The sequence below is a fragment of the Marinimicrobium agarilyticum DSM 16975 genome, assembly GCF_000423345.1.
Classification (GTDB): Bacteria; Pseudomonadota; Gammaproteobacteria; order Pseudomonadales; family Cellvibrionaceae; genus Marinimicrobium; species Marinimicrobium agarilyticum.
On sequence record NZ_AUHU01000016.1, the window covers coordinates 7,501 to 65,171 of the forward strand.

At 60.2% G+C, this 57,671-nt stretch carries 48 protein-coding genes and 1 tRNA gene (1 of these 49 running past the window's edge); 29 read left to right on the plus strand and 20 right to left on the minus strand.

What is annotated here, in order from left to right:
* Positions 1 to 280 precede the first annotated feature (280 nt).
* A complete protein-coding gene (locus tag G547_RS0114655; RefSeq protein WP_051235549.1) occupies positions 281 to 1,630 on the plus strand; it encodes a peptidoglycan DD-metalloendopeptidase family protein in 1,350 nt (449 codons plus the stop codon).
* On the plus strand, positions 1,627 to 2,757 hold the full coding sequence (locus G547_RS0114660) for an anhydro-N-acetylmuramic acid kinase (RefSeq protein WP_211224573.1): 1,131 nt from the start codon (positions 1,627 to 1,629) through the stop codon (positions 2,755 to 2,757). Before G547_RS0114655 ends, G547_RS0114660 begins: the two co-directional genes overlap by 4 nt.
* Before the next feature lie 27 nt (positions 2,758 to 2,784).
* Here the strand turns inward: G547_RS0114660 and erpA are convergent, their stop codons facing one another.
* The 4 genes from erpA to argC are packed head-to-tail and all read right to left on the minus strand — an operon-like array spanning position 2,785 to position 5,486.
* The gene (erpA, locus tag G547_RS0114665) at positions 2,785 to 3,141 is read right to left on the minus strand and encodes an iron-sulfur cluster insertion protein ErpA (protein ID WP_027330495.1); all 357 of its coding nucleotides are present in this window, start codon (positions 3,139 to 3,141) and stop codon (positions 2,785 to 2,787) included.
* Positions 3,142 to 3,197: 56 nt separating this feature from the next.
* A complete protein-coding gene (locus tag G547_RS0114670) occupies positions 3,198 to 3,614 on the minus strand; it encodes a bactofilin family protein (protein ID WP_027330496.1) in 417 nt (138 codons plus the stop codon).
* Positions 3,615 to 3,652: 38 nt separating this feature from the next.
* Complete coding sequence (locus tag G547_RS0114675; protein WP_027330497.1) at positions 3,653 to 4,393, minus strand: DUF6776 family protein; 741 nt, start codon at positions 4,391 to 4,393, stop codon at positions 3,653 to 3,655.
* Positions 4,394 to 4,439: 46 nt separating this feature from the next.
* Positions 4,440 to 5,486, minus strand: a complete 1,047-nt coding sequence (gene argC, locus G547_RS0114680) for an N-acetyl-gamma-glutamyl-phosphate reductase (RefSeq protein ID WP_027330498.1) — start codon at positions 5,484 to 5,486, stop codon at positions 4,440 to 4,442.
* A gap of 142 nt (positions 5,487 to 5,628) precedes the next feature.
* Between argC and G547_RS0114685 the strand changes: the two genes are divergently transcribed.
* The 6 genes from G547_RS0114685 to pal all read left to right on the plus strand — a co-directional run bounded on the left by G547_RS0114685 (position 5,629) and on the right by pal (position 11,457).
* Complete coding sequence (locus G547_RS0114685; protein WP_027330499.1) at positions 5,629 to 7,383, plus strand: chloride channel protein; 1,755 nt, start codon at positions 5,629 to 5,631, stop codon at positions 7,381 to 7,383.
* Between the two features lie 30 nt (positions 7,384 to 7,413).
* On the plus strand, positions 7,414 to 7,839 hold the full coding sequence (hemJ, locus tag G547_RS0114690; RefSeq protein ID WP_027330500.1) for a protoporphyrinogen oxidase HemJ: 426 nt from the start codon (positions 7,414 to 7,416) through the stop codon (positions 7,837 to 7,839).
* A gap of 34 nt (positions 7,840 to 7,873) precedes the next feature.
* Complete coding sequence (gene thiD / locus G547_RS21690; RefSeq protein WP_036188941.1) at positions 7,874 to 8,707, plus strand: bifunctional hydroxymethylpyrimidine kinase/phosphomethylpyrimidine kinase; 834 nt, start codon at positions 7,874 to 7,876, stop codon at positions 8,705 to 8,707.
* 62 nt (positions 8,708 to 8,769) lie between these two features.
* Entirely contained in the window at positions 8,770 to 9,387 is a 618-nt protein-coding gene (gene thiE / locus G547_RS0114700) for a thiamine phosphate synthase (protein WP_027330501.1), read from the plus strand.
* Positions 9,388 to 9,443: 56 nt separating this feature from the next.
* Positions 9,444 to 10,724 (plus strand): glutamate-1-semialdehyde 2,1-aminomutase, encoded by a 1,281-nt coding sequence (gene hemL, locus G547_RS0114705; protein WP_027330502.1) that lies wholly within the window; start codon positions 9,444 to 9,446, stop codon positions 10,722 to 10,724.
* Between the two features lie 247 nt (positions 10,725 to 10,971).
* On the plus strand, positions 10,972 to 11,457 hold the full coding sequence (pal, locus tag G547_RS0114710) for a peptidoglycan-associated lipoprotein Pal (RefSeq protein ID WP_027330503.1): 486 nt from the start codon (positions 10,972 to 10,974) through the stop codon (positions 11,455 to 11,457).
* 92 nt (positions 11,458 to 11,549) lie between these two features.
* On the opposite strand, the gene G547_RS0114715 is transcribed toward pal, so the two are convergent.
* The gene (locus tag G547_RS0114715; RefSeq protein WP_027330504.1) at positions 11,550 to 12,563 is read right to left on the minus strand and encodes a LacI family DNA-binding transcriptional regulator; all 1,014 of its coding nucleotides are present in this window, start codon (positions 12,561 to 12,563) and stop codon (positions 11,550 to 11,552) included.
* A gap of 90 nt (positions 12,564 to 12,653) precedes the next feature.
* On the minus strand, positions 12,654 to 13,886 hold the full coding sequence (locus tag G547_RS0114720) for an MFS transporter (protein WP_027330505.1): 1,233 nt from the start codon (positions 13,884 to 13,886) through the stop codon (positions 12,654 to 12,656).
* Positions 13,887 to 14,142: 256 nt separating this feature from the next.
* Between G547_RS0114720 and G547_RS21695 the strand changes: the two genes are divergently transcribed.
* The 3 genes from G547_RS21695 to G547_RS0114735 all read left to right on the plus strand — a co-directional run bounded on the left by G547_RS21695 (position 14,143) and on the right by G547_RS0114735 (position 19,831).
* On the plus strand, positions 14,143 to 16,542 hold the full coding sequence (locus G547_RS21695) for a glycoside hydrolase family 65 protein (protein WP_051235552.1): 2,400 nt from the start codon (positions 14,143 to 14,145) through the stop codon (positions 16,540 to 16,542).
* Entirely contained in the window at positions 16,535 to 17,203 is a 669-nt protein-coding gene (gene pgmB / locus G547_RS21700) for a beta-phosphoglucomutase (RefSeq protein WP_051235554.1), read from the plus strand. The genes G547_RS21695 and pgmB overlap by 8 nt, the downstream gene beginning before the upstream one ends.
* A 288-nt stretch (positions 17,204 to 17,491) precedes the next feature.
* Complete coding sequence (locus tag G547_RS0114735; protein ID WP_245573491.1) at positions 17,492 to 19,831, plus strand: TonB-dependent receptor; 2,340 nt, start codon at positions 17,492 to 17,494, stop codon at positions 19,829 to 19,831.
* Between the two features lie 68 nt (positions 19,832 to 19,899).
* Here G547_RS0114735 and G547_RS21705 read toward each other — a convergent pair whose 3' ends face one another.
* The 3 genes from G547_RS21705 to G547_RS0114750 all read right to left on the minus strand — a co-directional run bounded on the left by G547_RS21705 (position 19,900) and on the right by G547_RS0114750 (position 23,748).
* Positions 19,900 to 21,036, minus strand: coding sequence for a hypothetical protein (locus tag G547_RS21705; RefSeq protein ID WP_051235556.1), 1,137 nt, complete (start codon positions 21,034 to 21,036; stop codon positions 19,900 to 19,902).
* Positions 21,037 to 21,116: 80 nt separating this feature from the next.
* The gene (locus G547_RS0114745; protein WP_027330507.1) at positions 21,117 to 21,566 is read right to left on the minus strand and encodes a DUF6174 domain-containing protein; all 450 of its coding nucleotides are present in this window, start codon (positions 21,564 to 21,566) and stop codon (positions 21,117 to 21,119) included.
* 97 nt (positions 21,567 to 21,663) lie between these two features.
* Positions 21,664 to 23,748, minus strand: coding sequence for a beta-propeller domain-containing protein (locus G547_RS0114750; protein ID WP_027330508.1), 2,085 nt, complete (start codon positions 23,746 to 23,748; stop codon positions 21,664 to 21,666).
* Positions 23,749 to 24,055: 307 nt separating this feature from the next.
* Between G547_RS0114750 and G547_RS0114755 the strand changes: the two genes are divergently transcribed.
* The 7 genes from G547_RS0114755 to nagA all read left to right on the plus strand — a co-directional run bounded on the left by G547_RS0114755 (position 24,056) and on the right by nagA (position 30,970).
* Positions 24,056 to 25,042 (plus strand): MipA/OmpV family protein, encoded by a 987-nt coding sequence (locus tag G547_RS0114755; RefSeq protein WP_027330509.1) that lies wholly within the window; start codon positions 24,056 to 24,058, stop codon positions 25,040 to 25,042.
* A gap of 106 nt (positions 25,043 to 25,148) precedes the next feature.
* Positions 25,149 to 25,463 carry a DUF3019 domain-containing protein gene (locus tag G547_RS0114760; protein WP_169449458.1) on the plus strand — a complete coding sequence of 105 codons (315 nt, stop codon included), beginning with the start codon at positions 25,149 to 25,151 and terminating at the stop codon, positions 25,461 to 25,463.
* A gap of 33 nt (positions 25,464 to 25,496) precedes the next feature.
* Positions 25,497 to 26,195, plus strand: coding sequence for a winged helix-turn-helix domain-containing protein (locus G547_RS0114765; protein ID WP_027330511.1), 699 nt, complete (start codon positions 25,497 to 25,499; stop codon positions 26,193 to 26,195).
* A complete protein-coding gene (locus tag G547_RS0114770; RefSeq protein ID WP_027330512.1) occupies positions 26,192 to 27,481 on the plus strand; it encodes an ATP-binding protein in 1,290 nt (429 codons plus the stop codon). Before G547_RS0114765 ends, G547_RS0114770 begins: the two co-directional genes overlap by 4 nt.
* Before the next feature lie 97 nt (positions 27,482 to 27,578).
* Complete coding sequence (locus G547_RS0114775; RefSeq protein WP_027330513.1) at positions 27,579 to 28,610, plus strand: LacI family DNA-binding transcriptional regulator; 1,032 nt, start codon at positions 27,579 to 27,581, stop codon at positions 28,608 to 28,610.
* Positions 28,611 to 28,777: 167 nt separating this feature from the next.
* Positions 28,778 to 29,809, plus strand: coding sequence for an SIS domain-containing protein (locus G547_RS0114780; protein ID WP_245573492.1), 1,032 nt, complete (start codon positions 28,778 to 28,780; stop codon positions 29,807 to 29,809).
* An 18-nt stretch (positions 29,810 to 29,827) separates the two neighbouring features.
* Complete coding sequence (gene nagA / locus G547_RS0114785; protein WP_027330515.1) at positions 29,828 to 30,970, plus strand: N-acetylglucosamine-6-phosphate deacetylase; 1,143 nt, start codon at positions 29,828 to 29,830, stop codon at positions 30,968 to 30,970.
* On the opposite strand, the gene G547_RS0114790 is transcribed toward nagA, so the two are convergent.
* Complete coding sequence (locus tag G547_RS0114790) at positions 30,967 to 32,457, minus strand: DUF5666 domain-containing protein (RefSeq protein ID WP_027330516.1); 1,491 nt, start codon at positions 32,455 to 32,457, stop codon at positions 30,967 to 30,969. The two genes, nagA and G547_RS0114790, sit on opposite strands and share 4 nt — an antisense overlap.
* Complete coding sequence (locus tag G547_RS0114795; RefSeq protein ID WP_027330517.1) at positions 32,454 to 33,308, minus strand: DUF6502 family protein; 855 nt, start codon at positions 33,306 to 33,308, stop codon at positions 32,454 to 32,456. Before G547_RS0114795 ends, G547_RS0114790 begins: the two co-directional genes overlap by 4 nt.
* 211 nt (positions 33,309 to 33,519) lie before the next feature.
* On the opposite strand from G547_RS0114795, the gene G547_RS21710 reads away from it, so the two are divergent.
* On the plus strand, positions 33,520 to 34,497 hold the full coding sequence (locus G547_RS21710) for a DUF4382 domain-containing protein (RefSeq protein WP_051235560.1): 978 nt from the start codon (positions 33,520 to 33,522) through the stop codon (positions 34,495 to 34,497).
* A gap of 67 nt (positions 34,498 to 34,564) precedes the next feature.
* Here the strand turns inward: G547_RS21710 and G547_RS0114805 are convergent, their stop codons facing one another.
* The 4 genes from G547_RS0114805 to G547_RS0114820 all read right to left on the minus strand — a co-directional run bounded on the left by G547_RS0114805 (position 34,565) and on the right by G547_RS0114820 (position 39,200).
* Entirely contained in the window at positions 34,565 to 35,644 is a 1,080-nt protein-coding gene (locus G547_RS0114805) for an acyltransferase family protein (protein ID WP_027330518.1), read from the minus strand.
* A 72-nt stretch (positions 35,645 to 35,716) separates the two neighbouring features.
* Positions 35,717 to 37,042, minus strand: a complete 1,326-nt coding sequence (locus G547_RS0114810; RefSeq protein ID WP_027330519.1) for a sugar MFS transporter — start codon at positions 37,040 to 37,042, stop codon at positions 35,717 to 35,719.
* Between the two features lie 53 nt (positions 37,043 to 37,095).
* Entirely contained in the window at positions 37,096 to 37,995 is a 900-nt protein-coding gene (nagK, locus tag G547_RS0114815; RefSeq protein ID WP_027330520.1) for an N-acetylglucosamine kinase, read from the minus strand.
* Between the two features lie 329 nt (positions 37,996 to 38,324).
* Positions 38,325 to 39,200, minus strand: coding sequence for a DUF3014 domain-containing protein (locus G547_RS0114820; RefSeq protein WP_027330521.1), 876 nt, complete (start codon positions 39,198 to 39,200; stop codon positions 38,325 to 38,327).
* Positions 39,201 to 39,390: 190 nt separating this feature from the next.
* Between G547_RS0114820 and G547_RS0114825 the strand changes: the two genes are divergently transcribed.
* The 6 genes from G547_RS0114825 (at position 39,391) to G547_RS0114850 (ending at position 48,087) form a co-directional block, all read left to right on the plus strand.
* Positions 39,391 to 39,467 (plus strand) — tRNA-Ile (locus G547_RS0114825).
* Between the two features lie 120 nt (positions 39,468 to 39,587).
* Positions 39,588 to 40,211 (plus strand): TetR/AcrR family transcriptional regulator, encoded by a 624-nt coding sequence (locus G547_RS0114830; protein ID WP_051235563.1) that lies wholly within the window; start codon positions 39,588 to 39,590, stop codon positions 40,209 to 40,211.
* A 63-nt stretch (positions 40,212 to 40,274) separates the two neighbouring features.
* The gene (locus G547_RS0114835; protein ID WP_211224572.1) at positions 40,275 to 41,441 is read left to right on the plus strand and encodes an efflux RND transporter periplasmic adaptor subunit; all 1,167 of its coding nucleotides are present in this window, start codon (positions 40,275 to 40,277) and stop codon (positions 41,439 to 41,441) included.
* A gap of 2 nt (positions 41,442 to 41,443) precedes the next feature.
* On the plus strand, positions 41,444 to 44,581 hold the full coding sequence (locus G547_RS0114840; protein WP_027330524.1) for an efflux RND transporter permease subunit: 3,138 nt from the start codon (positions 41,444 to 41,446) through the stop codon (positions 44,579 to 44,581).
* Positions 44,574 to 45,986, plus strand: a complete 1,413-nt coding sequence (locus G547_RS21715; RefSeq protein ID WP_036188946.1) for an efflux transporter outer membrane subunit — start codon at positions 44,574 to 44,576, stop codon at positions 45,984 to 45,986. Before G547_RS0114840 ends, G547_RS21715 begins: the two co-directional genes overlap by 8 nt.
* Before the next feature lie 238 nt (positions 45,987 to 46,224).
* Positions 46,225 to 48,087 (plus strand): DUF3413 domain-containing protein, encoded by a 1,863-nt coding sequence (locus tag G547_RS0114850; protein WP_036188950.1) that lies wholly within the window; start codon positions 46,225 to 46,227, stop codon positions 48,085 to 48,087.
* 3 nt (positions 48,088 to 48,090) lie between these two features.
* Here G547_RS0114850 and G547_RS0114855 read toward each other — a convergent pair whose 3' ends face one another.
* The 3 genes from G547_RS0114855 to G547_RS0114865 are packed head-to-tail and all read right to left on the minus strand — an operon-like array spanning position 48,091 to position 50,594.
* Positions 48,091 to 48,618 carry a YgjV family protein gene (locus G547_RS0114855; protein ID WP_245573493.1) on the minus strand — a complete coding sequence of 176 codons (528 nt, stop codon included), beginning with the start codon at positions 48,616 to 48,618 and terminating at the stop codon, positions 48,091 to 48,093.
* Positions 48,619 to 48,629: 11 nt separating this feature from the next.
* Entirely contained in the window at positions 48,630 to 49,469 is an 840-nt protein-coding gene (fghA, locus tag G547_RS0114860; RefSeq protein ID WP_027330527.1) for an S-formylglutathione hydrolase, read from the minus strand.
* Between the two features lie 12 nt (positions 49,470 to 49,481).
* Positions 49,482 to 50,594, minus strand: coding sequence for an S-(hydroxymethyl)glutathione dehydrogenase/class III alcohol dehydrogenase (locus tag G547_RS0114865; protein ID WP_027330528.1), 1,113 nt, complete (start codon positions 50,592 to 50,594; stop codon positions 49,482 to 49,484).
* A gap of 186 nt (positions 50,595 to 50,780) precedes the next feature.
* On the opposite strand from G547_RS0114865, the gene G547_RS0114870 reads away from it, so the two are divergent.
* Together G547_RS0114870 and G547_RS0114875 are read left to right on the plus strand one after the other, a co-directional pair.
* Positions 50,781 to 51,560, plus strand: a complete 780-nt coding sequence (locus tag G547_RS0114870; protein WP_027330529.1) for a 4'-phosphopantetheinyl transferase family protein — start codon at positions 50,781 to 50,783, stop codon at positions 51,558 to 51,560.
* Positions 51,561 to 51,752: 192 nt separating this feature from the next.
* Entirely contained in the window at positions 51,753 to 53,285 is a 1,533-nt protein-coding gene (locus G547_RS0114875; RefSeq protein ID WP_245573494.1) for an alpha-N-arabinofuranosidase, read from the plus strand.
* A 47-nt stretch (positions 53,286 to 53,332) separates the two neighbouring features.
* Here the strand turns inward: G547_RS0114875 and G547_RS0114880 are convergent, their stop codons facing one another.
* Positions 53,333 to 54,049, minus strand: a complete 717-nt coding sequence (locus tag G547_RS0114880) for a DUF6445 family protein (RefSeq protein WP_027330531.1) — start codon at positions 54,047 to 54,049, stop codon at positions 53,333 to 53,335.
* A 98-nt stretch (positions 54,050 to 54,147) separates the two neighbouring features.
* On the opposite strand from G547_RS0114880, the gene G547_RS0114885 reads away from it, so the two are divergent.
* Both G547_RS0114885 and G547_RS0114890 read left to right on the plus strand, forming a co-directional pair.
* Complete coding sequence (locus G547_RS0114885; protein WP_027330532.1) at positions 54,148 to 54,867, plus strand: DUF1499 domain-containing protein; 720 nt, start codon at positions 54,148 to 54,150, stop codon at positions 54,865 to 54,867.
* 28 nt (positions 54,868 to 54,895) lie between these two features.
* Positions 54,896 to 55,843 (plus strand): histone deacetylase family protein, encoded by a 948-nt coding sequence (locus G547_RS0114890; RefSeq protein WP_027330533.1) that lies wholly within the window; start codon positions 54,896 to 54,898, stop codon positions 55,841 to 55,843.
* A 22-nt stretch (positions 55,844 to 55,865) separates the two neighbouring features.
* Here the strand turns inward: G547_RS0114890 and G547_RS0114895 are convergent, their stop codons facing one another.
* On the minus strand, positions 55,866 to 57,671 hold the 3' portion of the coding sequence (locus G547_RS0114895; protein ID WP_027330534.1) for a bifunctional acetate--CoA ligase family protein/GNAT family N-acetyltransferase. 657 nt of this gene lie beyond the right edge of the window; the window shows 1,806 of its 2,463 coding nt (coding positions 658–2,463); its start codon lies off the right edge, out of view — the gene reads right to left on this strand; its stop codon occupies positions 55,866 to 55,868.

Here is a 57,671-nt window from a genome sequence, read left to right on the forward strand (position 1 = left end):
GCTGCGCTCTCAAACTGGATTGAATAGGTAGCCCCACGGGGCCAACGAAAAAGGGCTGTCAAGATACCGAATCCGGCCGTAAAAACAAGGGCATGGACGGCATTCGGCGCCAATATGGCTCACTGTTTATTTACGGGGTGCTATTAAGCTGGATTTCTGTTATAACTTAAGGCAACAGCCACACTTAGATAACGGGTTTAAGTTTTCCATGGAACCCTCTGAAAACACGAACAAAAAACGCCTTTCAGCCTTCGTGCGCCAATATCCACGCGGCCACGTAATGGCGGCAAGCTCCCTTTTTGTGGGGCTGGCCCTACTATTGGCGCTGTCCTCAACCGGGGAAGAGGCGAAATCCGAGCGTCAAAGCCAACCGCTGGCGCTCAATCTGACCAAGTCTGAAGCGTCCTTCGACACTGAGACCGCTCCCCTATTGCGGGTCGGGGCCGAACAGCCGGAACCACAGGCCGTTGAGTCTGCCGTTTCAGAGCCGGCTGAACCGCCGCCCGAAATGAATCGCACCACCTATACCGTCAAGTCCGGGGACAGCCTTTCCGTACTGTTCAAACGCGCCGGCCTCACCGACCGCGACCTCTACGAGCTGATTGACCAAGCACCGGAGGCTCGGGCGCTACGTCGTATCATGCCGGGCAACGAAATCACGTTCGCCCTCTCCCAAGACGGCCAGTTGGAAGAGCTGATTTACCAGCGCGACCGACTGCGCAGCCTTCGGTTCACGCGAACAGAGGGCAGCTTCGACGCCGAGGAGCTGGAGCGCACGCCTGACGTGCAGATCGCTTATCGACGCGCCACTATCGACAGCTCCCTGTTTCTAGCCGGCCAAGCGGCCGGCATGACAGACAACCTCACCATGGAGCTTGCCGGCATTTTTGGCTGGGATATCGACTTCATTCTGGATATCCGCCGGGGCGACACCTTCAGTGTCTTGTTTGAAGAGCACTTCCTGGACGGTGAAAAAATCGGCAATGGCCCTATACTCGCCGCTCAGTTCACCAACCGGGGCAAGACCTTTGAAGCCGTGCGCTACGTCGATGCCAGCGGCGACTCCAACTACTACACTCCCGAAGGCCGCAGTATGCGGCGCGCCTTTTTGCGCACTCCAGTGGAGTTCACTCGGATCAGTTCGCCTTTCAACCCCAATCGACGACATCCGGTGCTCAACACCATCCGGGCTCACAAAGGTACGGACTATGCGGCCCCGCGTGGCACGCCGGTCCAGGCTTCTGGAGACGGCCGGGTAAAGTTTGCCGGGCGCAAAGGTGGCTACGGAAACACGATCATTGTTCAGCACGGCCAGACTTACCAGACCCTGTATGCCCACCTCAACGGCTTCCGCCGGGGCGTGCGCTCGGGAACTCGGGTCAAGCAGGGGCAAACCATCGGCTATGTCGGCTCCACGGGTCTCGCTACCGGCCCTCATCTGCACTACGAGTTTTACGTGAACGGCGCGGTTCGCAACCCTGTCACCGTGGAACTGCCGCAAGCGGAATCGGTACCCTCATCAGAAATGGCGCGCTTCGAATCACAGGTTCAACCGATTATCGCCGAGCTTGAGAAATACCAACGCGATACCCAACTGGCAGGCCTGAGCAACGATCTCCAGGTCAACTGATGCCGAAGCGAGAGCTTTATATCGGCCTCATTTCCGGCACCAGCGCCGACGCCATTGATGCGGCCCTGGTGGATTTCGCACCGCCGGTGCCGAATCTTGTCGCCCACCACAGCGAACCACTGGATGTCACTACCAAAGCCAGTATCCACCAGCTGGCCCATTCCGGCGCCGACGAAATTGACCGCGCCGGAGACCTGGACCATAAGCTAGGGCTGTCGTTTGCTCAAGCCGCCAACCGGCTGATTGAAAAGGCCGGTTTGTCAGCGAACGATATCTCAGCCATCGGAAGCCATGGGCAGACGCTTCGCCATCGCCCCCCCGGCAACGGGAAAACGGCGCCGTTCACCTTCCAGGTGGCCGACCCCAACCTGATCGCACACCATACCGGCGTTACCACGGTCGCCGATTTTCGGCGCCGCGATATGGCGGCTGGAGGCCATGGCGCGCCACTGGTCCCCGCTCTGCACCAGGCACTGTTCCAAAGTGATACCATCGACCGGGCCGTAGTCAATATCGGCGGCGTTGCCAACATCACCTGCTTGCCAGCGAGCGGGGATGTCACCGGCTTTGATACCGGACCCGGAAATAACTTGATGGACGCCTGGATTCAGCGAAGCCTGGGTAAAGCCTACGATGAAGACGGTCAGTGGGCCGCCAGCGGAACTCTCAACGCCCCACTGCTTCACGCCCTGCTGAGCCACCCCTTTTTTAAAGTCAGCCCCCCGAAAAGCACCGGCCCGGAAGACTTTCACTTGGCGTGGCTGGATGACTGCTTGTTACAGCTGAGCGAGACCCTAAAGCCGGAGGATGTACAGGCCACGTTGCTTGCCTTGACCGCGCGCACCATCACCGACGGCCTGCTATTGATGCAAAGCCGGAAGAGCGAGGTGTACCTCTGTGGTGGAGGCGCTCACAATGGCCGGCTGAAGAGCGCATTGAGCGCCCTGCTTCCCAATGCCTATGTGGCAAAGACCGACGACCTGGGCCTGGCCGCCGACTGGGTGGAAGCCGTCTCTTTCGCCTGGATGGCAAGACAAACCCTCAAGGGGTTAACCAGCAACCTGCCAGCAGTCACTGGAGCTTCGGCACCACAGGTTTTGGGGGGTATTTACCCGGCCCTGCGATAATGGCCCGGGCTGAGAGAGGCGAAAAGATCAGATAGAAAAGGAAGAACCACAACCACAGGTACTCGCGGCATTTGGGTTTTCAATGACAAACTTGGCCCCGTTAAGGTCCTCACGGTAATCTACCCGAGCCCCCAACAAGTAGGGGTAGCTCATGGCATCGACCAACACTTTAACGCCGTCCTGATCGACCACCGCATCGTCTTCAGCGGCCACTTCGTCGAACGCAAAACCGTACTGAAACCCGGAGCATCCACCGCCGGTGATAAACACCCGCAATTTCAAATCCGGATTGCCTTCCTCGTCGACGAGGCTGCGAACTTTGGCCACAGCACTGGAGGTGACTTCCAGCACCGAGCCGGGTACAAAAATTTCAGGCGCAGACATTGATGACTCCAATGATGACTTCAACAGGCATTATACGTCTTACCCGACCTTTTTAGTCAAGTATTAGCCGCCGCCTTCACATCCGCTCCGGGCTGTTCCGACGTTTCACCTCTGGACGACTTTTTCTGACCCTCTGCGCCACTGTAGACCAGGCTGCCGTTAACCTGCGCCCCCTTGACCATTTCGATCAGCTGGTAGTGAACATTGCCTTCCACCACCGCCTTGGCGGCCAACTCTACATGTTTGGTCGAATGGACGTTGCCGTTAACCTTTCCGTTGATAATCACCATGGGGACGCGAATCTCTCCTTCAACGGAGCCCTTCTCGGCCACGACCAGCTTAGCGTCATTCCCGCTCTCCGCGATAATGTTGCCCACCACTGTCCCTTCAATTTGCAGGTCTCCGGTAAAGTGCAGGTCGCCCACCACTTTGGTGCCACGTGAAATCAGCGTGTGATTGTTTGAAAATGCCATAGCGTTGCCTTTTTATTAACCACGTAATCAGCGTTGGGTTACAGTTCCTGAACCAACCAGCCGAATTTCTTTTCCACCGTCTGAGAATCGCGTCCGGTGGAGCGCGCCACCAACTCGATTCGTTCGGGCTCAAAACCCTCGGGAAGGGTCAAGCGTCCCTCGATATTCTGAAAGTAGCGAAACCTCAGCCGAATCTCTTCGTTCTCGACCTGCTCGGAAATCTGATGCAACGACAGTGTTTCCGTCTGCTGATTCCGGCGTCCGACGATTTTGAACACCAGATAACCACTGAGCACTTGATGATCGGTCGCGAGCTGCTGCACCACCAGTTTGTATTCGAACTGCCGCGGAATGCCGGTTGCCAACACATTCAGGGACCCGATTGTGAGCCCGGTATTGTTGTCCCCGGGCGCCATCAGGCCGCGATAGAAGGTGATATCTTCCTCCAACGCGGCAATTTCTTCCTTCAGGGCGATCACCTGGTTGCGCATTTCCTCGGACGCCTGCTGATCCACCTCGGACCCCAGCCGCAAGTTGGCCACCTGCTGACGCAACTTCTCAGACTCTTCGGTCAGCGCGGCCACCTCCTGTCTCAGTTGGTTGCGCTCAATCACCGCATCCGCCTGCTCAGTGGCCCCCTGTTGGTGCCCCCAGTAGTAACTCGCCACCACGGCCGCGGCCACCAGGATCAATAAAACCAGGGTGATCACCACGCGCCTGACGGGGCGATATGGCACCACGACCATCCGATGCTGCTTACTGCCTTTCACTTCTGCCATAGGAGCGGTGCCCTCTTTGAAATCACCTCGACGGCCCGGCAGAGGATCATGGCAGTAGCGCCACAAGATCCAGCCCGGCGGTCTCTTCAAAACCGAACATGATATTCATGTTCTGCACCGCCTGCCCCGAGGCCCCCTTGGTCAGGTTATCGATCACGGAGAGCACCACGAGCGTATCACGATCTTGTGGGCGAAAAACGGAAATACGGCAAAGATTCGACCCTTTCACCGAGCGGGTTTGCGGGTGCGAGCCCGCCGGTAGCACATCGACAAAGGGCTCGTCGGCAAAACGCTGCTCGTAGAGTGCCTGCAAATCAGGAAGCGCCTCGGGCGCAAGCGCCCGACTGTACAGTGTGGCATGGATGCCGCGAATCATGGGTAGAAGGTGCGGAACGAAGGTCACCCGCGCCGGGTCCGCCGCTTTGGGCTGAACATCACGCAGGCCCTGCTCGATTTCCGGCAGGTGCCGGTGGCCATTCGCGGCGTACGCTTTAAAGCTATCACTCACCTCGGTGAGCAGAGTATCCACCTTGGCCTGACGGCCAGCGCCGGTCGCACCACTCGCGGCACTGACGATCAGATTGTCGGTAGTCACCAGATTCTGCTCGAGTAATGGCAGAAAGCCCAGTTGCGCCGCCGTTGGATAACAGCCGGGGCAGGCCACCAGGCGCGCGGAGCGAATGGCCTCCCGATTCACCTCAGGCAATCCGTACACCGCCTGAGTGACGAGCTCGGGGCAACCGTGGGCCTGGCCGTACCACTGGCCCCACAATTCGGTGTCCCTTAGCCGGAAGTCAGCGGAAAGGTCAATCACTCGCGTGTTGGTCTCCAGAAGCGCCGGCATCAAATTTTGCGCCACGCCGTGCGGGGTGGCAAAAAACACCACATCGCACTCTCCCAGACGCCTGACGTCCGGTTCGGAAAACGCAAGCTCAGTGTGACCGCGCAGGTTGGGGTACAGATCGGCCACGGGGATACCGGCTTCCGCCCGGGAGGTGATCACGGAAACATTCGCCTCCGGATGCTTCACCAACAAACGCAGCAGCTCAACCCCGGTATAGCCGGTGCCGCCCACAATACCCACGTTAATCACAAACAAACCCTCTCTGTCACAAAACCAAGAATCGTCACGGGTGGGAGCCTTGGCCCCCGAACCTTCAAACGGCCTATAATACGGACCTTGCACCGAAACCGAAAGTGCCTGAACCGAAGTCCGTCAACCGCAAAGGAGCCCCATGCCCGCCGAGTCCCCCCTGGAACGATTGCGCCAGCGCCGCCGAGTCGCTGCCGAACGCTGGCGCAACCGGCTCGCCCACGTTGACGCGCTACCTCAACTGACCCTGCTGGGGCTGGCGAGCGGCATTCTGGCCGCCGGGGTCATCATCCTGTTTCGCTGGCTGGTCGAGGGCACCCTCGGGCGCACCCTGCCGGTAAGCGGGGAGCACTTTGAAGGTCTGGCTCCGGAGCTGCGCTTTGCCATGCCGGTAGCCGGTGCGCTGCTGCTGGCGTTCCTGCTGCACTGGTTCTCCCCCCGCCACCGGGAAACGGGCGTAGGCCATGTCCTCGACCGACTGCACAACCACCAGGGCTACCTGCCCCTGCGCAACGCCACGGCGCAATTTTTGGGCGGTGCAATCGCTTTGATGACCGGCCACTCCGCTGGCCGAGAAGGGCCGGCGGTCCATCTGGGGGCGGCCAGCGCCAGTAAGCTGGGCCAATGGCTGGAGTTGCCCAACAACAGCCTGCGGCCCCTGGTGGCCTGCGGTGTGGCCGCCGCGATTGCCGCCTCTTTCAACACCCCCATGGCCGGTGTCATCTTCGCCATGGAGGTGGTACTGATGGAATACACCATCGCTGGCTTTATTCCGGTCATTCTGGCGGCGGTGGCGGGCACCACCCTCACCCAACTGGCATTCGGACCGGATATCGTCTTTCTGGGTGGCCGGCAGCTCACCGGACACTTGGGGGAACTTCCGGTGATGGCTTTGATGGGCCTGCTGATCGCTGCCGCGGCCGCCCTCTACATCCGCATTCACTGCCACTGCGCGAAAGCCACCAAACGTTGGTCGCTCTGGGTACGCCTGCCACTGGCTGGACTGATTGCCGGAGCGGGAGGACTACTGGTTCCCCAAGTCATGGGCATGGGCTATGACACGATTGACAGTGCCCTGGCCGGCCACCTGGAGGGCTCGTTGCTTATCCAGATCCTGGCCGCCAAGCTGCTGGTGACCGCGCTGATTCTGGGGCTCGGGATACCGGGCGGCGTGATCGGCGCCAGCCTGGTGATGGGCGCCTGCCTGGGAGGGGCCGCCGGCGTGCTGGCGGCCCACCTGCCCATGGAAGTCAGCGAGCCCGGGGTCTACGCCATTGTCGGGATGAGCGCCATGATGGCGGCCGTTATCAACGCGCCCCTGGCGGCGATCATCGCTATTCTGGAGCTGACCTATAGCCCCGGCATTCTGTTTCCGGGCATGTTGGTAGTGGTCGTGGCCTGTCTGGCGACCCGGTGGCTGTTTCGTTGTGAAGGCCTGTTCTCAACGCTTCTGGAGCAGGAGGGCAAGAGCAACCGCCCCCGGCTTATGCAGCAGCTACTCAGCCGCACCGGGGTCCGGAGTCTGATGCACCGGCGTTTCTGCCACGCCCAGCGCGAGTTGACTCTCACCCAGGCGAAGGGCGTGCTCAAGCTGCAGCCGGAGTGGATTGTGTTGCAAGAAAAGCAGGTGCTGGTGGAGCCCGCCGCCTTGGTGCGTTATCTTGAACAACAGGCAGAATCCGGTGAAGCCGAGCAGGACGACTCCGCCACGCTGGACTTGCTGGGCATTCCGGCGCGTCGTCTGGAAATGGTCGCCATTGCCCCCAGCGCCAACCTCTATGAAGCCTGGCAGACTCTGAACAAAGCCCAGGTGGATGCCCTGTACGTACCCGCACCGGGCGGGGGCATTGCCGGGCTGGTCACGCGGGACCAGCTCGAAAGCTACTACCGGCTGTAACGCCATTCACTCTTGCCAACAGGAGAGCCCATGCTCTGGGTCAAAGCCTTTCATCTGATCGCCGTGGTCTGCTGGTTCGCAGCCCTGTTTTATCTGCCGAGACTCTTTGTCTATCATGCCATGAGTGAGGACACCACCAGCAGAGAGCGTTTCAAGGTCATGGAGCGCAAGCTGTATCGGGGGATCGCCACCCCGAGCCTGATCGCCACCGTACTGCTTGGCCTGTGGCTCTCCAGCGGTAACTGGGACTACTATCGCGAAAGTGGCTGGTATTGGTTAAAAATGACACTGGTGGCCATACTGGTGGTCTATCATTTTGTATGCGGTCAGTTTCTCGTCCAGTTCCGGGAGGACCGATGCCAGCGCAGTCACGTGTTTTTCCGCTGGTTTAACGAGTTTCCGGTGTTTCTGCTGATCGGCATCATCATACTGGCGGTGGTCAAACCCTGGCACTGACCGATCCGCAAACACCTGTTCCAGGAGGTGCGGCATGACATCCATTGATCAACAGGTACCCGTGGTTCTCGCGCTATCCAGCCACGACCCCTCGGGATGCACGGGCATCCAGGCCGACATTGAGACCTGTGCCAGCCTGGGTTGCCACTGTACCCCGATCGTCACCGCCCTCTGCGCCCGCGATACCCGCAGCATCAAAGACCTGCACTATGTCCCGACATCGTTTCTGATTGAGCAGGTGCGGGCCGTCCTGGAAGATGTCCCCGTAAAAGCGATCAAGCTCGGTTTTCTGGGGCAAATCAACCACATCGAAGCGGTCCACACGATTCTGCGGGACTACCCCAACTTGCCCGTCGTGCTCGAGCCCACCACCCAACTGGCGGATGGCCCCCCCGCCGAAGCGGAAAGCGTCAGAGCCGCCACCAAAAGCCTGCTGCTGCCCCTGAGCACCTTGGCCACCCCGGACCTGGTGGAAGCCCACGAGCTTGCCCAACAAGGCGACACTCTCGATGCGTGCGCCCAGGAAATCCTGGAGGCCGGTGGGGAATACACCCTGATAACCGGCGCGCGACGCACACAGGAACACTACGAGAACCGGCTTTACAACCGCCAAGGGCTCGTAAAACAATACCGCTGGAAACGGCTGAGCGTTTTCAGTCACGGCGGCGGCGCCACGCTATCGGCCAGCATCAGCGCTTACCTCGCCCACGGTCTGCGCCTGATGGATGCCGTGGAGCAGGGTCAGAATTTTACCTGGCATACCCTCGAAGCCAGCCGTCGGTTGGGAATGGGCCACAGCATTCCCAACCGGCTTTTCTGGGCCGACCGCAATCATACCGGCAAGCGCGGCCCCGGCGGCGGTTCCTGAGGCGAGCGTTTTCCCAAGATGGCTTAAACGGTAAACTGCGCCTCCGTAACCCCGGAGGTGCCATGCCCAAACGACCGCTCTACGCCATTGTCACCACCCGTTCTTTGAGAGAAGCGCTCCCGACCGCCGTGGAATCCGCCCTGCGCGGCGGAGCGGGCTGGATACAATACCGGGACAAATCCTCGCAACCCGAGCGCCGACAGCGCGACGCCTCGACCCTGAAAACGCTTTGCCACCAGTATGGTGCCAAGCTCATCATCAATGATGACGTTGACCTGGCCCTTGCCACCGGCGCCGACGGCGTCCATCTCGGGCAGGGAGATGGCAGCCCGCGGGAGGCTCGTCGGCGTCTTGGCCCCGAGGCAATCCTTGGGGTCACCTGCCACGCTTCCATGAGCCTGGCCCGCCAGGCTCTGGAGGACGGCGCCAGCTACCTCGCCTTCGGGCGGTTCTTTCCCTCTCGCACCAAGCCGCAGGCGCCTCCCGCTCCTCTGGAACTGCTCAGCGAAGCCCGATCGGCATTTGGAGACACTCCCCTGGTGGCCATTGGCGGCATCACTCTGGATAATGGTGGCAAAGCGCTGCACGCTGGCGCTGACTGGCTGGCGGTAGGAGAGAACCTGTTTGGTGCCGATGATATCGAAAGCCAGGCCCGTGCGTATCGCCAACTGACGCTGTAATACAAGATGTACACTATTTCGCATTACCGCCCCTGTAACCAGAAGGACAGAATTTTATGAGTCGATCCGAAGAGCTGTTCACCCTCGCACAGAAACACATCCCCGGTGGCGTCAACTCCCCGGTCCGAGCCTTTAAAGCCGTCGGTGGCACCCCCCGGTTCGTCGAGCGCGCCGAGGGCGCCTACGTGTGGGACGCCGACGGGCAGCGCTATATCGATTATGTCCAGTCTTGGGGGCCGATGATTCTGGGCCACAGCTATGCGCCGGTCACCGACGCCGTGATCGCGGCCGCCCGCAATGGCTTGAGCTTCGGCGCCCCCACTGAGCGGGAAACAGAATTGGCCGACACCCTGTGCGAGCGCGTCCCCAACATGGACATGGTACGCCTGGTCAACTCCGGTACCGAAGCCACCATGAGCGCGATCCGGCTCGCGAGAGCCTTTACCGGACGGGACAAGATTGTGAAATTCGAAGGCTGCTACCACGGTCACTCGGACTCACTGTTGATCAAAGCCGGTTCCGGTGCCCTCACCTTCGGTGTCCCCAGCTCCCCCGGTGTACCGGCGGTATTGGCAGAGCACACCATGACCCTGACCTACAACGACGCCGACCAGGTTCGGCAGGTGTTTGAGCAGATGGGAGATGAAATTGCCTGCATCATCGTTGAGCCGGTAGCGGGCAACATGAACTGCATCCCACCGGTTCCGGGCTTTCTTGAAACCCTGCGCGAGGTATGCGATGCCTCCGGCGCGGTACTGATATTCGATGAAGTCATGACCGGCTTTCGCGTCGGTCCCAAGGGCGCCCAAGGGCTGTTCGATGTGAAAGCGGACCTGGTCACACTGGGGAAAGTCATCGGCGGTGGACTGCCGGTCGGTGCGTTCGGCGGACGGCGCGATATCATGGAAATGGTGGCACCCACTGGTCCGGTTTATCAGGCCGGCACCCTGTCGGGCAACCCGCTGGCCACCGCCGCCGGAGTCACGACCCTGCGCGAACTCGCGCGCGAGGGGCTTTACGAGCAAATCACCGAGCGGACCCGGCAACTGACAGAAGGCATGCAGCGCATTGCCGACGAGGCGAATATCCCCTTCACGACCAACTTCCGGGGCAGTATGTTCGGTTTCTTCTTCACTGAAGAAGCAACGGTGACCCGCTACGATCAGGTCATGGCCTGCAACGGCGAACGCTTCAACCGCTTTTTCCACGGCATGCTCGAGCATGGGGTTTACCTTGCCCCGGCCTCCTTCGAAGCGGGGTTCATGTCCGCAGCCCACACCGAAAACGATATTGAGCGAACGCTCTCAGCCGCTCGCGAGGTGTTCAAGACGCTCTGAGGCCCCAGAGTAAAGGTTAACCATGCCACAATTTTTAGCGCGGGGACTTGCCTCTACCGCGCCTAACGCTTAATCTTGACGCAGGTTCCTAAATCCTTGGGCACTGGGCTGGGCAAAACTCTCGCCTTCTAGTTGTTTCGGGAATCGCTATTACGGAACGAACGTGCTGTTACGGACTCCATAGCTTTACCGCACGACCCTGTTTTTTTATGGAATACACTTCTGTTCACCAAATCGGGAGATAAAGATGAACAACTTTTTGAAGAGCTTTTTGATTCTTATCGCAGCAACAGGTGTACTGGTAGGCTGTAGCTCTACTTCCACCCAGGAAGAGCCTACTGAAGAGCCCACCATGACCGAACCGGCACCGGAGCCCGAACCGGCACCGGAACCCGAGCCGATGCCGGAGCTGGATACCACCTTCTACTTCGACTTTGACAAGTCCACCCTTAAGCCCGACGCGCGCGCCACTCTGGTTGCTCACGCCGAGCGCCTGAAGGAAAGCGGTGATGATGTCCGTCTGGAAGGTCATGCTGACGAGCGCGGTACACGCGAGTACAACATGGGCCTGGGCGAGCGTCGTGCGAAGGCCGTGCGTGACTTCCTGGTACTCCAGGGTGTTCCCGCCAGCCGCATCGAAACCGTCAGCTACGGTGAAGAGCGTCCGGCCGTTCAGGGCAGCACCGAACGTGCCTACTCCCAGAACCGTCGCGTGGAGCTGATTGTTCAATAATCGAACCTTCAAGTCCCGCACACAGCAACGGCGCCCTGGAGGCGCCGTTGTTGTGTCAGCCTGCCGAGAACTCAACGACCGGAACCATTACCCTAAGAGGAGGAGCGAACCACCAACTCCGTTTTCAGCACCTCCGAGGTCACCGGCTGGCCTTTTACCAAGGCCATCACTTTTTGCACCAACAGCCGGCCGCCCCGATGAACATCCTGGCGAACCGTGCTCAGCGGCGGATTGAAATAGGGCGCCACGGGAATATCGTCAAAACCGACCACTGACACGTCCTCCGGCACTCTCATGCCCCGCTCCTGCAATGCCTTGATGGCCCCCATGGCGATATTGTCACTGGCCGCAAAGACCCCATCAAAAACCACCTTCTCATCCATAAGCTCAAGCACATGCTGATAACCGGACTCAATGGAAAACGCGGCTTTCACGTGGTGCTCATTCGCCGACAGGCCTGCCTCGGACAAGGCATCGTAGTAACCGCGAAAGCGGCCCTCGATTTCCGAGTGAGCAATATCACCGAGAAATAACATCCTGGAGCGTCCACAGTTGATCAGGTGGCGGGTGGCCAACTGGCCGCCCATGTAGTTATCACTCCCCACGATGCAATAGTTCGCCTGAGGCTCGCGCGCCCCCCAGACCACGACGGCATCCCCCGCCCTCTGCAGTTGTCTCAAAGGCGTGTCGTCTCGACCCTGCCCGATCACAATGACGCCATCGGCGCGCCGGGCGCCCAGCAGGTGGGCATGCCAGTCTTCCGGGCCGACCGCACTGCTTGAGAACAGCAGACTGTAGTGGTGCTCATTCAGCTCATCGGCAATAGCGCCAATCATGTCCATCATGAACGGGTCGGAAAACGTCTGGCCATCAACCGATTCCGCGTTGATCACCAGCGCAATGGTATGGGTTTTCTGCAGACGCAGGTTACGTGCCCCGGTATTAACCTTGTAGTTCATTTCCCGGGCAAGAGCCTGGACGCGCTCACGAGTTTTGATATTAACCGCGGGGTTATTGTTGAGCGCGCGCGAGACCGTGGACTCGGAAACGCCGGCCCGACGAGCGATATCGGCAATAGAGACAGGGTCACTGGGCTTTCGAGACATGGAGTCGGTTCCGGTCATTTTGGGCGGACATGCCCAATCAAAGGTCATTACAGCTATCTTAAGGACCGACCGGAGGTTTGTATACCCGCACTATGAAGCCGTCGCACGCTCACTCTCCCGTTTGAGGCCAAACAAAAGCAGGAGAATCAGCGCCATCGGGACCAACGCCATATAGAAGGCCGCCTGCCCGGTAAACTGACCAAAGACATAACCGGTCAACATAGAGCCTGTGGTGCCCCCCAATGCTGAGAAAATAATAATCAACCCCGCCATGGATGATTGCTGATGAAGCGGGAGCGAACTCAACACCACCGAACTCATTGCCGGGTAGATGGGAGCCATAAACAATCCGATCAGCGGGAAAATATACGCGGCGACTGGGAGGTTAAACCAGTGCACATTCTCGTTCACCTCGACGTTATAGGACAGCGGTAGTGTCAAGAGCACTAATGCCCCCATCGCGATCACACAGCCCGTCAACAACCGGTACCAGTGTATCCCCTTTAACAGAACCCCCGCGCCCAGACGACCGACAGCCAGGCACAGGGCAAAAATGCTCGTCACCTGAACGCTGATAGCGCTGGGCAGGTTCAACACTTCATTGTTGAAGGTCGGCAACCAAGTGCCGATGCCCTGCTCGATCAATACATAGAGAAACACCGATACCACGAAGATGTACACCAACGGTCGGGCCGTCAGCCGGAGCATGGCCAAAAAGTCTTTCCCCATATTACCGGCCGCTGGCCTGACCGCCCCCTCACCGAAGCGGATGAACGCCATCACCACCAGGTTAAACAGGCAGATGCCCGCCAGTAACCAGTAGGTATTCAACCAGTGAAGACTCTTCGGGTCGGACGAGTCGATAAACCAGCTGAACACCCAATAGCCGGAGAGCACACCGAGCATAAACACCCCTTCCACGGCATTCATCAGGCCCGCATGATCCTGCTTGGCCGGTGCCAATATGCCCACGCTGGCATAGACGGACACTTTAATGAGAGCAAAGGAGGAGCCAATGGCCAGGAACAGCATTTTGGTGGCACCGAAAGTGCCGATCAACGGCATAGACAGGCACGCCACCAGCACCACCGCCAAGCCTATCATCATGGCACGGCGATACCCCAGGCGGGGCAGAAACGAGGCAACCAGGAAAGAAACCACCGCGATCGGAATGTCCTTGAAGCCTTCCAGCAGGGCAGCACTCTCCTTGGTGACCCCAAAACTGTTGATCGACTGGAGAATCACCACCCCGACGCTGTTCAGCAACAGGCCGAACAGAAAGTAATTCAACATCAGCACTACAATAATCAGTCGCTTATTCATTGTTATCGACCCTTACCGCGCCGGCGTTGGCGCTCATTGGTTTTCGGGTTGACGCCGGTGGTCGCCGACCCTCCAGGCTGCGTCAGCGCGCCGTCTGGCGAACTGACGCCTTGTCATGCCTTTAATATTAGCAGCAAATTCCGCAATTGCAATCGATTGCAAAAGTGCTACACTCATCGAAAGGCTCGCCCCACACGAGGGTCGTCCCCTTTCAGGAGCCGGTCGGCCCGGACTTTACGACGCAGGTAATAGCAACATGCAGCACGATAAGCACGCCCCCCATCGCCCAAGGGATTCGTCCTGTGGCCACTCTGCTTCCTGGCACATTGTCGAAGAAGGTTTCAGTGCCGACCGCTATGGCCTGAATGCCACCCTGTTCGCCCTGGGGAACGGGTATATCGGACTGCGCGGCACTCTGGATGAAGGGCTGGAGGGGCACGCGGCCGAGACCGGCTGCTATTTGAACGGCGTCTACTACTCTGAACCAATCACTTATGGCGAAAAGGCCTACGGCTACGCCAAAAACAACCAACGGATTGCCGCCGCCGCTCTCCCCCATGAGCTTCGGCTGCAGCTTGACGGCGTGGCCGTGGATCTTCATCACGGAGAGGTCCTTGAGCACCGCCGCACCCTGGCCATGGACGAAGGATTACTCTACCGCCTCTTGCGCTGGCGCTCCCCTGACGGTCACGTGCTGCGCCTGGAGAGTCGCCGCCTGGTCTCTCTGGTGGACCGGCAACTTGTCCTGATGGACTACCGTTTCAGCCTCGAGCAGGGCAGTGGTGTCCTGTCGATCGAATCCGCCCTGGATGCCTCTCCCATAGAAGCAGGCGAAAGTGAGGACCCGAGAGTGGGCGCCGGTATCAATCAGGCCGACTTGGCGCCGTTTGAGCACCAAGCCAACGGAAGCCGTTTAAGCCTCGGCTTCCAATTACGCAGCACCGGCTTTGCCTTGAGCGCCGTTGCCGGCCACTCCCTGAAACTGGGTAAGGACACGGAAAATGCGCTTTCGCCCGTGTCTCCGACCGCCGTCAAAAGCGATGAGGGTTTACGGGTCGCTTGTCGGTACGAGCTTCCGCTCGAGCCCAACCAGCCCGTTACGCTCACCAAATATGTTCTCTACGCGGACAGTCACACACCGACAGCCGTGTCCGCCGCCGACCTCACCCAACACCTCGCCACCTGCATGGAACGTGAGTTCACTCAGTACGCCGAGCAACAACAGGCCGCCATGACCGCGTTCTGGCAAGGTTCGGATATCGAGATCGGCGGCGACCCGAGTCTGCAACAGGGGTTGCGCTTCAACCTTTTCCATCTGTTCCAGTCCGTCGGGCGCACCCCAGGTACCAACATCGCCGCCAAAGGCCTGACCGGCCACGGCTACGAGGGGCATTACTTCTGGGACAGTGAGATTTACATCCTCCCCTTCTTCCTCTACACCCAGCCCGCCCTGGCACGCAACCTGCTGATGTACCGCCACAGCATTCTCGACTCCGCTCGCGCCCGAGCTCGGGAACTCGCCATACCCACAGGCGCACTTTTTGCGTGGCGTACCATCGGCGGAGAGGAATGCTCCGCCTATTATCCCGCGGGCACCGCCCAGTTTCATATCAACGCCGATATTGCTTATGCCATCCGCCACTACCACGACGCCACCGGGGACGACGACTTTTTGCGGGACTACGGCGCAGAGGTGGTATTCGAAAGTGCTCGACTTTGGCCGGCGATCGGTCACTTCAACCCCAACAAGGCCGGGCGCTTCTGCATCAATGAAGTCACCGGGCCAGACGAATACACCGCTCTGGTGAACAACAACTTTTTCACCAACGCCATGGCACAGGCACACCTGCGCTACGCCGTTGAGCTCTACCATTGGCTGCAGGCACAGGCGCCCGACAAGGCGGCCTCACTGTTCCGGCAATTGTCGTTGACCCCGGAGGAAATCAGCCAGTGGCATCGAGCCGCCGATCAAATGTACCTGCCCTACGACGAGCCGCAACGCATCCACCTTCAGGACGACAGCTTTCTGGACAAGCCCCGCTGGGACTTCGCCAACACCCCGGCCGACCATTACCCGTTGCTGCTGCACTACCACCCACTGACGATTTACCGCCACCAGGTCTGCAAGCAAGCCGATACTGTTCTGGCGTTATTTCTACTGGGTGAGCAATTCAGCCTTGAGCAAAAAAAACGAGACTTTGATTTCTACGAGCCGCTCACCACCCACGACTCCACGCTGTCGGCCTGCGTGCACAGCATTCTTGCCAATGAGCTGGGCTATACCAAGAAAGCCCGCCATTACTTCGAGCAGGTGGCCCGAATGGACCTCGACAACCACCACCACAACACCCAGCACGGGGTTCACACCGCCTGCATGGGCGGCACCTGGCTGTGCATGGTGCAGGGCTTTGCAGGCATGCGCCTGCAAAGGGGGCAGCTCCAGTTCAGCCCGACACTGCCCAAAGGGCTGACCCACTATCGGTTCAAGATTCAGGTGCGCGGTCGCCTTGTGGAGTTAGCTGTTGATCAGCAACACGTCCGGTACAAATTGCTCGAAGGAGCCCCCCTTGCATTCAGCCACGGCGGCAGAAATCTCACCCTCGGTGAGCCCGACGCCACTATTTCACTCTCGCTGGCAGGAAACCTCCATGACTGACTATACAGCTGCTATCTTTGATCTGGATGGGGTGATTGCCGATACCGCCCGCCTGCATTTTGCCGCCTGGATACAGCTGGCGAGCGAAGAGGGTTTTCAGCTTCCCCCCAATGCCGATAACCGGCTCAAAGGCGTGGACCGGATGGCGTCGCTCGCGATTGTGCTGGAAGGCGCTGCCCGGCGATACACCACCGACGAACAAGCGCGATTGGCCGACAGGAAGAACCGTCTTTACCAGACGTTGATCCACCAGCTGACGCCCGCGGATCTACTCCCGGGCGCGGAGACACTGTTGAACACGCTCGCGGCCTGGGGCATTCCCCTGGCGCTGGCATCGGCCAGTAAAAACGCCAAGGCAGTCGTGGAAGGGCTGGGTATTGCCGGGCGCTTTCACACCATCGCGGATGCGGCTCTGGTGCGCCACCCTAAGCCCGATCCGGAAATTTTCCTGATGGCTGCACGCGGACTTGGAGTCACACCGGCACGCTGCATCGGTGTGGAAGATGCCGCTGCGGGAGTAACCGCCCTCAAACGGGCAGGAATGTACGCGCTGGGCGTGGGTGATCCAATCGTTCTACGGGAAGCTGACCGGGTGGTTCCCTCCCTGGCCGCACTCGATCCGGCGGACTACTTTACCGCCCCGGCGAACCGCTCGAACTGATACCGGCGCGATTGAACACCAGACGTAACCGACACCATACCAACAGGCTATAAGAGATTTTGCTTTTTATTATGAAATCGTTTGTAAAAACAATTTGCAATCGATTGCAAAAAGGAGTTTGCTCATCTAAGCTGAAATTCAAGCATTGAGGAAAATGCTCGGTGCTGATGGTCACCTCTCCAAGGAGAGACGCCACGCCGAGAGACACCCGAGCAAGCGCCCAAGAAGCGACCAGTGCCTGAACAACGTCTAACAATAATCACCCGCCTTGCGGGGAGGAGAATGACCATGATGACCCAAAAGCCCTTGGCCCGAACGCTCTCTGCTCTCGGACGCAAGCCCCACTGGCTGTGGTATGCCCCGGTTGCCTGTCTCGCCTTTCAGAACATTGCCCAGGCTCAGGAGAACGCTTCACCCGCTCAAAGCCGATCCGCCATTGAAGAGGTGGTCGTGACCGGTACCCCAGGTGGCGCCGCCATGCGTAAGCTGGATGCGAGCTTCGCGATCTCGACGGTGAGCGCGGAAGACATCAAGCGTAAGGCTCCCAGCAGTACCGCCGACCTACTCAAAACCGTGCCGGGGGTCTGGGTGGAAAGCTCCGGTGGTGTGTCGGGCGCCAACATTTTCGTCCGCGGTTTCCCCAGCGGCGGCGATGCCGACTTCGTGACGGTAGCCCTCAATGGCATGCCAGTCTTTCCTCCGCCCACGCTTTCCTTCCTGGAAAACTCGACGCTGTTTCGCATTGATGAAACCATTGAGCGGATGGAAGCCCTGCGCGGCGGCCCGAATCCGGTGTACAGCAACGGCCAAGTCGGTCTGACCACCAACTTCATCCTCAAAGAAGGCGGCCCTGACACCGAAGGCACCCTCAAATACTCCACCTCCGACTTCGGGCTCCAGCGCGTGGACGGCATGGTCAGCGGTGAGCTCGACGACGATCTCTACTACATGATCGGCGGCTACGTCAGCTCCTCCCCCGGGATTCGGGAAGCCGGGTTCGACGCGGAAGAAGGTAACCAATTCACCCTCAATCTCACCAAACTGCTGGACAACGGCAAAATCAATCTCTACCACCGCGCCACCGATGACCATGGCACCTGGTACCTGCCAGTCGCCATTCAGGACGGAGAGGGGAACGCCACGGGGCTGGACGCCGCCTACACCCAAGTCGGGCCAGGCAATCGCAATGTGCTTGTACCCTACTCCGGCAGCGATGGCGCCGGCGGCAGTGAAATCACCATGGAGATGGAAGACATGGGTGAAGGCCGCGGCTGGGACGGCAGCATTACCGGTGGTGCCGTGGAGTTGGATCTGGACAATGGCTGGTCCTTCACCGACCGCTTCAGCCTGACCAAGGGCGACGCTGACACCTTGGGTTTTGTGCCCGATGGCGCGGCCGTCACCCTGGGCAGTCTAAATGGGGGAACGGATGGCGAAACCATCACGGGCGAGGCCGTTTCGTCGAACACGCTGGTCCAACGCTTTGGCGCTTGGGTAGTGCGCAAAGACATCCAAGCCTTCAGTAATGATGTGAGCCTGGCCAAACAGTGGGACAGCGCGAAAGTCACCCTCGGCTATTACACCTCCACCTGGGAAGTCTCGGAAACCTGGTCCATCGGAAACTCCAAGTACTATGAATTGGAACAGGACGGTTTGATGATCAGCCCGGACAGTGTCGACGACACCTGCCAGGATTTTAGTCAGAGCACCTGCGGCTTCAAGTACGATGTCGATGCGATCGGGGAAGCGCAAGAGGACGCCTTCTACCTGGCGGGTGAAACCTACGTCGGCGACCTCACCCTCGATGCCGGCGTCCGTGTGGTCACTCGAGAAACCCAATACTCTGTCGATGACGGTGCCCGCGATGGCATTCCCGACCTTATCGTGGACACCGAGGAAGACGCCGTCTCCTACACCGCCGCGGCCAACTGGTCACTCAATAGCAACTCCGGGGTTTTCTTTCGCATCAACGACGGGGTGAAGTTTCCGGACTTCGATGCCTATCGGGATTTTCGGGCCGATTTCAACAACGGCTCCGACCTGATCATCGATGTTGAACAATATGAGCTCGGCTACAAACTCTCCCAAGATAACTATTCGCTGTACGCCACCGGCTTTTTCAACGACACCAAAGGCCAACCATTCGGGAACGTCGCGCTGAACGATTTCTCTCGACTCAGGACCGAAGCCATGGGGGTCGAGCTTGACGGCAGTCTCTACTTTGGGGATTTTGAACTCTCCCTCAACGCCACTATTCAGGACACGGAAATCAAAAGCGGAGACGATGCCGGCAACGCCGTGCAGCGCCAGCCCGATCAGCAGTTCCGGCTGTCACCGAGCTACAATCTGCAGTTTGCCAACAACGTGGAAGCGGTGGTTTACGGTACTGTCAGTCTGATCGGCGACCGCTACAGCGACAACGGCAACATTAACAAGCTCCAGAGCTATGAGAAGTTTGATCTCGGCGTCATCGTCAATGTCGATGAACTGGAATTCCAGGTGGCAATCGACAACCTCACCGATGAGCTGGCGCTCACCGAAGGGGATCCGCGGGCGGCGGGCGTATCGGCCAATGGTCGTTACATACTGCCGCGCAATATCAAATTTTCCATCGGTTACGACTTTTAACACGCCAGTGTCCACGCCTTGGGGGGTGGGCGGTTCGCCGCCTCCCCTCTTTTTTGCCCTCTTTCCCGCTACAGATAAACCTCCTCCTTCCAACGCTGCGCCTTCTCGCGCATCGCGTCCGCCTTTTCCGGCAACTCTCGGCGATCGTAAATCTCTGCGGCCAGGGCGTAGAAGCGTGGCTCATGACTTTCCTGGTTCATTGCCGCTTTCAGGTAACGTTCGGCTTCCACCAGGTTGCCTCCCGCCAACTGTTCCTGCGCCAGCGAATACAGGTAGTAGGGGTTACTGTTGCGGTGCTCGCGGGCGCGCTGGTAAAAGTAAGCCGCTCTGTGTTCCTGTCCGGTCGCCTGGTACAGGCTGTTGAGGTTACTCATCAGCGTCAGGTCGGAGGGCGTCAGTGCGAGCCCCTGCAGGTAGGCAATCTCCGCCTGACGTTCATGCCCTTCACGTTTGTAGAGGGTGCCCAGGTTATTCCAGACAAAACTCTGTTGGGGGTCCAGGGACAATGCTTCGCGCAAATGCAGGAAACCCTCGCGACGCTGCCCTTTGGCGATCAGCTCCATTCCGCGGTTATTGTAAAACTGCGCAGCCACGCGCTGGTCGTCAATGACGGTTTGGTCATACATCGGGCTGTAACGTTCCATTTCCAGATCGATCACCAGTTGGTCACCAAAGGGAAGCATCACCTTGGCGTTGACGTGGCGGAACAGGAGAAACGTCTCGTCGTCGCGCAAATCCCAACTCGGCGGAATCTGAACATCATTGACCTCAGCCTTGAGACCCATATGACGCGCCATGGCGACGTATATCAGGGTAAAGCTCAAGCAGTTGATCCGGCGGTCCTCAAACGCTTCCCCGGCGGTGGCGGTCTCCAGGGCGCTATAACGCAAACCAAGTCCACCGGTCATGGGCGAGGAGAGCAGTAACTGATGCAAGGCCTCGGCTCGAGCAGAGGCGCCGCGGTGCTGCAGTGCCACCTCCTCGGCCAGCATGCGCATTTGAGGGGTCAGCTCGAAGAGCGGATAGTCCGGAAGGGTGAAGTCGGAAATTGGAGCGTCAAATAACACCGCGCCGGACAGGACTTCGTCCAGCTCTTGGGGCGTGGGTGTCTGAACCCACTCTGGAAGCGGTTCCAGGCGAGTGCAGGCATTCAGGTTGAGAATTGCGCCAGCCACGATGGCCAGCGACATACAGCGAAGGCTCATGGGAACACCTCCTGCGCAGCGCAGTGCCGGCACCATTAATGCCAGCTCGTATCCCCATTATAGCATTTTACACACAGGCATCAGGCGAGCTGACGGTGCTCCGACTGCCCGAGCAGGGACTCGCTCACGCAAAAGCTCAGGGGGTAGCCGTACAGAGAGTGATATTCAACTCGAACCTGCCCCCCCTCCTGCCGGAGAGCCTGCTCCAGCTCCCAGAAATAGTCCTCGACGGTGCCGATGGCATCACCGGTGATGACCGGCGCACCGGTTTCCAGGTGGTGGGCGCTGACCACTTGCCCTTCACTCACCCGGACGCGGATGTCCGCCGCCGGGAGACCGCCCCCGCGTCGGCTCAGCGTAAACTGGTAACTGTCAAACCCGCTGAGCTGCCATAACTGGCGGTGGTAGACCAGTTCCGATTCAGCACTGTAGGACCAGTCTCGCACCTTGCGACGAAGTTCCAGCAGCGTCTGAGGCTCAGGGGCATCGCCGTTGGAGGCGATATTCATCGAAATCATGAAGGTTTGCATTAAATGCGACTCCTTTGCATTAAATCTTCAGTGAGCAGAGAAGCGTTGCGGGTCGCCAACGCTTCATGAACTCGAATAGGCACAAGCGCGTGAAACATCAGAACGTGAAGGGTCCGTTGGCGGACTGGGCATCGCCCCAGAACCGCGCCCAAACCTGGTCGCCGTGCAGGTAATACACCGCTTCGCCATGAATACGGCTACGATCACTGCCACTGAGTCGTGGGTACTCATAGCCATCCCGGTCGGCGCTTTCGGCAACCAACGCGCCAGCCGCTTCCAGTTGCGCCTGTGCTGTGCTGATCCCATTCACAGAGAACAAATGTAAACCGGAGTCCTGCCATTCCCATTCATCGTAGCGGGAGGCCGGAATCGTAAAGCGTAACTCGTCGTCACTGGTGCGAATAAAATTGAACGCCCGTAAATCGTGCAACGCCTCGCTCCAGGAGTGCCGGCCACCGATCTCGATCGCCGCAACACTCAAGGGGTTCTGATCGTCCCGGACATCAAAAAGTTCCACTTTCAGGCCGGTCATCCAGCCGTCCTCCGTGGCTGAGCGGCCCACGGAGACCAGGTAATCACCGTCAATCGGGTGGAGATAATCCGAAACGCCGGGAATTTCCAACTCTCCCAGGACTTTGGGCGCCAGAGGGTCACCCACATCAATCACGTACAACGGATCCACCTGCTCAAAGGTGACGACATAGGCCCGCTCTCCAAGAAAGCGTACCGCGTAGATATTCTCGCCGGGCTTACCAATCGGCGCGGGGCGGCTCTCATTGGGCAAACGCGCCACGACCGCAAGCTCTCCCGCGGCCTCCTCGTTCTCGTGAAGAACATGCAGAGAGTGGACCAAGTCGCCGGTTTGCTCCCAGGCCGTGGTGACCACGCGCAAAAAGCCATCTTTTTCATCCATACGGAAGGCCGGGTCCGTATTGCCCAAACCGCCCGGCACCAAACCGGTGCCGCGGTATTCAATCGCGCCATCGTTTGCTGCAAATTTGTGCAGAGCGGTTTTACGCTCGTTCCAACTACCGCCTTCCGCCGCCAGATACACGTTTTCAAGCGACATATACACACCGGTAAGCCGCGCATTCACACACACCGCTCCCAGGCGTTCACGGGTATTGGCGTCAAACGCGCTGACGGTGACGATATCGGAATAACCTTCATCCGGTTCGAGCGCTTGCGGCAGGTAACACTCGCCTTCGGTCACCAGAGGCCGGCGTTCGCCGCCATCTACTCGATATCCCGGAAGCAGACTCTCAAGCGGCGCGCTCTGAATCAGGCGCTCGTTGCGCGCTTGAGTGTCGCCGTCACTGGCGGAATACTCCAACTCAGCCACCGCTGGGCTCGTCCGGGAAACCAGATAGAGAACACTGCCCACCTTGCGGCTGTTGAGAAGAGTGCCTTCAATGTCCAACGACCCCGATAGCACAGGATTGGCAGGCGAGGTGACATCAACCCACTCCACCCGGGCCCGGCCCTGGTACAACGCGAGCTCGGGCATGGTACCCCACCCCCAGCCGCCGTAGGCCATTCGGCTGTCACTCAATGCGAGGACCGACTCGGCCACGCCATTTTCATCTTTTTCCAGATACAACTGTGAAAGAACCAGAGGACTGTCCTGGTCGCGCATAAAGTCATATTGAGCCAACGGCTGGGCATTCGCCTGCTGGGGTTGAGTGCGGTAAATACTGAGCGTCTGCTGAGGCTCCGGCGGGGCCACCGAATCAGCTACCCCCAAGTTCACATCTGACTGATCGAGAAAGTGGTCGAGAGAGTACTGCGGCGACTCGGCCACAAACAGGTGGCGGCCATCGTATTTGAGCCGGTCCGCCTCATCCACACCTTTGACGTGAACATTGGTCTGGGAGTAGCCATCATCATCGGCGCCGCCGGGCATCGGTGAACCGCTGTTATCCGCCGTATTTTCCCCCTCCGGCTCAAAGCCGTACCCGGCGCCCACACGCAGCCGCACCCCGTTACGCAAATACTCGGCCACCATCGCGGCCTCGTGCTCGTTCGTCAGAGGTTCCAGAGCCGGGTCATCCCAGCGCAGGTTGCTGTAGTCGATATCTTCACGGCCACGAGGTTCGGAGCCGCCACTGGAGCCACCACAAGCCGACAGTAACAGTATGGAAAGGCAGGTTAACGAAAGCGCCAAGGGAAACCGGCTGAGCATCACGAGTCCATCCTCCGGAGAGTGGGCGTCCAGACACCGGGGTTTGGTGTCCAGACACGCGGGTTTATGTCATCATTCCTCCACTCTAACGCGCCGGTGCCGTCACTTCTGTTGCGCATCTGCGAAAGAGTGTAAGTTTCTGTAACCTGCGGCGAGCGGCTCACCGTGGCGCGGTTTACAGGTTTTTACAGACTCTCACAAAGCCGTGACGGCTTTGTGGCTCGATAGGCGGCACAATACCAACAACGACCGGTGACAATGGACGCGCCCTCTTGATTGACGCCCAATTGAAAATGACCCTTTGATCATGCCCTATACGCTGTTGACTCGATTACGACACCCGACCCGCGGAGCACTGGCGGCATGCCTGGCGTTCGCGCTGTGGCATCAGCCGCTGGGCGCCACCGCTTCGAGTGGCTGTACCGAGGCCAACGAACGGTGTGTGGCAACCGGCACCTGGGAGTTTCAGATCGCCGTCGGTGCCGGTGTACGCACCAACCCGATTGCCGCCGCGGATGACATCCCGCTGGTATTGATCCCCCAGATCACCTACTACGGCAAACGGTTCTTTCTCGACAATCTGGACCTGGGCTACACCCTGGTCGATCGCCCGGACTGGATGCTGAATGCCCTGGTCACCGTCGGGGGCGATGGCCTCTACTTTTTCGAAGACAGCTGGGGCCGCTTTGTTCTGGACGGAGGCCTGGGAACGCTGGAAAGTGGTTTCAACAAGGCCCCCGCCGCTCCCGGCGAGGGCGACGCCGCCAATGATGGTGACGCTGGCTTCGGCCCCGTGGAGGACAGCAGTGACGAGGGCCCTACCGAAGCGCCCAGGCAAAGCCATTTGCCGAAACTGCGGGAGCGCAATATCGCCGCCCTGGCCGGCGTGGAAACCTCGGGTCAAATGGGACGGTTCGAGTGGCAGCTACAAGCCTTGTCCGATGCCAGCAACGTCCATGACGGTCAGGAGCTGCGCTTCGCCGTCAGCACCGCCACCCAGGCACGAGAGCACCATTTGGGGATGAGCGTCGGGTTTAACTGGAAAAGCGCCGAAGTGATGGAATACTATTACGGCGTCACCCAGGGGGAATCCGGCACTGGCCGGCCCGCTTATCGGCCCGACAGCGGCACTTCACCGTTTGTGCGCCTGAGCTGGACACGACCGGCCGGAGAACACTGGCGCTGGCTAGGCAGCGTTCAGTACGAACACTTGAGCGAGGCCATCCGCCACAGCCCCCTGATCGACCGTAAGCAGGTGATACAGATATTTTTCGGGGGCGTGTACCATTTTTAAACTCGGGCAACTGAGGTATCGAACAACAAGACGCGTCGCCGGCCAGCCCTTTCTGATGCTGGCCGGCGTCCTTGCGGCCGCCGGTTGTGCAGCCGCCGAGGCGGAGATGGATCTGACACCCAGCGTCTGCGCCCTGGCCGCCGACCAATCCCGCTGTGAAGAGCGGGTGACCATTGAGTGGCAGGCTGCCGGCCAGACTCAGGCCCTGTGTCTGTTCGTCGACCGGGAGAACGAGCCACTCGCCTGCTGGGAAAAAGACCGCCAGGGCCAGTATCGCTACCGGGCCGAAACCGATGAAAGCCTGACCTTTCAGTTGCGCCGGACCCTCGATGGTGAACTCCTGGCCAGCGAGCTGTTTGAGGTCATCCGCGAGTACACCGAGTTCCGCTCGCGCCGCCGCAAGCCTTGGAATTTTTTCTGACCCGGAAACCACAACCCCGAGCCCGGACGCCCTATGCAACAGATACTGCTCGCCGAAGATGATCGTCGCCTGGCCCACCTGGTGCGCGATTACCTGGTCGACAACGGCTTCCAGGTTGCCATTGAAGACCGGGGCGACCGCGTTCCCGAGCGGGTCCGTCAGTTAAGGCCGGATCTGCTGATTCTGGATATCATGCTGCCGGGCAAAGACGGGCTGACCCTTTGCCGCGAACTGCGCCCGGCCTTCAATGGCCCCATTATGATGCTCACTGCCCGCAACGAAGATGCGGACCAGATTCTCGGGCTAGAGTTCGGCGCCGACGATTATGTGATCAAACCCGCCGAACCCAGAATCCTGTTGGCCCGCATCCGCGCTCTGCTGCGGCGGGTCGAACCCAATGCCCCCAACGCGCCACAGACGCTGAGCTTCGGCTCACTCGACATTCACAGTGGCTCTCGCAGCGTTCAACTGGAAGGCGAGCCGGTCAAACTCTCCAGCCATGAGTTCGACCTGCTCTGGTTATTGGCCCAGCGCGCTGGCGATGTGGTCGGCCGAGACTTCCTGTTTCGCGAACTCTACGGCCGCCCGTACGATGGTATGGACCGGACCATCGATGTACGGGTCTCCCAGTTACGTAAAAAACTGGGCGACAACCCGGACAACCCCACCCGGATAAAAACCATTTGGGGCCGGGGCTACCTGTTCATTGCCGACGCCTGGGGCGACGCTTGAAACGGGCCTTCCTGTCGCTCTATTTACTGATTGTCCTGGCCCTCGTGGGGTTCGGCTGGGCGCTGGATCAGCTTTGGAATACCTATCAGTCCGACCAGGAGTCACACCCTCCTGGCGCGACGCTCACCGAAGTCCTCCACCTGGCCAGCGCCGACCGCCCTTTGTCCGACACCCAGGCACTGGTGCATCAAATCGCCCGGCAGGGCCTGGCTGACGTGCGGCTGGTGCCTTTGGAGGACATCTCCGGCGACCCCATCAAAGAGCGCCTGCGCGCCGACGAAGCACTGTCGTTCGAAGACGCGGACGGCAACCTCTACCACTACCGCAAACTCGAGCGGGCGCCCTACGTCATCGTGCTCGGAGAAGTCACTCCGGAGGCGACCCGTCGCTTCGAATCGTTCCTCTCGGTCGTTTTTTACGGTGCATTGGCGGCGGTGGTGTTCTTCTGGCTCTGGCCCCTGACCCGAGACTTGGGTCGTTTGGAGGAACACGCCCAGGCCCTGGGACGCAATCCCGAGGCGCCGTTGGTGACGCTGAGCGGCCACTCCGCGGCCAACCGTCTCGGGCAGGCGTTTAACCAGATGGCACTGCGTATTCGGGAGCTGTTACGTTCGCAAAAAGAAATGACGCATGCCGTCTCCCACGAGCTGCGCACCCCGCTGGCCCGCATGAAGTTTGCGCTGGAAATAGCGGAGGCCAGTGGTGACCCGGACAACCTGCAACGCAAACTCCAGAGCGTGCGAGCCGACGTGGCGGAGATGGATCAACTCGTTAACCAGTTGCTGCACTACGCACGCTTCGAGCAGCAGCCCGACCTGTTTCTCACCCCCGGCGACATGCCGGCGCTGGTCCACGACCTCTGGCAACGCCTGAGTGGTCACCTGACCCAACCGCCCCAGCTCTATCTCCACCCGGAAGGACTGACTCAACCGGTGGTGTGTGACTGGTCCCTGATGGAACGCGCGCTGCAGAACCTGATCCAGAACGCCTTGCGCTACGCCCACCGCCGAATCGATATCACTCTGGAAGCCCACGACGGTGATTTCCGGGTGACCGTGGACGATGACGGGCCCGGCATTCCCGCTGAGGAGCGGCAGCGCATTTTTGAATCCTTCGTTCGCCTGCGCGAGGCGCCGGAACACCACACGGCGGGTTTCGGTCTGGGGCTGGCTATCGTTCAGCGGGTGATGAACTGGCACCAGGGGGAAGTGCTGGTGGATGCCGCTCAAAGCGGCGGAGCCCGCTTTGTTTTACACTGGTCCGCTCAGCCCGCCGACGTCGACTGAGCCACGGGCGCCCAACCGCTCGGCCCCTAGATTCACTATGGTATAGTGCCGGCTTTAGTCACCCCCATTGACACCCCAACGAGTGGGCCGAGCGGCGATGAACCCAACAATCAAAGACGTGGCCAAACGGGCCGGCGTGTCCTTCAAGACCGTCTCCCGAGTGATCAATCGCGAAAGTACAGTAGGCCAGGAGTTGCAGGACAAGGTCTGGAAGGCCATCAAGGAGCTGAACTACCAGCCCAACCTTTCCGCGCGGGTACTGCGCGGCGCGGCGTCTTCGATCGGTTTTATCTACGACAACCCCAACAGCAACTACGTCATCGAGATGCAGCGGGGGATTCTGAACGAGTGCCGCCGGCAGGACTACGAGCTGGTGATCCACCCCTGCGATGCCAAGTCCCCCGAGCTGCTGGATGAAATTTTCGGCATGGTGGACCGCAGCCGGGTGGGCGGTCTGGTAATCACTCCCCCCATGTCGGAAATGCCCGAGGTGCTCGACGCCCTTACCGCCCGCAAGATCCGCTTTGTGCGCATTCTTTCCGGCACCCAGCCGCCGGACGAGTTGTCCGCCTGCGTCTTCGTGGACGACCGGACCGCCGCCTACCGGATTACCCAATACCTGATCGACCTGGGGCATCGGGATATCGCCTTTCTTGGCGGTGAAGAGGAACACAAATCCAGCGTCGAACGTCTGGCGGGCTATAAACAAGCGCTGAAAGACAACCAGATCAAAAGCAACAGCCGGCTGATTCTCAAAGGCGAGTACGCTTTTGAGTCCGGGGTCAAACGCACCCGCCAACTGCTCGCCCGGGATGAACACCCCACGGCGGTTTTCGCCTGTAACGACGAAATCGCCGCCGGCGTGCTCTTCGCGGCGCGGCTTGAGGGCGTGGATGTCCCGCGGGACCTGTCCATCGTCGGTTTCGAGGACAGTCCCTTCTCCCGTCAGGCCTGGCCCAACCTCACCACGGCCCAGCAACCCAACGCGGCGATCGCCAGCACCGCCACCGAGCTGCTGATTCGGCAGATTCGCCACCGCAAAGGTGACAAGGGACCGGAAAGCGAAGGCTTCTACCCGCAATTGATAGTGCGCGACTCCACCTGCCCACCAGGGCGGCGCGGCGCCTGACCGAGCGCCGTGCGCCTCTCTTCCCGAGTGGCCGCTATCACCGCCCCTTTACATCCACACCAAAGCAGAGCAAAATACCATCCACAAGACAACGTTGTCAGGCGGTAATCTGACACCCCCATCCTTTTGAGAACGCCACCACAGTGAGTCGAATGACAGGAGTAACCATGCCCCAGCCGGAACAGACCCGAATGTTTGCCGAGGCCGCCGAGGCCGCTCAGGTCGTAAGCCGCCAGCTGACCGCCAACGCCGCCCGGGTACAGGAAGCCGCCGAACGCTTGCGCGCCTTTTCGCCCCGCGCCGTGGTCACCTGCGCCCGGGGTAGCTCGGACCACGCCGCCACCTACGCCAAGTACCTGATCGAAACCCAGCTCGGTGTACTCACGGCTTCCGCCGCGCCATCGGTGGGCTCGGTTTACCGTCGCCCCCAACAGCTCAGCGACGTGCTCTATATCGCCATTTCCCAGTCGGGCAAAAGCCCCGACCTGTTGGCCAACGTGGAGCACGCCAAAGCCGCCGGGGCACTGACGCTCGCCTTCGTCAATGTGGAGGACTCCCCCCTGGCCGAGATGGCCGATCTGGTCATTCCCCTACAGGCCGGGCAGGAACTGAGCGTCGCGGCGACCAAGTCCTACATCGGCAGCCTGACCGCCATTCTCCACTTGGTCGCCCAATGGGCCGACAACAGTCGGCTCAAGGCGGTGTTGAACACCCTGCCCGACGCCCTCGCCCAAGCCTGGACCTTTGACTGGTCAGCAGCGGTGGAAGCCTTCAAGCCGGTCAATAATCTGTTTGTGATCGGCCGGGGGCTCGGCTTCGGCATCGCTCAGGAGGCGGCCCTGAAATTGAAGGAGACCTGTGGCCTGCACGCGGAAGCGTTCAGCGCGGCGGAAGTCAAACACGGCCCTATGGCCATCGTTGGGCGCGACTTTCCGGTGCTGGTCATTTCCCAGCAGGATGAAACCCAGGCCGGCACCGACGAGCTGGTCAGCGAGTTCCGCCAGCGCGGCGCCCGCGTGCTGGTAGCGGACGAGTCGGAACAGACCGACAGCCTGCCAGTGGTTCGGGGGGCGCACCCGGTGGTGGCGCCCATTCTCGCCATCCAGAGTTTCTATCGAATGGCCAATGCACTGTCCATCGCCCGCGGGTATCATCCCGATGAACCGCCTCACCTGAACAAGGTGACCGAAACCGTCTAACACGCAAGAGGCACCGCAATGACACAGGCTTTGATCAATGCCGAACTGTTCACCGGCGACCAGTGGCTGGAAGGGCAGGCGCTGCTGATGGAGGGAGACCGTATCCGGGCACTGGTGGGCCACAATGAAATTCCGGCCGAAGCGGAACGCATCGACCTCACCGGAACCCGGCTGGTGCCCGGACTGATCGACACTCAGGTCAATGGCGGAGGCGGCGTTCTGTTCAACGATGCCCCCACCGTGGAGGCGCTTGAACAGATCGGCCGGGCCCACGCCCACTATGGCACCACCGGCTTTCTGCCGACCCTGATCAGTGACGATCTGGACGTGGTGGAGCGTGCCATCGGGGCGGTGCGCCAGGCGATGGCCCGAAAGGTACCCGGCGTGCTGGGTATCCACCTGGAAGGGCCGTTTCTCAACCCCGAGCGCAAGGGCGTGCACGATGACAAGAAATTCCGGCGCCTGACGCCTGAAGCGGTGGAGCTGCTGAGCTCACTGGAAACCGGCTTTACCCTGGTTACGCTGGCCCCCGAGCGGACCACGCCGGAAATGATTCGCCAGTTGACCGAGCGCGGCGTGATGGTATCCGCCGGGCACACCGCCGCCGACTACGAGCAGACCCGGAGGGCGCTGGCCGCAGGCGTGCGCAGCTTTACCCATCTGTTCAACGCCATGACGCCCATGACCAGTCGGGAGCCCGGCGTGGTGGGAGCGGCTCTGGAAGATGAAAACAGCTGGTGCGGCTTGATAGTCGACGGTTATCACGTCCACGCCACCACATTGAAGGTCGCCATTGCCGCCAAGGCCCGAGGCAAAATGGTCCTGGTGACCGATGCCATGCCCACCGTGGGCGCCGAGGACAAACAGTTCACTCTCAAGGGTGAAGTGATCCGGGCGGAAAACGGCCGCTGTGCCACCGCCGATGGCACCCTGGCCGGCTCTGACCTGGATATGCTGGCGGCGGTGCGCAACAGCGTCAGCCAACTGGGTTTACCCTTGGCCGAGGCGCTGCGGATGGCCAGCCTCTACCCGGCCCAGATGCTCGGATTGGAGCAGGAGCTGGGCCGGCTGGCGCCGGGGTTTCGGGCCAGCCTGCTCGCCGTGGATGAGAACCTAAATTTACGCGCCAGCTGGATCGATGGTGCGCGCCAGCCGCTTTAGAATCGAAGGGTCGGGCCCCGCGCCTCGGGGCCGCCACTACCGACGCCAATGTCCGGCTTGCCGCCACACTGCGGGACAAAGTCCGGGCAACCACCTTTGACATCACCCGGCAGTTCCGACAACCGCAACGAACTGGCCTCCAGCTGCTGCTGACCAGTCAGCTCACCTTCTACCTGAACCTGGTCACCGCGACTGAGGTCGGCGAGAAGCTCTGCCCCCTGCGCCCCTTCCAGCCAGACCGTCACGCCGGTCACCCGAATGCTTTGAGTCTCCGGGTGGATGGCCGTCACCGGCCCTCGGATCTCGACCGTTTGTTCGCTCGGGTCCAAACGCTTGACGCGGGTCACCACCAACTTATCGCCACGGTAGAACGCGAACACTTCCACCGCATCCCCCGCCCGCAATTGCGAGAGGTTGAGCCCGTTGCGGTTCCCCAGCCCGTCTGCCACATCTTCAAAGGCCGTGAGCTCGCTCACGTGGTAAGACGTACCCATCAGGGTCAACACCCCCGCCTGCTCATCGACGGCCCCCACTTCGGTGCGAATGCGGTTAACCCCGTGGCGCAACACCCGAAGCTGTTCGGCCATCAGTACGCCCTCTACGAGGCGTCCCTCCACGGCAACCCGGACACCGCTGGCCAGGGCCTCAGTGCCGCCTTTCCGATCCGCCTCGGACGCATTCACGCGAACGCCGGCGACCTCAAAGTCGCTCAAGGACGCAAAACGGCCGATCACGCCTTCCTGAAAGAGCGTGGAACCGTCTTCAGGCGCCGACCGAGGGAGGATCGCGACCGTTTCGGCGGCGAGTTCACCTTGCGCGAGCGCGCCACCGGTTACCCGTACCCTGAGACCCTCGGCCAAATCACCGCCGATGACCTCCGAACCCGCAAAGCTCACCCAGAGGTCATTGATCCGAAAGCGTTGCGCCTGGGCATCCAGTGACTTTACGGTTCCCACAACGTCGGGCGTCACGGTTTCCACGGCACTGACGCGGGAGGCGATCAAGTGTCCGCTGTCGCCAAGATGGCCGCTGACATCAATGCCGACCCCGTCGGACAAAGCCTCAAACGCAACGCCATCAAACTGAATATCGTCGTAGACAACCACCGTCTGGCCCAACACCGTCAACACCTTACGCACGTCGCTGGCTTCGGAAACGGTATTGATCGATCCTTGCAGCAGGCGAGTGTACCGGACTTCGTCGGCCAGCGCCTGATCACCGTCCAGTTCAGCCAACTCGACCTCAACCACCATGCCCAGTTGGATATCCTCCACGGCACCCGGCTCGCCATTCACTGAAACCTCCGCCGTGTCGATCTCAACATGGAGGCCATTGACGTAAATGCTGCCGTAGGCCGTGACGCTTCCGCTAACGACGGTGGCCGGGCTGCCCGTGCCCTCGATGCCGGCCGTCGAATCGCTGTCGCTCAGACACCCCCCCAGAAGGATTGCCAGCAGCGGTGTCGCAATATATTTGACTGTTTTCATGAATCTTCCCCGCGCGTTGCTTCGCCGCGTTCTTCAAAGTAGTAGAGCCCGATCCCCGCTCTGACCGTGGCGGAGTTCTCCGTTTCGGAGGGGTTCAGCTCCGGCCGCTCCTCCCGGTCACAATCGGCCAGCCAGTCATTCACCTTTAGCAGAAATTCCTGCCCTTCCCGGGCGCTGCGCTGGCGTATCTGTGCCAACAGCGCCTCGGGGATATGAGTATAGGAGACCGTGCGCTGGATAAAGGGGCCCGGGTCTTCTTTGGCAATATTGTGGTCCATGGTGCGCATCAGGTCCGCCGCAGCGGTGCCGAATATTCGGATGTTCTCCTGCATATCTTCCACGGGAATGTAACCCCGGGCAAGCAACGCCACCGTTTCCCCGTCTCGGGTCACGGCGTTGATCCGTTCCAGCTCATCGAGCAGGGCCCGCACCGGTACATCGTGACTGTACTGGTGCACCAGGCCCGCAAAGGACGGTTCACTCCCCTGGGTCTCAATCGGAAGCGCGGCCGGCTCCCCATTCGCCGAGTGGAAACGCACGTCATTCAACCAGGCCGTTATGACCCGCGCGGTGGGCGTCGGTTGCTCATTGGGGGCGTCGGAGAGCGGATGGGGCCGTTCCTGCAGCTTGGCGATGTCTTTGCGGTTGATACCGGTCAGTACCGCCATCCGCGACAGACTCTGCTTTCGGCCGGGGATGGCAAAGTCCTCGCGGGCGGTGTCGACATAGACATGGCGGGCAATGTCGGCAAACGAGCGATAGGAGACGCCATGGCGCAGCAGTAACCGCACCATGGGACGCAACATCTTGTACAGGGCTCTGGCGAGCGCCGTCTGGGTTCTATCGCTCATGTTGGGATTGTAGCGTCAAAATTTTCCGGAAAATACCGGTTTCGGTGTTTACAAAACTATTTTTGGGACTATAGTGTCAAATATAGCGACATGGGAACCAACCTCCCTCCAGCAATGCCTCGGAGCGTTGCGGACCAAACCGCCTAACCGAACTCGTCCGAGCTCATCGCTCTTTCTTGCTTGGTTCGGCAACAACGGAGAGATAGAAGTTATGCGTCCTTTCAAAAAGCACTATTTGCAAGCACTCATTGGCGCTTCCGCCATGACCCTGGCCGCCTGCGGTGGCAGTTCAAGCGACAACGCCTCCGGCCCCGACAGCGACACGGGGCGCCTCAGCGTCGCTGTCACCGACGCGCCCATCGATGCGGCCAACCACGTCATCGTGGAATTTTCAGCGGTTTCCATCAAACCGGCCGACGGCGAAGCCATCGAGTTCACCCTTGAGGAAAACGCCTCCATCGACCTGCTGAGCCTGCAGGGCAGCTTGTCCGAAGCGCTCGTAACGGATGAAGAAGTACCTGCCGGTGAATACGAGTGGGTCCGGCTTCACGTCAATGCGGAGCACGATGGCGTGCTGGATTCCTACATTGAGCTCGATACCGGTAATCAACTGGAACTGCGCGTTCCCAGCGGTAGCCAGACCGGCCTGAAGCTGGTTAGTGGCTTCACGGTAGCGGCCGGCGGAAATACCAATATCACCATCGACTTCGACCTGCGCAAATCCGTTGTGCTGCCAGGCGGGCAAGCCGGCGCAATGCTCAAGCCGGCCCTGCGTCTGATCGACAACACCGTGGTAGGCACCCTGGCGGGTAGCGTCGACGCCGAAGTGCTGACCGACCAGTGCGCCGACCCCGCCAACGAATACGGCGCGGTGTATATCTACTCCGGGGCAGACGCCACTGTGGCCGACGTATCCGGCGCAGACACCGACCCCCTCACGACCGCTCTGGTCGCGCAGGTTGACGGCGGCTACGAATACGAGGCGGGCTTCCTGGAAGCGGGGGACTATACCCTGGCCTACACCTGTGGTGCCGACAGCGACGATCCCGAGGTGGTAGACGAATTGACCTTTATCGGAACCAGCAACACCGAGATCGAAGCCGATATGACCACCGAAGTGAACTTCACGGTCGATCAGCTACCGACCGACGAGGAGACGGCCTCCCAGGAGGAGACCACCGGGCAATAAGTTTTTTTGGCCTGACGCGCCGCTTGTGCCGCGAGCCCCTTGTGGACTCGCGGCTTTTTTATGTCCGTCAGATTGAGATGACAATCCGCTTTCGATCCAGCCACCAGGCGACCAGCCACATCAGCGCAACCGTTATCAACGCAAACAGCAGCGAGGCATTCTTGGCACTGAGAAAATCCGCCAGGAACGCGTAACTCCACTGGTAAGCCGAGGTATCTCCCAGCGGAACCAGGGACAGGGTTTTCGCCCAGAGAATCGACAGCACGTAGATAAACAATGGATTTTTCCCAAGCATGGCGCAGGCGCGATACAGCGGTTGAACCCCGGCCACGGACTCCAACAACACCAGAGCAACCAGGCACAGAATGGCGGCGCCGCCTGTCAGCAACACAAACGAACTGGTCCAAAGATATTTATTGACCGGAAACCAGGGGTGCCACAGAAGCGCCACCCCCACCAGAACCGCACCCGCCACGGACAGTTGCACCAACGCCCGTCGCCTGGGGGCAACGGTGCACAGCACTCGCGTGGTTTCAAAGCCCAGCAGCGCCGTCACTACCGACGGCAATGTCGACAACAACCCTTCTGGATCAAACGCCAGACCCTTGCCCTGCCAAATATGTTCCGGGCCGAATACCCACAGGTCCAGTTGCCGCACGACATTGCCTGCCACACCGTAGGGCTCCTGCCCCAGCTGCAACAGCGCCCAATACCCCAACAACAAGCCCGCCATAATGACGGCACGCCATAGCCCCGGTATAAACAGGGCGATGGGGGCGGCCAACAGATACGCCAGCGCAATGCGTTGGAGTACTCCGGGGATGCGTAACTCGGCGAAGCTGCCCGTGAACGGAAAGGCATTCAACAACACACCAATCAAAAAAATGAGTGCACTTCGCCTTACTATATTGAGTAGTCGGGCCGCTACCGACGCGTCCGTGCGGGAGCGGCTGGAGAAAAACAGCGCGGAGCCGACGATAAACAGAAAAAACGGAAAAATGTAATCCGTCGGCGTGGCACCGTGCCATTGGGCATGCAACAAAGGCGCGTAGACCGCGCTCCAGGAACCGGGGGTGTTGACCAGAATCATCAGCGCCAGCGTCAGCCCGCGCATCACATCCAGAGAGAGGAAACGTTGTTTCGGCATAGACCAGGCCTCATAAAAAATGACCGGGCGCCAGGGGCGCGCCGGCCAAGCAGAGGAAGCGGAAAGCGGGGCTCAGGACTTCCAGCGCCGCATCTTGTGCCCTTTGAGGGCGTAGAAAAGAATAAAGGCATAGCAGGGCAACAATACCCAGTAGGCCGACTGGTTATCGGTGGTTTCGGCGAAATGGCCGTAAATCAGCGGGATCACTGCGCCGCCGGCAATCCCCATGATCAACAGGGCGGAACCCACGCTGGTGTACTTGCCCAGATCCTGAAGAGAGAGGGGCCAGATGGCCGGCCAGCACAAGGCGTTGGCGAGGCCCAACAGGGCGAGGAAGGCAACGGTGTCGGGCACCGTCGGTATGCCCATCCAACCGAACAGGACTTCAGAGATCAAGTGGCTCTCAGCGGAGCCGGTCAAGACCCCAATGGTAAACAGGACGCCGAAGACCGCCGAGAAGGCAAGCGCTTTGGCCTGGCTCAAAAAGCGCGGAATACAGACCACCCCGACAATGTAGCCAATGACCATAAACGTCATGGTATAGGCAGTAAGCGAGCCAAAATGGTCGACATCCATGCGCCGACCGTACAGGCCGATGGTATCGCCCGCGATCACTTCAACCCCGACATAGGTGAACAGGGCAATGGCCCCAAGAATCGCTTGCGGATAATTGAGAATACCAAGCTTGTCCCCGGCTTCGTCCTCGTGCTCGGCATCCACGTTCAGCTCGGGCAAGGTGGAGAAATGAACAAACAGTGCCAACACCAATAGCGCCGCCGCCATATAAAGATAGGGAACGACCAGACGGTTGGATAACTCGGCCAGACGGGTGGCTCGTTCTTCGCCGCTGAGTACCATCAGCACGTCTTCATCGAACTGATCCATGCCAGTCAGCACCCACAAGGTAAACACCACCGGCGCGACCACGCCGGCCCCCTTGTTCAACAGCCCCATCACACTCATGCGCATGGCAGCACTTTCACGCGGGCCGATGCAGACAATGTACGGATTCGCGGCGGTTTGCAGCAGCGTCAGGCCCGTGCCCAAGACAAACAAAGCCACGAGGAAAATTGCAAACTGGCTGGACTGGGCGGCGGGAATGAAAATGAGCGAGCCCAGCATCATGACCACCAGGCCAATGACCATGCCGGTTTTGTAGCCGGTCCGGCGCAACACCAACGCGGCGGGCAGTGCCATCACGGTGTAGGCGATATAAAACGCAAAAGTCACGAACAGCGCCTGAAACTCGTTCAGCTCGCAGACAATTTTCAAAAAGGGAATCAGTGCACCGTTCAGCCAGGTGACGAAGCCGAACACGAAAAACAGCACCCCGATGATGACCATGGGAATCAGTGTACTGGGTGTTCGCGCTTCTAAAGAGGTGGTTTCAGTCGTCATAAAGAGCCTCGCGATTCAGCATTAGTTGTTATGGCATGGCGTGGATCAAAGTCTCAGGCGGTCTGCGCCAGCTCGTGTTGCTTGCGGGCAAACAAGAGCGCACCGTCTTCCGGCGGTCCCATAGGTACGGACAGTGCCTTGGCTACCTCCGGCTCCAACCAGGGGATCAACCGCTCCGCCATGCCACCGATCAGTGCCAGGCGCGCCGGTTGGTACGCGAGCAATTTTCTGGCCATGGCGCTGATGTAGGCGGCACCGTCAGTCAGAATTCGCAGGGCCACCGGGTCACCCGATTCGGCCGCGGAGAAAACCAACGGCGCCAACTTGGCATACTCGCTGGAAGCGCGGCCGGACATACGTTCGACGATCCCCAGACCCCGCGCTTGAAGCAGATCGGCAATACTCTCGGTCAGTACCGTATCCGGCCCGAGGTCATCGGAGGCCAGCAGCACCGCTTTTATCGCTTCCAGTCCCATCCACGCACCGCTTCCCTGGTCTCCATAGGGAAAGCCGTGGCCACCGATCAGGTGGTCCTTACCGTCCGTGCGCACATAGCCACAGGACCCGGTGCCGGTCACGATCACCGCACCGTCGTCCCGGTGGTGCGCACCGAGGCAGGCAATGCGAAGATCCGTGGTCAAATGCAGAGAGGCAAACGGATGAGGCCAATCGCTGATGACCTTGTACAGGCTGGGAAGATTGACGCCAGCCAGCCCTGCCCCCACCACGAGCCGATTCAAAACGGTCTCCGGCAGGCCGGCGTCCTTCAGGGCTCGACGAGCGGCGCTTTCAATCGAGTGCAGCGTCTGCTCCACCCCATGCAGGGGGTTCGCCGGACCGGCCAGCGCCGAGCCCAGTACGCGACCCTCGACGTCCGCCACGGAGGCCTTGCACTTGCTACCACCGCCGTCTATTCCCAGATAGTAGTGCTCATTGGCCGGGGCACTCACCATAAACAACCTCATTATTCTGTGAACGCGAGCGCGTACCTTACCCATTTTCGCTCGCCCTGTGCGCTCGCCGCGGCTTTCACCGCCTCACAACGCATTTATTCGGTAGCGCGCCTCCCACCCTGTTACTCAGCGCCCTTCATTGTTGAAAAAGGCGGGGCTGCGCCAAGGCGGCAACCCCAAGAGATGAGAGAGAGCTCCAGCGAAATCCGCTGGTAGAGTTACTGTAATTGGACAAGACAACGTTGTCAAACAAATTTTGCACCCACCCTGACACAAAAAAACCGGCCAGGGATTGCCTGGCCGGTTTCCACCGAAAAGCAACGATTGTGCTATTCCGGATCAGGCAGCGCTTCCAGCTCAGACTTGAGCGAGCGAAGCGCCTGCTTGACCGCACGATGGTGCTCGGGCCCAATCCGGATCATCAGCTTCTGAAGGTCAGAGAGCTTCTCAAGTTCCGGGTTGCGATACTCGTAGAACACCTTGGGACGGTGCAGCCGGACATCTTCCGGAGGTTCAGGCGCCGCCAGCAGTTGGTCAATGGTTGCCATCACCAGATCGTGGAACTTCCCGCTATTGGCTCCATGCTCATCGTAGGCCTCTTCCAGAAGAGGCCGGTAACGCTCGTACCAGGAGGCCAACTGCTCCGGCCGACTGCGGGTCAGCAAAGCCACATAGGGGTCATAACGATCATAGTTTTCTTCAAGCAGCCGATACTCCTGTTCGGCCTCGGTGCGGGCATCGCCCACTTTTTCCACTTCGAGCGGGGGAGGCGGCGATACCACCGGGCGGTATTCGTGCACCACCTTGCCTTCCTGCGCTGCCGCGACGGCCCTTACTGCCTTGCGCACGAGCTCCTCGTTCACCAGCAATTGATCCACCCGATCGCTGGTGGTGGCCTCTTCCAGCGACTCCAGCACCGGCTCATCGCTCTGATCCAGGGGCGGCAACGGCTCCGGTTCGGGCTCGGGTTCAGGCTCGGGGGCCGGTTCGGGCTCGGGTTCAGGCTCCGGCTCGGGTTCCGGGGCGGGCACCGGTGCCTGAATCGGGGCGGGCTCCGGATCAGGCTCTGGCGTGTCGTCGCGGCCGAAGAGATACACACTGAGGGCGACAATCACAATGACAACAACCACTACCAGCCCAATGGTGGCCGCAGGGCCCCGCTGGTTCGATTGCGTTTCCGGTTTTTGCTGCTCGTCGTTCGCCATGTTCCACCCTTATCGTCAATGCTCACGGTTCCATACTACCAGTCTTATGGACTGGCGGTGTCCGCAACCAGTTCATTCTACGTTTATTTGTAGCACAGTATCGGCCCCGCCTCTACAGACAAATCATCCGAATGCCCGCCGGGCTGGTCACGCCTGCCCCTTATCTTTATAATGCCGCCCTCCCCTCTGCGGGCCCTTAGCTCAGTTGGTCAGAGCAGTCGACTCATAATCGATTGGTCGCTGGTTCAAGTCCAGCAGGGCCCACCACTCCCCCCTTAACGATTATTGACACTTCCGCCATTGCTCGGTGGGGCGCCGCTTGCTTATTATAAACGGACTGACCAGTCCGTCCCTTTAAGTTTTCAGGCAACAGTCCGGGTGAGAACCATGACCGATCTCAAAGATTCCGCCAGCAAACCCAAGCGCGTGCACAAGTCGGCCGACGAACGCCGCTCCGAGATTCTCACGGTCGCGACCGAAATCTTTGCCGAGCGAGGCTACCAGGTGGCCGACATGCAGGCGGTAGCCGACGCCGCGGGCGTGGGCAAAGGCACGGTTTACCGCTACTTCCCCACCAAGGAAGAACTCTTCACCGAGACCCTGCGCTTCAACCTGGAGCAGCTCAAAACCGAAATCGATACGGCCCGCCACGGCCCTTCGGAACCCATTGAGCAGCTGAAGGAGGGGATGCGGGCTTATATCCTCTATTTCGAAAAAAACCCGAACCTCACCGAATTGTTTGTTCAGGAGCGGGCCGAGTTCCGCGATAAAGCCGCGTCTCTGTACTTCGCCTACGCCTCTGAAGGTCGGGAGTCCTGGCGGGGGCTGTTTGAAGAAATCGCCGCAACTTACCCTCTCAGGCCCATTGACCTGGAGGAGCTGATGAATATCTGCGGCGATCTGATGCACGGCGCCGTGGTGAAAAGCCAGTGTCCGCTGGACCGCAAACCTTTGAGCGAACGGTTCGAGACCTTGTTTGACGTTTACCTCCACGGAATTATGGAGCGCTAGCGCCTCCGTTTCGTCTTCCTGTTCCATTTTTTATCCATTGCTGTTTCACACGGAGTAACCCCCATGATGTACCCCTCTTCCCGCCTTACCCCAGGCCTTGTTGGTCGGGGCCTGGCGCTGTCTTTTGTGGCCTTGCTTGTGAGCGCCTGCGGCACTGAGCAGGGAGGCGAGGCCCAGCGGCCCCCGTCTCCGGTAACCGTCGCTCCGGTTGAAAGCGAGCCCGCCGTTCACCGGGCGGAGTATGCCGGCCGCATTTATGGCGCGACCGAAGTGGCCGTGCGCGCCCGCGTGTCCGGAATCCTTGAGCGGCGCAACTATGAGGAAGGCATGGCCGTCGAGGCGGGCCAGACATTATTCCAGATTGAGCCCGAGCCTTATGAAGATGCGCTGGCCTCCGCGAAGGCAGACCTGGCCGAAGCTCAGGCCCAGCAGCTGCGGGCCGAACGCGAATGGCAGCGGGTTGCCGGACTGTTCGAGCGCAAAGCGGTGAGTGAGCGTGAACGGGACCAGGCCCGAGCGGAAGCGAAAGCGGCCCAGGCACGACTGGAGGCGGCCCGCTCCGCTCTGAGCAACGCTGAACGGCAGTTGCGCTACACCCGGGTGGAAGCACCGGTCTCCGGCCTGACCAGTATCGAAGCGCTCACCGAAGGCAACCTGGTGGAAGCCGGTACGGTTTTGACGCACATCATTCAACACGACCCGGTGCATGTTTACTTCTCCCTACCCGAAGACGACGCCAGTGCTCAGCGTCTGGCTCGCACGGCAGCCCGAAAAGCCGGGGATGAGAGCGTGCGCTCCGCACAACTGTTGTTGCGCGAGGGCAACGCCTACGCTCGCGAGGGGGTGGTGGACTTCGCCGACCGACGGGTGGACCCGATGACCGGCACTGTTCAGATGCGGGCGGTCTTTCCCAACCCGGACGGCGAGTTGCTACCCGGCCAGTTCGTGCGGATTCGTCTGGCACTGGAGTCCTACGACCACGCGGTATTGATCGACCCCACAGCGGTGGGAGAAGGACCCCAGGGGCCTCAGGTGTTTACGGTCAACGGCGAGAACAAGGCCCAGTCACAAACGGTGGAGCTCGGCCCGATGGTGGATGGCAAGCAGCTGATTCTCAGCGGCCTGGAGGCGGGCGCCAAGCTGGTGGTCAACGGCCAGGTCGCGCTGCGTGACGGCGCTCCGGTGCGGATCACCAACGCCGAGCAGACCAACGCCGAGCAGGAGGGTTAAGCATGTTGCGCTTTTTTATTGACCGACCGATCTTCGCATCGGTGATCTCGGTCATCATCATGCTGGCCGGTATCGCCTCACTGCGCGTGCTGCCGGTAGAGCAGTACCCCAACGTGGTACCGCCGGAAGTCGTGGTCAGCGCCACCTACCCCGGCGCCAGCGCGGAAGTGCTGGCGGAATCCGTGGCGGCGCCGCTCGAGCAGGAAATCAACGGCGTGGACGACATGATCTACATGGAATCCACCAGTACCGACGCAGGCTCCCTGCAGATATCCATCTCCTTTGAAATGGGCACCGACCCGGATCAGGCCGCCATCAACGTCAACAACCGTGTTCAGGCCGCCACCCCGCGCCTGCCACAGGTGGTTCGCGATCTGGGCCTACGGGTGGAGTCGCGTTCCACGAATATTCTGATGGTGCCGGTACTCTCGTCACCCGACGGCAGTCTGGATACTTTGGATATCAGCAACTATGCCTTGCTGAACGTGCTTGATCAGTTGGTGCGTCTGGAAGGCGTGGGGGATGCCTCCCTGTTCGGCGCGCAGGATTACTCCATGCGCATCTGGTTGGACCCGGCGAAGCTCGCGGAGTACGAACTGACCACCACGGACGTCGCGACTGCCATCCGGGAGCAGAATGCTCAATACGCGGCCGGGCGTATCGGCTCGGAACCGGCGCCCGAGGATCAACCCTTTACGTTGAGTGTGACCACCCGAGGCCAGCTGGCGGACCCCGAAGCCTTCGAGCAGATCATTATCCGTACCGATGAGCAGGGCAGCAGTTTGCGTCTGGGGGATGTCGCCCGGGTGGAGCTCGGATCCGAGCGCTATGATTTCACCGCAACCTATAACGGCGAACCCGCCGTGCCTATGGGCATTTATCTGCAACCGGGAGCCAACGCACTGGAAACCGCGGAGCGGATTTATGACGCTCTGAATGACATGGCTGAAAATTTCCCGGCCGGCCTGGAATACGAAATTGCCTACAACACCACGGAGTTCGTGGAAGTCTCCATCAATGAAGTGATCATCACTCTGTTGATCGCCGTTGCGTTGGTGGTCCTCGTGACGTTCCTGTTCCTGCAACACATCCGAGCGACACTGATCCCCGTGGCTGCCATTCCCGTCTCCCTGATCGGTACCTTTGCCGGCATGCAGGCGCTGGGGTTCTCGGTGAATATGCTGACCCTGTTCGGTTTGGTACTGGCCATCGGGATCGTGGTGGACAACGCGATCATCGTGATGGAAAACGTGGAGCGGCTGATCACCGAAGAAGGAATGAAAGCCCGCGAAGCCTCCATTGAAACCATGAAACAGGTCTCCGGCGCAGTGATCTCCTCCACGCTGGTACTGGTGGCCGTATTTGCACCGGTGGCGTTCCTCGGTGGCCTCAGTGGCGAGCTGTACCGACAGTTTGCGGTGACTATCGCGGTCTCGGTGGTCGTCTCCGGTGTGGTGGCCCTGACGCTCACCCCCGCCATGTGTGCCCTGCTGCTCGACAAAGAGCCACACACGGTCAGCAAGCCGTTTCAGTTGTTCAATAGCGGCTTTGAGAAAATCACCAACGGTTTCGTCAATCTGGTGGGCAAACTGGTCAAGCATTGGGTTATTGGCCTGGGGCTGCTCGCGTTTTTCATCGTGGCCACGGTCTTTTCTCTGAGCCGCCTGCCCTCGGGGCTGGTGCCACAGGAAGACCAGGGCACGGCACTGGCCGTTGCCTACCTGCCACCGACCTCGGCACTCGGTCGCACCGAAGCGGTGCGGGACAAACTGTCGGAACAACTGGTGGCAATGGACGAAGTGGACCAATTCACCTCCTTTGCCGGTTTCGACATTGTGGCGGGCTCGCTGCGCAGCAATGCCATGGCAGGCTTCATCAGCCTCGCAGACTGGGACCAACGAACCGGCGAAGGGCAAAGCGCATCCGAGATGACCGGGCGCATCATGGCCATGGGCGCGGGCATTCAAGAGGCCAACGTCATGGCGTTCACACCGCCACCCATTCAGGGGCTGTCTCTGACCGGTGGGGTGGAAGGCTACCTGCAGGTACGGGAAGACGCGGATTCGGAGCGCGTCGGGGAGTTGGCCCAGCAAGTGGTAGCCGCCGCCAACCAACGACCAGAGCTGACCAATGTTCGCAGTACGCTGAACACCGCCATCCCCCGATACCACGCGGATGTGGACCGGGAAAAAGCCAAGGCGATGAATGTCCCGATCAACGACATATTCAACACATTGCAAAGCACCTTTGGCTCCACCTACGTCAATGACTTTTCCTATCAGGGGCGGTTATGGCGAGTGAATATGCAGGCTGAAGGCGAGTACCGGGACCAGCCGGACGACCTGCGCCATGTATTCGTTCGCTCGAACAACGGTGAAATGGTGCCATTGAGTTCTCTGGTGACGCTGGAGCGCACCGCCGGTGCCGACATCATCAACCGATTCAATATCTACCCGGCTGCCAACCTCATGGCCGACCCGGCCCCGGGCTTTACCACCGGCCAGGCCAAAGTGGCGCTGGAAGACGTGGTGGCAGAGCTACAGAAAACCGCCGATGTGCAAATCGGGTGGGTCGGTGAAGCCTATCAACTCGATGCCGCCGCCGGTGCCGGCACCGCCGCGTTCGGCCTCGGTCTGTTGATGGTCTTCCTGATTCTGGCCGCGCAATACGAACGGCTGACATTGCCCATTGCCGTAGCGACCGCCATTCCCTTCGGCGTATTGGGTGCCGCGCTGTCGTCATTGCTGCGGGGCTACCCGAACGATATTTACTTCCAGGTCGGGTTGCTGGTACTGATCGGGCTGGCCGCCAAGAACGCCATTCTGATTGTGGAGTTTGCGGCGCAAAACCGCCGCCAAGGCATGAGCTCCACCGAGGCCGCGATGGCGGCGGCTCGACAGCGCTTCCGGGCCATTATCATGACCGCCGCGACTTTCATCATCGGCTCGCTGCCGTTGGTATTCGCCACCGGCGCTGGTGCAGCCAGCCGCCAGGAAATCGGTACCGTGGTCGTGGGCGGCATGGTACTGGCCAGTACCCTGGCACTGCTGTTTGTGCCACTGACTTACAAAGTGTTGGAAGACCTGGTGAGCTGGAACCAGAACCGCAAGCGCAACAAGGGGAGTGAAAGCCATGCGTAAACTGACGGTATTGGCGGCAGCAATCGCCTTGGCCAGCGGCTGCGCCATGGGCCCGGATTACCGGGCTCAAGCACCCGAACTACCCGAGCAGTGGCCCGGGGAATCTCCCCAGACGCAAACCACGCAAGATTGGCAACAGTGGTGGACCCGTTTCGAGGACCCGACGCTCAACCAACTGGTGAGCCGGTCGCTGGACGACAACTTGAGCCTTCGGGTTCAGATCGAACGGATCGAACAGGCCCGGGCCGAACTCGGCCTGAGCAAGGCCAACCGCTGGCCCTCTCTCAGTGCCCAGGCGGACGCCACCCGCGCGCTTACCTCCGCCGAGGTGGCGCCAGCGGTTCAAGGCGGAGGCCAGATCGGAAACCAGTTCTCCGTGGCCGGCGTGCTGAGTTACGAGCTGGACCTCTGGGGACGCCTGGCGCGAGAAAAAGAAGCGGCGGCTGCCCGACTGGCGCAAACGATTTATGGCACCGAAGCGGTTCGGCTGAACCTGATCACCGAGGTGGTCACGACCTACTTCAACCTTCGAGCCGCCGAGCAACAATTGCAGATCACCCGAGACACCATCGCTTCGAGAGAACAGACGCTCGAACTTGAGCAACTGCGTTATGACAGTGGCGCCAGTGATCCCCTGAACATCCGACAGGCGCGCGCGGAGCTGGAAACCACACGGGCTCAACTGCCGCTGCAAGTGCAGCAGGTTCATGAACTACGCAGTGCTCTGGCGGTGTTGGCCGGATACGAACCGCGAGCGTTAATCGGGGCCCTGAATTTCGGTGACGGTAAACTCTCGGACATTGCCTTGCCGGACTCCCTCCCCACCGTTTTACCCTCGGAGTTACTGCAACGCCGGCCCGACATCCGCGCCAGCGAGGCCAACCTCAAGGCGGCCACCGCACAAGTGGGCGTGGCGCAAGCCCAGCGCTTCCCGAGTCTGAACCTGACGGCACTGGGCGGCAGCGCCGCGCTCGATGCCAGCGACCTGTTTACCGCCCCGGCGGAAATGTGGAGCGTCGGCGCAAACCTGGCCGGCCCGCTGTTTGACTTCGGCCGCACCGGTGCGCGCGTGGACAGTGCCGAGTCGCAATTGGCTCAAGCCCAGAGCAACTACCAGCTGTCGGTGATCAGCGCGTTCAAAGAAACACGGGACGCACTGACGCTGTACCGCACCGCCGACCAACGTGTGGCCGCCGTGCGCCGACAAACTCAGGCCATTCAGGAAACCCTTGAACTGGCGCAACTGCAATACGACGCCGGGCGCATCGGCTTCTACGAGCTGCTGGACGCTCAACGAGGCTTGCTGAATGCCCAGCTTGCCTTAAGCCAGGCGCTCAGCAACCGTTTGACGGCCAGCGCCACTTTGTTCAAAACCATGGGCGGTGGCTGGAACCACAGCCTTTAAACGTCTTCCTCAGCGATGGGGCTGCCCCATCGCTGAGTGGTCCCATGTTGTCAATACACACTTGGCGAAGTGCCGTTGAATGCAGCCGGTCTCGCCAACACTTTTTTACGCATTATTTTTCTCCGTTCTGTTAGCTTATTAGCGTCGAGTTTTCATATTCAAGCGATATCGAGAACAGGTCCCTTAGAGCGTCGCTCTTAACCTGTGACCTCAGACGAGAGTCGCAAGGAGCCACTGAATGTCTTTCCTGTCAAAGAGCCAGCACTCCTCCAAGGAACGTCTTCGTTGGAGCGGTTGGTTTATTGTAGTGAACAGTTTTATCGCCGCCTTGATGGGTGTGCGCTATCTGCCCTGGATTCATATTCCCGATGTGGGCACGGGCGTCTATGTCACGCTGGCCTTTATTGCGCAGTTTTCGTTGCTGGCCTGGCTGTTTGGGTTGCCATTGCTACTGATCAGCTGGCTTCTTCCGGCACGTTTTCTGCGACCGGTTGCCGTGATGCTCGGAACCCTGGGCCTGTCGCTGCTATTGCTCGACACCGTCGTCTATCACCAGTTTCGCTTTCATGTGTCGAGCTTCGTGATCGAGTTGGTTATGGGCGGTGGCACCGAGATATTTTCGTTTTCCTGGCTGACCTGGGTGGTCGGTATCACCGCCATTGTCGCTATTGCCCTTCTACAGTGGCAAGTTGCCCGTCAGCTTTGGCGCCACAGCCGATTCCGCACAGGCTTATGGGTTCCGCTCCTGCTTCTGGGCACCAGCCAATTGGCCGCCCACGGCTGGAATGCTTGGGCCGACGCCCACTACAACAGCCGCATTACCGGCGTTGCCCGTCACCTTCCGCTATACCATGCGGCAACCGCGAAACGCTTTTTCAACGAGTACGGTCTGGTGGACCCGCAGCAGGTGCGAGACAGCCGCATGGCCGAGTCCCTGAACCAGTCGGCTGCCACGTCGGACCTCGACTATCCCAAGGCCGCTCTGCATTGCGAGCCACCAAAGGCCACGCCAAACCTTCTGGTGGTTGTGGTGGACTCCCTGCGCTGGGACATGCTGGACCCGCGCTGGATGCCAAGCACTTACCAGTTCTCTCGCCAGGCCATGACCTTTGACAGGCACTACAGTAACGGCAATGCCACCAAGCCCGGCCTGTTTACTCTGTTCTACGGCTTGCCCGCCAACTATTGGGATGCCTTCAGTGCCCACCAGCAACCGCCGGTACTGATCCAGCGGCTGCAAGCTCTTCAATACCAAACCAAAGTGCTCGCCTCAGCCACGCTGGTCAGCCCCGCATTTGATCGCAATGTGTTTGCTTCCATCAGCGACTTGCGCCTCAAAACGCCCGGCGACACCTCCTGGCAGAGAGACATCCAGATTACCGACGATTGGCTGGCGTTCACGCAGGCACGCAGCGACCAGCACGCAAAGGCTCCTTTCTTTGGTTTTCTGTTTTACGACGCCCCCCACAACTACGAGGTGCCGCCCGATTACCCTCGTATCCAACCCTACTGGGACCCGGTCAACCAACTGGCGCTGGACAATGAGTTCGACCCGGAGCCGTTCAAGAACGTGTACAAAACCACAGTGCGGTTTGTTGACGAACAGATCCAACGGGTGCTGAGCGATCTGGAAAAACGGCAGTTGCTGGAAAACACCGTGGTCGTCATCACCTCGGACCATGGTCAGGAGTTCAACGACAACGGCAAGAACTACTGGGGCCACGGCAGCAACTTCACTCGCTACCAGCTACAGGTTCCCCTGGTGGTCCACTGGCCCGGGAAGGCGCCCCGTCAAATATCAGAGCCGACCGAGCACTTTGACGTCGCGCCGACATTGATGTCAGGTCTGCTTGGTTGCGGTGATACCCCTACAGAGCAATATGCGACCGGTGAGGGGTTATTCGCCTCACCGGAGCGCGACTGGACCATCGCCCACAGCTACATGAACTCCGCGCTGCTGACCGAAACATTGCAGCTGGTCACCTACCCCACCGGTGGGATCGATCTGCTCAGCCAGGAACTGGCACCGCTGGAAAACACGCCACTTCCGACCAAGATCATCCGGCAAGCGCTAGAGGAGCAGTCCCGCTTCTACCCTTAAGGTCTATCCTCGCGGTTGATTGCCGGCGTCACGCCGCTGGGCGAGCCACAAACGGACAATCGTGCTGGAGTTGACACTGATCAGGGTCACCTCCAGCAGGGTTCCACCGATCGAGCCCACCGCCACGTTGTTGGCCAACCAGAAGCTCGCCCCCACTAAAAAGGCGAGCCGCATACGGATACCGGTCAGGCAAAACAGGGCATAGGTGCCAATGCAGGCACCGATCACGGGCAGCCAGTCGTACCACCGTTCCGCCAACCAACCGCCGAGCAGAAGACTGACCCCGATGAACAGCCAGGCCACCAGGCGCGAGCTGGTTTTCAATGAAAGCGCAGTACGGATCACCGCCAGGAATGAGCTCAACACGGCCGTGGGAGCGCCGAGCAGGGCGAAGTGCAAGCAGTTGTTGAACTGCAGGATGAACATGAAGATTTTCAGCTTGCGGTCGTCTCGCTGGAAAAAGCAATACACCCCCAAGCCGTAGCTGACCAGACCGAGCGCCTGGCCAGCAACGAGCATGATATCGGACAAGGCAGGCGACCTTACTTCAGATGCTGCGCGTGAAAGCGCAAGTGATCTTCAATAAATGTGGCGATAAAGTAGTAGCTGTGGTCGTATCCTGGCTGCATCCGCAACGTCAGAGGCGCGCCCGAGGCTTGCGCGGCCGCTTTCAGGGTGTCGGGTTTGAGTTGCTCCTGAAGGAAGTTGTCCGCCTCCCCCTGGTCCACCAGAATCGGCAGCTTGCTGCCCTCCTCCTTGAGCCACTCGCTGGCGTCGTACTCGCGCCACAAGCCTTCATCGTCTCCCAGGTATTCGGTAAACGCCTTACGACCCCACGGGCAATCCATGGGGTGGCAGATGGGGCTGAAGGCGGAGATGGAGCGGTAAACATCCTGGTGGCGCAAGCCCATCACCAAGGCGCCATGCCCGCCCATCGAGTGACCCGCAATCGAGCGCTGGCTGTTGATGGGCAGTTCACTCTCGACCAGTTGGGGCAGCTCCCGGAAAACGTAGTCATACATGTGATAGTGCGTTTCCCAGGGGGCCTTGAGGGCATTGACGTAAAAGCCCGCCCCATGGCCCAGGTCGTAAGCGCCATCTGGCGCATCCGGTACCTGTTCACCACGGGGGCTGGTGTCCGGCGCGACAATCGCCAGGCCCAACTCATTGGCCACACGCTGTGCACCCGCCTTCTGCATGAAATTTTCATCGGTACAGGTCAGCCCCGACAACCAGTAGACCGCGGGCACTTTGCTCACCTCAGCGGCCTGCGGCAAAAACACCGCGAAGCGCATGGTGCAGTTGAGCACCTCGGACTCGTGTGTGTACTGGCGGTGCCATCCGCCGAACGACTTGTTGCTGCTCTGCAGTTCCAGCGTCATAGCGCCTCCTCTTTAAAAGTGGATCACACTGCGAATACTTTCGCCCTTGTGCATCAGATCAAAGGCGTCGTTGATCTTCTCAAGCGGCATGGTATGGGTAATGAAGTCGTCCAGCTTGAAATCGCCGCGCATGTATTGCTCCACCATTCCGGGCAGTTCTGTGCGGCCCTTGACGCCGCCAAACGCGCTCCCGCGCCACACCCGGCCGGTCACCAGTTGGAACGGACGGGTACTGATTTCCTGGCCCGCACCGGCGACACCGATGATGACCGACTCGCCCCACCCCTTGTGGCAACACTCCAAGGCCGAGCGCATGACATTGACGTTACCAATGCACTCAAAGGAATAGTCCACGCCACCATCAGTGAGGTCGACAATCACTTCCTGAATCGGCTTGTCGTAATTCTTGGGGTTAATACAGTCAGTCGCCCCCAGCTTCTTGGCCAGATCGAATTTCCGCTCGTTGAGGTCAATCGCAATTATGCGTCCCGCCTTGGCCATGGTGGCACCGATAATCGCCGAAAGGCCAATGCCGCCCAAGCCAAAAATGGCGACGGTTGCTCCTGGCTCCACCTTGGCGGTATTGAGAACCGCGCCGATGCCGGTGGTAACACCACAACCGAGCAGGCACACCTCCTCAAGCGGGGCTTCCTTACTCACCTTGGCCAGCGAGATTTCCGGCAGGACAGTGTATTCCGAGAACGTCGAGCACCCCATGTAATGATGAATGGGCTCGCCATCTTTGTAGAAACGCGAAGTGCCATCAGGCATTACGCCTTTACCCTGAGTCGCGCGGATTTTGCCGCAGAGGTTGGTCTTGCCGGAACGGCAGAACTTGCACTCGCCACACTCGGGCGTATAAAGCGGGATGACGTGATCGCCCACTTTGAGGCCGGTCACGCCCTCGCCCACCTGCTCCACGATGCCGCCCCCTTCGTGGCCCAGAATAGCCGGCCAGTTGCCTTCCGGATCGTCCCCGGAGAGGGTGAACGCATCGGTGTGGCACACACCGGAGGCCACAACCCGGACCAGCACCTCCCCCGCTTTGGGAGGCATAACCTCCACGGTTTCAATAGACAAGGGTTTGCCCGGGCCCCAGGCCACGGCCGCACGTGATTTGATCATGAACATCTCCTTCTTAAACAGTAAGCCAATTGTAACGGGTTAGACGACCGAACACCGGTTCGTCAAAGTCACTTTTTGAGACCTTTACGTCTCGAGGGGTGCCGGGTTTCACGGCCGACGGTTGATATTGCCGCATGGGGGACCTATAACCCTAGGGTAGCCATTCACGACAACTAGAGCGACACCATGATTCTGATGCCAAACAACATCGTCCATTTCTGGTTGGTGGACCGGCGGTCGATCGACCTCGAACCTCAGCGCTCCATCTACATGAAATGGCTGAGCGAGGAGGAGCGGAAGCGCGTGCACGACTTCTCCCGGGACGAACTGCGGGACAGCCAGCTCATTACCCGCGCGGGCCTGCGCGCCAGCCTGTCGCAGTACTCCGACAGCATGCCGCCCAAAGCGTGGGAGTTCGAGCGAAGCGCCCGAGGCAAACCTCGCCTGGCAGACCAGTCCCCCATGAACGAGCTGAGCTTCAATCTCAGTCATAGCGGCGACTGGCTGGCCGTCGGTGTCACGGTGGACAACCAGATTGGCGTCGACCTTCAACGCCGACACCATCAACAGTCACTACTGGACCTGGCCCAACGCTTTTTCAGCGCTGAGGAGGCCGAAACACTGGCCGCCCAGCCCGAAACACGGCAATCCGAGTACTTTTTCCGCCTCTGGACGCTGAAGGAGGCCTACCTGAAGGCCCGGGGCCTGGGAATCGCCAACGGCCTGGACAAGGTCCGCTTTGACATCGACAACAATGGGCTGATTACCGCTGAATTCGACCCCGAACTTGAGGATGAACCCAGGGAGTGGCAGTTTCACCACTACGAGCTGGAGGACGACTACTGTCTCTCGCTGGCGCTTCGCCAGCCGCGCGCTCAGGACGCCTCCCCCCACTTTTACAAACTGATTCCCGGTGAGACCTTCGAGCCGCTAGAGCGCATCGGACACGCGATCCGGCTTCAATAGGCCAGCAGTAAAGCACAGCCGGGGGCCGCGCCGCCACCGGCCCACGGGCCCTCTGTAAAGCTCTGTAAAGAGCTTCATCCTGGCAAAAAGCCTCGTGTAGGCTCGCGCCCAGTATTTATCGTATGATATTTTATTGCTCCGACCGACACTACGACCGCCTTTCAAAAAAGACGTTAATAAAAAGGATCGCTTATGAAACTGCTGAGTTCCATCATCCTCTCTGCCAGCCTGGCCATGCCGGCCATGGCGGCTTCCACCCATAAAATGACCGTTGAGACCGAAGAGAGCGCTGGCACTATCAGTCGGCACATCTACGGCCACTTCGCTGAGCACCTGGGCCGCGGCATCTATGACGGCCTGTGGAAAAAAGACGACAACGGTGACTACATCATCCGTGATGATGTGGTCGACGCCCTGAAAGAGCTGGGCGTTCCGAACTTGCGCTGGCCCGGCGGCTGCTTCGCCGACTACTACTTTTGGGAAGACGGTATCGGTCCGAAGGACGAGCGCCCCTCCGTGGTCAACAACCTCTGGGGCGGCGTAACCGAAGACAACTCTGTGGGCACCCACGAGTTCATGGACCTGGTGGCCGAGCTGGAAACCGACCCCATCGTGGTGGGCAACGTCGGAAGCGGCACCGTCGAGGAGATGGCGAACTGGTGGCAATACATCAACCACCCCGGCAACAGCCCCATGTCCAAGCTGCGGGCGGAAAACGGTCGGGAGAAGCCCTGGAACGTCAAATACTGGGGCGTGGGCAATGAGAGCTGGGGCTGTGGCGGCAATATGCGCCCGGAATACTACGCGGACCTGTACCGCCGCTTTGCCACCTTCCTCCACCCCTATGAAAACGTCAAACCCTTCCGCATCGCCGCCGGCGCCGCCGGGGCGGACTACAACTGGACCGACGTTGTCATGGAGCGGGCCGGCGACATGATCGACGGGCTGGATCTGCACCACTACACCATCCAGGGTTCCTGGGAGACCCACAAGGGCCAGGCCGTGGACTTCGATGAAAGCGACTGGTTCGAGCTGATGGACCGGGCCATCGAAATGGACGAGATCATCACTGGCCATAAAAAGATGATGGACAAGCACGACCCCGAAAAGCGGGTTTGGCTGATTGTGGGTGAGTGGGGTACCTGGCACGAACAACAGGAAGGGAGTATTCCCGGTTTCCTGTACCAGCAGAACACCCTGCGCGACGCGTTGACCGCCTCGGTAACCCTGGACATTTTCCACCAGCACCTGGACCGGGTAAAAATGGCCAACATCGCTCAGACCGTGAACGTTCTGCAGGCCATGATTCTGACCGATGGCGAGCAGATGCTGCTGACCCCGACCTATCACGTATTTGATATGTACAAGGTCCACCGCGATGCCACGGCGCTCAAGTTCAAGCTGAACGAGGGCAAATACCGCTATGACGGCAAGTCACTACCCGCGCTCAGTGCCACCGCGTCCATGGACAAAGAAGGCCGCACCCACATCAGCCTGACCAATATCGATCCGAATCAGGCACGAACCGTGGAGATTGAGCTGGAAGACATGGACAACGTGAACGTCAGCGCCGGGCGCATCCTGACCGCCGAGGCCATGAACGCCCACAACACCTTCGACCAGCCGAACAACCTGGTGCCTGTCGAGTTTGACGGCGCCCGCGTTGAAGACGGCAAGTTGATCGTGGATATGCCCGCGAAATCGCTGGTGACATTGACCCTGTAAGCGTTTCTGAACATTGGAAGGCCGGTGGCGCGGTCCCGGCTTTCCGATCATGTATTCAGTAAAAACGTGTTGATCGACAACCGACCCTTCTCGGGGTCGGTCTCAAACGAAAACCCCTCCGCAATATTCCCCGAATGCAGACTGGTGCAGCGGTACAACAGCAGCCGGTTGAAGACCGCCTCGTAGGAGGCTATTCGTTCGAACTGTTCCGTATCGCCGTTGATATAAGCCGGGGAGGGCACTCGCCCCGCCTTGGCATCCGCCTCCAGCGCCGCCAGAAAGCGATCCCGACGCGATACATCGACTGACTCAAAGCCTGTGTCCCGATGACGATAAAAACCGGTACCGCCCTGCCCTGGCTCACACAGGAAGTGAATCATCGCCAGCTCCGTGGGGCTATTGGAATCAAAGTGGGGGATTCTCTGCACCGGGTGGAGTGCTTCGGGGGGCGTGGTCACCAAGGAGTAGGAGGATTCCACACTGGCCAGCTCATCGCGCCCGAGGCCGAACACCTCCTGGATCAGCCCCGGCAGGTTCTCGTAAAGCACCTGATAGTACGCCCGAGGCGCGGGGGTTCGCAGGCCCGGATAAAAACCCGTGTTATCGTGGAAGCCACCTTGGGCGATGGCGTGGGCCCGCAGGGCACCGGCGCCGTCGAGGAACTGATCAATACAGACCACGGGCTGGCGCTCCCGACCGATGGTATCCACCTGTACGCGACACTTCGGGTGCCGGCGTAGTACCGGCTCTTGAACAACGGCCATTGGACGCCAACCTGTTTGTGATCGAAAATGGGAAACCACGCGAATTTTAGAGGTAAAGTGTACTCAGGTATTCAACCCGACCACAACAAGGTTTCATTATGAAAAAAGTCCTCGGCATCATCGCTGTGCTCAGCGGGTTTATCGCCCTGTTTCTGGTCTTTGCCGCCGGCCCCAGCTATCGCAACGGCTGGCTGGAACTGGGGCAGGCGTTTACGCTGCTGCGCTGGGGCGCCATTATCGGCATTGCCAGCGTGCCACTGATCATCGGCTACGCTCTGTGGCGCAAGCCTCACGGCCGCTTGACCTCCGCTCTGGCCATCTCTGCCGTGGTGGGCCTGTTCAGTTTTTACCTGCCCTTCAGTCAGTGGCAGACGGCAAAGTCGGTCCCTCCGATTCACGACATCAGTACCGACCTGGACAACCCACCCGAATTCGTTGCTGTGCTGCCCCTGCGCAAAGACGCCCCCAACCCGCCCGGGTACGCGGGTGAGGAAACCGCCAAACAGCAGCGGGAGGCCTACCCGAACATTCAGCCGTTGATCGTGGATAAGCCCCCCGAAGCGGTATTCGACGCGGCCCTGTCCGCTGTCAGTAACCAGGGGTGGGCGCTCGCCGGGGCCGAGGTGCCCAGCCGCATCGAGGCCACCGACACCACCCTCTGGTTCGGCTTCAAGGATGACATTGTCATTCGCATTCAACCCCACGAAGACGGCAGCCGGGTGGATGTGCGCAGCAAATCCCGCCTGGGGAAAAGCGATGTGGGGGCCAACGCCCAGCGCATCAAAGTGTTTATGGAAGCGCTTCAGGAAAACCTGTAGCCAACCGGCTTTCAACGGAGGGACGCCCATGCTAGCCACTATTATCAGCCACCCCAGCTGCCACCAGCATCGGATGCCGGAGGGCCACCCCGAGTGCCCGGAGCGCCTGGATGCCATCAACAACCGCCTACTCACCAGCGGCGTGGACGGACTGGTGATGCACCGACAGGCACCGGCGGTTACCCGCGAGCAACTGTTACGTGTGCACGAGGCGGACTACCTGGACAGTCTGGAGCAAGCGTCGCCGAGCGAGGGCATTGTCGCTTTTGATACCGATGTGTACCTCTCACCGGGTACCTTGGAGGCCGCCCGTCATGCCGCTGGCGCCGCCGCGCACGGGGTGGATCTGGTCATGGCGGGCGAGACCGATGCGGTCTTCTGCAACGTTCGCCCACCCGGCCATCACGCCGAGCCGGACCGGGCCATGGGGTTTTGCCTGTACAACAACGTCGCCATCGCCGCCACCCATGCCCTGGAGCACCATGGCCTGGAGCGGGTCGCCATCGTGGACTTTGATGTCCACCACGGCAACGGCACCCAGACGATGTTTTATGACGAGCCTCGGGTGCTGTTTTGCTCCAGCTTTCAACACCCCTTCTACCCCGGCACGCCGGTGGATGTGAATGTCGAGCACATCGTCAATGTGCCTCTGCCGGCCACTTGCACCAGCGATGAATTTCGCGCGGCCATTTCCGAGCGATGGCTGCCGGCGCTGGCCGAGTTCAAGCCGCAGTTGTTATTGATCTCCGCCGGGTTCGACGCTCACGAAGAAGACGACATGTCATCCATCGGGCTGACCGACCGGGATTATCAATGGGTGAGTGAGCAGTTACGAACCCTCGTGGACGACAGCCGCGAGGGGGCCGATGCTTCACAGCATTGCCGAGGTATCGTCTCCACTCTGGAGGGGGGCTACAACCTGTCGGCCTTGGGACGAAGCGCCGTGGCACACATCAAGGCATTAGCGAAGCTGTAAATTGTGAGCACCGAGACGGCGCTCACAGCTCCAGCCGCATATCGATGACTTCCGCTTCGGGGTCATAACGCACCTGAAACCCGAGACTTCGGGCCAGGTTGGCCATGCCCCGGTTCTGGGGCATGGTGCAGCCAGCGAGATAACGGGTGCCGCTCTGGCGACAGTAATCGATCATCTTGCTCATCAGGATCCAGCCCAGGCCCTGCCCTTTCAGATCGCTGCGAATGGCAATGCCGAACTCGGCCTCCTGGTTGTCCGGGTCCATCTGGGCCTGCACCACGCCGAGGGTCACCTCCTCGCCCCGCTCGTCCCTTTCGGTCGCGATAAAGGCCATTTCCCGGTCGTAATCAATCTGGGTGACCCGCGCCATCTGCTCGTGGGAAAACTCAGAGACTTCCCCAAAATAGCGGTTGTAGCGATCTTCCTTACTGAGCGCGCGATCAAACGCCTGCTGCCGCGCTTCGTCTTCCGGACGGATCGGGCGCAAAAGCACCGACCGGCCGCCTTTAAGCTCCACTCGTTGTTCCAGTTCTTTGGGGTAGGGCCTAATCGCCAGCGGCAAGGCCTGCTCGGCGGGGGCCAGGCGAATGGATACATCCAGGGCGGTGTAAACGCCGCTGCGCATCACCACCGGGTTCAAGTCAAGCTCCGCCAGCTCGGGGTTGTCCACCACCAACTGGCTCACCTGACTCAACAACAGACACAGCGAATGTCGCTCCACGGGCTGGTGGCGCTCGCGGATCTTGCCCTCTGCCAGAGCCTGAATCACCAGGTAACGTGCCAGGGCCATATTCAACGGTGGCAAGGCGACGACCGCATTGCGCTGCCAATCCCAGACCGAACCGGCTTCCCCTAAAGCGATCACCGGACCGAACACCGGGTCCGGTCGGACCTGAATGCGCAGGGACAGCGCATCGCCCTGGTAATCCGACGTGCCGGCCTCGTCGGCGGGTGCGGCGTGAAGGCCATAAGGTTGCACCAGAGCCATCGCCGACGCACCGCCGAAGGTATCGTTTCCCGTCTCCAGTGCTTGCCGGATGATGTCCCTCGCCGTTTCCGGATGGTGCGGAATCAGTTCGCTGACCGAGTCAGGCGTTTCGGACAGTAGCTTCTGGTTTCGACGGTATTGTACCCGGTGCATAAACGCGGCTACCGCCCCTTCGGGCGTCCGGAAGGATGCAATCCCCCCCTCGGCAAAACGCTGACGCGCCGGGTAGGCCGACTCTTCCCCCATCCAGTTCACCAGCAGGTTGGGCTTGCGTCCGCGCTTGCTCTGCCAGACATCGATCACCGCCTCGGCATAGACCTCTCCCGGGTGCAGTGCTGAAGGCGCGTGCATCACCAGAATATTGTCCGACTCGCCACTGTCGAGCAGCACTTGCAGCGCCGCCCGGTACAACTCCGGCGAGGCATCGCCCAACAGATTGACCGGGTTAGCGGCCCGCCCGCCGCTCGGAATCAAGGGCCGCAATCGTGCCCGTGTCTCCTCGCTGAGCGGCGCCAGGTGGCCGCCTCGCTGTACCAGGGCATCCGCTGCCATGGCGGCCGGCCCGTTGCCGTTGCCCAGAATCAATAGCTGCTCTCCGCGAAGCTCGCGGCCATAGGCCAGCGTCTCCACCGCCGCGAACAGATCGCGCAGGTCCTGTACGCGCAACATACCGGCACGACGAAATGCAGCGTCATACACCAGATCCGCACCCCGCTGGTCGGCGGGCTGACGGCTGATGGCGGCGCTCACTTCCGCGGAGTTGCCCGCCTTGATCACCAGAATGGGCTTGCCGGAGGAGGCGGCCCGGGCGGCCGACATGAACGCTCGACCGTCCCGGAT

Coding starts and splice junctions, on each gene's coding strand:
- G547_RS0114655 (WP_051235549.1), top strand. CDS start 281: ATGGCGGCAAGCTCCCTTTTTGTGGGGCTGGCCCTACTATTGGCGCTG.
- erpA (WP_027330495.1), bottom strand. CDS start 3,141: ATGTCTGCGCCTGAAATTTTTGTACCCGGCTCGGTGCTGGAAGTCACC.
- G547_RS0114670 (WP_027330496.1), bottom strand. CDS start 3,614: ATGGCATTTTCAAACAATCACACGCTGATTTCACGTGGCACCAAAGTG.
- G547_RS0114675 (WP_027330497.1), bottom strand. CDS start 4,393: ATGGCAGAAGTGAAAGGCAGTAAGCAGCATCGGATGGTCGTGGTGCCA.
- G547_RS0114685 (WP_027330499.1), top strand. CDS start 5,629: ATGCCCGCCGAGTCCCCCCTGGAACGATTGCGCCAGCGCCGCCGAGTC.
- hemJ (WP_027330500.1), top strand. CDS start 7,414: ATGCTCTGGGTCAAAGCCTTTCATCTGATCGCCGTGGTCTGCTGGTTC.
- thiD (WP_036188941.1), top strand. CDS start 7,874: ATGACATCCATTGATCAACAGGTACCCGTGGTTCTCGCGCTATCCAGC.
- thiE (WP_027330501.1), top strand. CDS start 8,770: ATGCCCAAACGACCGCTCTACGCCATTGTCACCACCCGTTCTTTGAGA.
- hemL (WP_027330502.1), top strand. CDS start 9,444: ATGAGTCGATCCGAAGAGCTGTTCACCCTCGCACAGAAACACATCCCC.
- pal (WP_027330503.1), top strand. CDS start 10,972: ATGAACAACTTTTTGAAGAGCTTTTTGATTCTTATCGCAGCAACAGGT.
- G547_RS0114715 (WP_027330504.1), bottom strand. CDS start 12,563: ATGTCTCGAAAGCCCAGTGACCCTGTCTCTATTGCCGATATCGCTCGT.
- G547_RS0114720 (WP_027330505.1), bottom strand. CDS start 13,886: ATGAATAAGCGACTGATTATTGTAGTGCTGATGTTGAATTACTTTCTG.
- G547_RS21695 (WP_051235552.1), top strand. CDS start 14,143: ATGCAGCACGATAAGCACGCCCCCCATCGCCCAAGGGATTCGTCCTGT.
- pgmB (WP_051235554.1), top strand. CDS start 16,535: ATGACTGACTATACAGCTGCTATCTTTGATCTGGATGGGGTGATTGCC.
- G547_RS0114735 (WP_245573491.1), top strand. CDS start 17,492: ATGATGACCCAAAAGCCCTTGGCCCGAACGCTCTCTGCTCTCGGACGC.
- G547_RS21705 (WP_051235556.1), bottom strand. CDS start 21,036: ATGAGCCTTCGCTGTATGTCGCTGGCCATCGTGGCTGGCGCAATTCTC.
- G547_RS0114745 (WP_027330507.1), bottom strand. CDS start 21,566: ATGCAAACCTTCATGATTTCGATGAATATCGCCTCCAACGGCGATGCC.
- G547_RS0114750 (WP_027330508.1), bottom strand. CDS start 23,748: ATGCTCAGCCGGTTTCCCTTGGCGCTTTCGTTAACCTGCCTTTCCATA.
- G547_RS0114755 (WP_027330509.1), top strand. CDS start 24,056: ATGCCCTATACGCTGTTGACTCGATTACGACACCCGACCCGCGGAGCA.
- G547_RS0114760 (WP_169449458.1), top strand. CDS start 25,149: ATGGATCTGACACCCAGCGTCTGCGCCCTGGCCGCCGACCAATCCCGC.
- G547_RS0114765 (WP_027330511.1), top strand. CDS start 25,497: ATGCAACAGATACTGCTCGCCGAAGATGATCGTCGCCTGGCCCACCTG.
- G547_RS0114775 (WP_027330513.1), top strand. CDS start 27,579: ATGAACCCAACAATCAAAGACGTGGCCAAACGGGCCGGCGTGTCCTTC.
- G547_RS0114780 (WP_245573492.1), top strand. CDS start 28,778: ATGCCCCAGCCGGAACAGACCCGAATGTTTGCCGAGGCCGCCGAGGCC.
- nagA (WP_027330515.1), top strand. CDS start 29,828: ATGACACAGGCTTTGATCAATGCCGAACTGTTCACCGGCGACCAGTGG.
- G547_RS0114790 (WP_027330516.1), bottom strand. CDS start 32,457: ATGAAAACAGTCAAATATATTGCGACACCGCTGCTGGCAATCCTTCTG.
- G547_RS0114795 (WP_027330517.1), bottom strand. CDS start 33,308: ATGAGCGATAGAACCCAGACGGCGCTCGCCAGAGCCCTGTACAAGATG.
- G547_RS21710 (WP_051235560.1), top strand. CDS start 33,520: ATGCGTCCTTTCAAAAAGCACTATTTGCAAGCACTCATTGGCGCTTCC.
- G547_RS0114805 (WP_027330518.1), bottom strand. CDS start 35,644: ATGCCGAAACAACGTTTCCTCTCTCTGGATGTGATGCGCGGGCTGACG.
- G547_RS0114810 (WP_027330519.1), bottom strand. CDS start 37,042: ATGACGACTGAAACCACCTCTTTAGAAGCGCGAACACCCAGTACACTG.
- nagK (WP_027330520.1), bottom strand. CDS start 37,995: ATGGTGAGTGCCCCGGCCAATGAGCACTACTATCTGGGAATAGACGGC.
- G547_RS0114820 (WP_027330521.1), bottom strand. CDS start 39,200: ATGGCGAACGACGAGCAGCAAAAACCGGAAACGCAATCGAACCAGCGG.
- G547_RS0114830 (WP_051235563.1), top strand. CDS start 39,588: ATGACCGATCTCAAAGATTCCGCCAGCAAACCCAAGCGCGTGCACAAG.
- G547_RS0114835 (WP_211224572.1), top strand. CDS start 40,275: ATGATGTACCCCTCTTCCCGCCTTACCCCAGGCCTTGTTGGTCGGGGC.
- G547_RS0114840 (WP_027330524.1), top strand. CDS start 41,444: ATGTTGCGCTTTTTTATTGACCGACCGATCTTCGCATCGGTGATCTCG.
- G547_RS21715 (WP_036188946.1), top strand. CDS start 44,574: ATGCGTAAACTGACGGTATTGGCGGCAGCAATCGCCTTGGCCAGCGGC.
- G547_RS0114850 (WP_036188950.1), top strand. CDS start 46,225: ATGTCTTTCCTGTCAAAGAGCCAGCACTCCTCCAAGGAACGTCTTCGT.
- fghA (WP_027330527.1), bottom strand. CDS start 49,469: ATGACGCTGGAACTGCAGAGCAGCAACAAGTCGTTCGGCGGATGGCAC.
- G547_RS0114865 (WP_027330528.1), bottom strand. CDS start 50,594: ATGATCAAATCACGTGCGGCCGTGGCCTGGGGCCCGGGCAAACCCTTG.
- G547_RS0114870 (WP_027330529.1), top strand. CDS start 50,781: ATGATTCTGATGCCAAACAACATCGTCCATTTCTGGTTGGTGGACCGG.
- G547_RS0114875 (WP_245573494.1), top strand. CDS start 51,753: ATGAAACTGCTGAGTTCCATCATCCTCTCTGCCAGCCTGGCCATGCCG.
- G547_RS0114880 (WP_027330531.1), bottom strand. CDS start 54,049: ATGGCCGTTGTTCAAGAGCCGGTACTACGCCGGCACCCGAAGTGTCGC.
- G547_RS0114885 (WP_027330532.1), top strand. CDS start 54,148: ATGAAAAAAGTCCTCGGCATCATCGCTGTGCTCAGCGGGTTTATCGCC.
- G547_RS0114890 (WP_027330533.1), top strand. CDS start 54,896: ATGCTAGCCACTATTATCAGCCACCCCAGCTGCCACCAGCATCGGATG.